The sequence below is a fragment of the Legionella drancourtii LLAP12 genome, from assembly GCF_000162755.2.
GTDB lineage: Bacteria > Pseudomonadota > Gammaproteobacteria > Legionellales > Legionellaceae > Legionella > Legionella drancourtii.
Genome location: NZ_JH413848.1, coordinates 50,744 through 108,414 on the forward strand (window position 1 = coordinate 50,744; position 57,671 = coordinate 108,414).

Here is a 57,671-nt window from a genome sequence, read left to right on the forward strand (position 1 = left end):
CGGCAGCAACTGGGTAAGGCCGGCCGTGTATTAGCCGAACGTGAATTTGCGATAGAACGTATTGTTGCCGCTCATTTGAACATCTACCATGAATTAGGGGCATTAACGCAGGAATATGCCTCATGATCTGGGATCTACCTAATTTGTTGGTATGCCTGGTAGTTATTTTTGCAGCGCGCTTATTAGGTAAAATTAAATTATCTCATGCCATTTGTCTGACGCTCATTAGTTTTGTTCCTTTTTGTTTGAATAATGTCTTATTTGATGCCCGGTATATGCCGGATCAATTTCTCTATTGGCGCATATTAAGCGCTATTCGCGACTTTAGTTACAATTCCAATTATTACAATATTCGCGTGACTGAAGCCTCATACATGTATGCTTTTTTACCTTTGCCCTTTGTCGAAACAATAAACAGCGTCGGGTTTTTTAATAAATTTTTAATGATTGTAGTCTTTATTTGGGCTTCAGCGGTCCTCAAGTTACGCGGGTGGATATTGTGGTTTTTAATGCTCTATCCAAGTTTGCTTCTTTATAGTTCTTTGAGCTTAAGGGAGATGTTGATTTGCACCTTGATGTTATTCGCACTGTGGACCTTAATGCGCGGCTGGTATTTATTTTCGCTAATTTTTATTTGTTTATTGGTACAGGTAAAAATGCAAAATGCATTAATGGTGGTACTCTTTTCGACCGTATATCTTTTGGATAAGTTCAGTAACATTGCGTTTACGCGCAAAAAATTTATTGCCATACTGGGCGCTTTGTTGCTGGTATCTTATCTGGCATTTCCGTTCATTGTTGACCAAGTTGAGTACTACCGTGTGCGCATGTTTTTAGAGGATGGCGGTCTTCTGGCGGACTATCATCCCATCATCAGCTTTATTGATTTTTTACATCATGGTGTTTTGGGCATCTTACGCACTTTATTTGCGCCTTTGCCGTGGGAGTGCAAAGGCGTCTTTCAGCAGATACAGTCGTTGGAAAATATTGGTGTGGCGGCTTTGCTGTTGGGGTTTACTTGGCATTCGTACCGCAAGATTCCCAAACAAACCCTCATCTGGTTATTCTTTTTACTTTCAGGGCTGTTCATGTATGGTTTAGTGGTTAATAATGTGGGAACAATTGTGCGCTATAAATTACCCTTTATTGTCGTTTATTTGATTTTTTTAAGTTACGAACAGGTTCGCGCTAACGACAGGAACGTTCGGGCTCAGTCTTATGCATTGAACAATTAATATGGGCAAACCTGAGTGGGAATATCTTCGTGAATAATCCTCATAAAATCATACATATTATTACCGGGCTTGATGTGGGCGGTGCGGAACAAATGCTCAAGCGTTTGTTACTTTCTGATCCTGATTCAAAAAACAAGGTCCTGATTATCTCGCTCAGTGGCATGGGGGCAATCGGAGTGTACCTTGAATTAGCGGGGTATCAAGTCCAGGCTTTGGATTTTCGCCGTTTATCCTCCTTATCTACGAATTTTAGGGCGCTGGTGCGACTCATTAAGGCCAATAAGCCGGCCATGGTGCAAACCTGGATGTATCATGCGGATTTTTTTGGTGGCTTGGCCGCGCGCATGGCAGGATGTCGTAATGTTGTTTGGGGCATCCGTAATACCTTTGTGCCATTAAATAGCAGGAAGACTTATTGGCTGATGCGTCTGTGTGCCATGCTTTCTTATGTAGTACCGAAAAAGATTATTTGCGTTGCTGAGGCGGCGAAAAAAAAGCATGTATCCTATGGTTACCATGCTAAAAAAATGCTGGTTATCCCTAATGGTTTTGATTTTACTTGTTTTGATGCCCAGCGTGTTGATAATAAACGCATTCGCCAAGAGTTTGGTATTGGCGCATCTGATTTTGTCGTGGGTTGTGTTGGCCGCTTGCATCTGGATAAAGGGCAGGATATTTTCATTACTGCGGTAGCCTTACTGGAAAAAATACACAATCAACGCATGCATTTTATGTTGGTTGGCCGTGGCTGCGACCATAAGAATGCAGAACTAATGCATCAGATTGATTCATTTGGCTTAACTTCTTCATTTATTTTATTAGGCGAGCGCCATGATATTCCTGAGTGCCTTGCGGCTATGGATGTCTTTTGCATGCCCTCACGTACCGAAGGTTTTCCCAATGGTTTAGGGGAGGCCATGTCTATGGGCTTGCCTTGTGTGGCGACGCATGTTGGTGATGCGAAGGTGCTGACTGGTGATACTGCCGTTCTCGTTGCTGCAGATGATGCGATGGCATTGGCCGTTGGTTTGACGAAAATGATTTGCATGCATCCAGAAGAGCGCAAACGTTTAGGAATACGCGCAGCAACGCGGGTGCGCGAACAATTTTCTATAGACAAAGCCCGCGACCGTTTTTATGAGCTGTATCGGGAAATTACGGAGTTATCTTATTAATGTGTGGTTTTTCAGGTGTTTTATCTCGAGTTGATTGGTCGTCAATGGCTGAACAACTTTTGTCGGCAATGAGTCAATCTATTGCGCATCGAGGCCCTGATGATCATGGCATTTGGTTTGATCCACAGGCAGGAATCGGACTGGCGCACACGCGCCTGGCAATTGTTGATTTATCACCTGCAGGGCATCAACCGATGCTGTCCACTAATGGTCGTTATGTGATTGCTTTTAATGGGGAAATCTACAACCATTTAACCTTAAGAGAGCAATTAAATAGCAGCGATACCTGGCGCGGGCATTCGGATACGGAAACCTTACTTGCTGGTTTTTCTGTATGGGGAATTGAACAAACCATTGCTCGCTCGGTGGGGATGTTTGCCTTTGCAGTATGGGATAAGCAGTTACAGATATTGACGTTGGGGCGCGACCGCGCTGGAGAAAAACCATTATATTATGGTTGGCAGGATGAGGTTTTTCTTTTTGGTTCGGAATTAAAAGCATTAAAGGTTCATCCTGGTTTTAAGAAAGAGCTTAATCACGACGCCTTAGCACTTTTTTTACGTCACAATTACATTCCTGCACCGCACTCGATTTACAAAGATATTCATAAATTAGCGCCAGGAACTTTATTGCGGCTGTCATTAAAAAATCCGCAACCTACCATTACCAATTACTGGTCGGCGGCACAAAAAGCGGTAGCTGGTTCGGCCGCTTCGTTTAAGGGCGATGCGGTTGAACTGGTCGATGAATTAGAGCGCTTGGCTAAAGCTGCGATTGCCCAACAAATGATTGCGGATGTACCTTTGGGCGCCTTTCTTTCGGGGGGGATTGATTCATCAACAGTGGTGGCGCTGATGCAAGCCCAATCGTCACAGCCGGTACGCACTTTTTCGATCGGCTTTCATGAAGAGAAATACAATGAGGCAAAGTATGCTAAGGCAGTGGCCGAACATTTAGGCACCCAACATACAGAACTTTATATTAGTACGGCAGAGGCTTTAGACGTTATTCCTAAATTATCCACTTTGTATGATGAGCCGTTCTCTGATTCTTCGCAAATCCCGACTTTTTTAGTCTCAGAGCTGGCCAAACAAGGGGTGACGGTTGCGCTGAGTGGGGATGCTGGCGATGAATTATTCTGCGGTTACAACCGTTATACGATGACCGCGAAGCTTTGGGGTAAAATCAATCGAATTCCTTTGTCGGTGCGCAAAGGGACGGCAATGGTAATGAAACAGATTGCTCCAGCACATTGGGATAAATTTGCCTCCTTGTTGCCGGTGTTGAAACAGTACGCGCAGTTTGGCAGCAAAGTGCATAAAGGAGCTTATGTATTAGCCAGCGCATCGGTTAATGAAGCTTATCGCCGCCTTATTTCGCACCATGATGCCCCTTATTCTTTATTGATGATGAAAGGGCAAGAGCCTGGCATTTTTATGGATGAGCATGTCGCGGGGCTGGCACAGCTCGATGAGGTTAATCGCATGATGGCGATGGATTTCATGTCCTATCTTCCTGATGATATCTTGGTCAAAGTGGATAGGGCCGCGATGGGCGTATCTCTGGAAACCAGGGTGCCCTTTCTTGATCATCGTTTAATCGAGTTTGCCTGGACTATTCCCTTAGCTATGAAGTTACGTGATGGGCAAAGCAAGTGGCCCTTACGGCAATTGTTATATCGTTATGTGCCGCAACCGTTAATTGAACGGCCCAAAATGGGCTTTGCTATACCGCTGCACGAATGGTTACGCGGACCGTTGCAGCCTTGGGCTGAGGTTTTGCTTAATGAACAGCGTTTACATCAGGAAGGAATTTTTAACCCGCAAGCCGTGCGAAGTATGTGGGTACAGCATGGGCAAGGCAAGGGGAATTTTTCCGCTTTATTATGGAATATTTTAATGTTCCAGGCGTGGTGGGAGGTTCAATAGTAGGTGGATGACGAACTCTATAGGGACTAGTTACTATGGAGCATTAACGGTGAATTTATTTTATAAGCAATATTATGATTAATAAAACTTTATATGAAAAAAGCGCTAAATTTTTCCTGATAACTTTCTTGGCTTCAGTTTGGTTTGTATTCACTCTGGCATCAAGTGTTTGTCACGCTGCAATAGCTCATGAAAAGGTAACCCTCTGGTGGTATTCGCCCGTCCTGACGCTTTCTGGCGGTATAGCCGCAGCAAATGTTGGGCGTTCTCAAACGCTGGGTATGGCGAATGATTATACTACTTATCAATATTCTGCTCAGAATTCGTCGTCGCAACGCTTCATCTTGGGGGTTTATACCGGCACCGAAATAGCGCTCAATTCCAAATTTTTGCTCCAGATGGGGATCGGATTTTATGACCCTGGTGCATTTTCTTCTAAATACAACCCATTAATTCAAGGTGTAGATCGAGAATCTTCTGATCAGTTTTTTTGGCATTATAAAGTAAAAAATCAATCGTTTCTGGCTGAGGCTAAGTTACTGGGAATGTTAAGGAAGCAAATACACATATATCTGACCTTGGGGTTGGGCACAGCGTTCAATCATGCTTATGATTATACGGTCAACGTCCCGCCATTTTTAACCTTTACGCCAGAATTCACTAACCACACAGAAACCAGTTTTACCTATGCCATTGGTATCGGAATGGAGGCTGATGTAGCCAAAAATTTTCGACTCGGGGTAGGCTATCGGTTTGCAAATTTGGGGCAGGCAAACCTTGGAAAAGGTTTTCTTGACGATAAAATATTTTCAGAAACCTTGAGGCAATCAAATTTTTATATGCATGCTTTGCTTGCCCAAGTCACCTGGCATTTTGGAAAATAATTTCATAAGGACACGGTCACGATGAGACTTAACTGGAAATACGTGATTTTTTTAGTGATGACTATTCTTGTAAAAAGTATGCCAGCCTATGCGGTCGCATATAATATTGTACCAAAATCAGGGATAGCATTACCTACACAACTGGTTAAAGGCAATAGGGCACCAGCTTTTTACACCGTAACGAATAATACACAACGAACATTGAATAACGGCTTTGTTAAATATTTACCACCCAATGTTACTCAAGTTACCTCGGATAGTATGTATCCAGATTTATGTGGTGCAACATTTACGTTGACACGCGGAGCAAGCTGTACTTTGGAGCTTTTAGTGGCTGGCGAGGTTTTCGCAACAGATACTAACCCAGCTCATCATCTTTTTATCTGCAGCCCTAATGTTTCTGCGTGTGCTGGAACAAATTATCCTTTAAATGTTATGGTCTTACCCGCCACCATTAGTGGAACGGTTCAATCAGGAGGAACTGCGTCCATCACTCCGATCGCCAATGCCAGCGTTATTATCTATAAAGCCGGTCAATCCATGGCCACGATCGTTGGCAGTGCTACAACCGATAGCTCTGGAAAATTTTATATTAATATTCCTTTGGAGCAAGCATCTGGCACCGATGTTATTTTTTATGCTATTGCCAATAAGAATAACACCACGAAACTGGCTACTATTATTGGCTCAACTATACTGCCGATGATTACTATCAATGAAATGACAACGATTGGAGCCGCTTATTCCATGGCGCAATTTTTCCATGGGGAGCAAATCTATGGGAATGCATTGGGGTTGGAAATAGCCTCATCGATGAACAACAATTTAATTTCTTCGATTGAGGGTAATTTATCATCGGTTATACAGACCTCTCCTAATGCAGATGAAACCAATGCACGACGTTCGGTGAGTTCATTATCCAATTTGTTAACCCCCTGTGTTTTAAACCCATCTAATTGTTTGTCCCTGTTTGCCGCGACTACAGTAAATGCCCAGACTCCAACAAATACCTTACAAGCAGTATTAAATATAGCGCATAACCCAGCAAATAACGTCCCTGGCATCTTTACTTTAGCAAATGCAGTGTCCGTGTATCTGCCAAAACTGGCGATTGTACCGGATGCCTGGACCCTTGCGGTAAAGTTTAATAATTCTGGCAATGATAACTTTCCTTTTGGTGGTCCTGCACCAATTGTATTTGACTCCAAAGGATTTGCATGGATTAGTAACAATGTTATTCAGGGAACACCTAATTCCAGTAATTACATTATGGTCTTGCAACCGAATGGTCAACCTGCTGACGGAAATAATAATACGCCTATCTCTCCTATTTTTGGTGGTGGTTTGTTGGGTAGCGGATTTGGAATATCGATTGATCAGAAGGGCTCAATCTGGGTTGGTGCTTTTGGCTGGGGAACATGCCCAGCTTGCGTGCCTACGGAAGGTGTTGTTTCTGAGTTTACTTCTACCGGGATTCCTATATCCGGCCCCGAAGGTTACATTTCCTATGTAGCGCGGGCACAAGGAACAGTTCCAGATAAAGATGATAACATCTGGATTGCAAGTTATGGAAATGATCGTATTGTGGTTTTCCCAAAGGGTGATCCTAATGCTGCATTTTATTATCAGGAGCCAGCCAATAGTGGGCCGTTTGACCTTGCTTTTGATGCCGCGGGCGTGACTTGGGTAACGAATTCCACCTCTAATGTTGTCAGTCGGTACGCGTTGATAGGTAATAGCATCGTGCATTTATCTGACACTTCTGTTGGCGATTCTCTCAAGCAAGTTTCAATAGACTCCCAGGGGAATGCTTGGGTGGCGTCAGTAGGTGATTCAACGGTATATCAACTGAATCCATTGGGAACCGTTTTACATTCCTATTCTGGGGTTGGGGGGATTTCCGGTCCATGGGGAGTGTCCTTGGATGGTGATGATAATGTTTGGGTGGCTAATTTTCAGCCACTTGTTGGGATACCGACCAATTTTTCAGTCTCAAAACTCTGTGGTGTTAATATAGCTAAATGCCCTCTTGGTTTAACAACAGGTGATCCAATATCTCCGCCAACAGGATACACCTTACCTAGTGCTGGGAGCCAAGTTTTGCTACACAATGGTACACCACTTTATGGACCAGGAGGCCCTCCCGCATTTAATCCGCTGATGCGTTTAGTACAGGTTGCTTTTGACAAAGCCGGTAACGCATGGACTTCTAATAATTGGAAACCCCGCGCACTCATAGATATTACATCTAATCCAGGTGGGGATGGTGTGGTTGTGTTTGTCGGTCTTGCTGGAGTGCCTGAGTAAAGCCTAAGGCTAAAAGTAGAGGCTCAGGCGTTAGTGTCAGGAATGTCTCAGATAGCGGCGTTCCCACGGGGGGGGGTCTTTTGCTTGACTAGATTAAAAGACAAACCCTATCTGTGAATGTAATTACATAATCGCTTGGTAATTAATCCGACATTTTTCCTCAGTCATTACTCCGCTACGACATTTGATTTGCGATTATCCACATTAGATTTTTTTCTGTTGCGATTCTTCCATCACCTTAGATTTTGTCTCTGGTGGGGCTAATAAGGTCCTTATCTCTTCCTGTAAAGTTGCATACTCTGGTCTTCGTATGACTAAAGAATCAAATCTTATAAGCAGCTTTGAATATTTCTTTCTTTCTTTTGGGCTTAACGGAAGTTGGCAATCCATTAACTTTTCCGCGATAGGCGCTATTTTCTTCTCGAGCTTATTTAATTTTTTCCAATTCTTCCTGTGAATAAGAGGTTGATTTAGTAACTCGTGGTGTAAGCAGTGTGGTCAGAGGAGACTTTTTGGCTAAAAATTTTTCAAAAAAACCGGATTTTGTCTTCGACAATTCCTGGCTCGTGAAGGTACTATTCATATCGAGAACATTTTTGTAAATCCATCTTGCAACCATTGCAATATTATTATCATTAGCTTGGATCGGGGCAGGCAATTGGTCGCTATTTTGCCATTTTTTGGCTCCTTTCTTATAATCAGATTCATAACGCTCACATTGTTTAATCCCTTCATTTCCTACCGCATCATAAACCACGGAACTTAAGATTTTATTAAATCCATCTAGCAAATAAACGCGCTTTTGTTGGAGCTTTAAATATAATTCCACAGGGTCTTTGATCTCTATTTCTTCATCTTTAGCCATAGGCAGAGAAAGTGTATTTGTTCTTTTATGAGTGTCGTTAAAAAAACTATTTTTATCTGTTTCACGACTAAATAATGGTTTTCTTATCCTAACTTCAGAATTGTGGAGGAGGTCTTCGATTTCATTGATAAGTTGCTCTATATTACTATTTTTGATATCAGAAATAGCCTTCTCAGAACGATTAAGTGGTAAAGGGCAATTTTCTCGAAGTGAGCCATTCCATAGTTCTAGAAGGTTTTGGTAGGCGTGATTTAAGATCTGCGCTGTTTCTAATTGTAGTTGATCGATATCTTTTATTAATCTATTTACTGTCTCAGAGGGCTCATTTTTAAGCAGCATGAGGTTGGTGATTGTTCTAATTTCTGCTTGATGTTTTTTTCTTTCAGATTGGCTTAAAGAACCTTTAGTTTCCTTATAGTTTTTTTCCTTTTCTTCTAATGTTTGTTTAAGTTGTTCTACATCAACGGTCGAGATATCTGTATTTAAAGCGTTCCAGATTCGCTCTTCTTCTTCTAAAAAAGGGAGTAATTGCCGCATGTCCATCATATAGGGAAGTAATCTTTGGAGAAAATACAAAGCTTCCGGTATATAACGAGCTGCAGAGGCTTGAAAACCAGCTCGTTTAGCCGGATCTTTAGTTTCGAGCCATTCTTCAATTGTATGAGAATAACCACATAGGCTAATATTGTGAGAAAATACTCGATCAGTATAATTAATGTGTTCAATTGAAGTAAAACTAACTCTATATTTCGCGAGTAGACGGGCGTTATTATTACTCACAGGGTCTACATTTTTCTTTGCATTACAACTAAGCACAACATTTCCTCTTTGACTATTAAATGGATTTAATGAGTCTATATTGTACACTGGATTCGCGTAAAGCAACAGCTTCTTGTGCAAATAACCATCAAATTTAGCACCTCATTTGTAAAAGGTAACTGCTCTGAGGACATCATGTTCCCGGCAATGCACTGAAACAGGCGTAGTGCACTCGGTTTGTTTTAGATGCGACAGTATTTGGTTGTTTGTAGCGAATTGTTAAATTGAAATTAGCAATTCGCTACAAACTTGCGTCAGTTCTCGACTCTACTTAATAACCTGGGCTTTTATGCTCCTGCTTTTCCGTTTCGAGTATCTGCAAACAGTCGTCTGCAATCTCCTTCAATTTTCCTTGTTGCAGAGTAAATAAAGAGTAACCTAAAAAACGCCGCTCAGTCCTATGTTCTTTTAATTCAGAAAAGCAGCGCAATAAACATTTTCTCTCTATACTTTTTGTGGGAATGCTATTATCAACAACCCCATTGGGTGTTATCAGATCGCGAGCGTCACGCGCTATTTTTAATTTTTGTCCCCTTACACTACCAAATAAAGACAGCGTCTTATAAAGCCCTTTGCTAATAAAATTAGTGGGAGCACGTTCTTCTAAATAGTGTGTTAGTTTCTGATCCAATAATTTTCGTGATACAAATTTAAACGCATCTTCCTGAATTAATGGTAATTTATGATGACCAAAATACTCTTGGTACGCGATTACTTCGACATCATGAATATCTAAGTTAGAAAGAATCTCCCTTACATTTTCTATGTCCTTACTATTGGTAATGATATAGGGTATATCTGTGCCAAAATGTAACTCTTTTTCAAAGAGAAACTCATTGCATTCGTAGCTAGGCCCTTCAATTAATAATCCATTTTTACAACGAATACCTAAAATAATTGGGTAAGGGCGATGTAATAATTCTCTAGCTGTTTGGCTTATGCTAATGTTGGCAATATCTAATTGCTCGGTAATTGTGTTAATGGTTCGCAAACGTTTTTCAATCTTATGGATCAGCTCACCAAAAATCACTTCATTATCTTTTGATAAAAGGTTTCTTTTTCTAAGTTCAAGTACCTCAAGAAGAATCTGCTCAAAGTGAACCGTGTTTCGATAAATTTTTTCTAAAAAACGCTGAAGAAAATATTGGCAATTAAGCTCACTAAGAGCTAGAGGATTTGTAGCCGGTATGTTTCCTAAAGAACGCAATTCATCTTCTTTTTGATTTAATTGCTCAGCAGGTAGTGTTAAAAGCTCTTTCAATAGATCTAGCTTTGCTGTAAGCAAAGCACAATATCCAATTATTGCCGTTATATTTCATTCATGTATTTCTTTATGGTCAGATTCATCCATTACTTCTTTAAATTTGCCTTCGTCAAATTGTTTTAACCTTTGGCAGCAAATAAGGTAGTGGGTAAAATCTGCAAGCGAATTTTTGAATTGCTTTGCGGTAAATAAATGGTGTAAATCAGCGGTCAATTTTTCTGCAGTTACGATAAATTGTTGTGAGTATGCATTCCAAATAAAAGCGTGCGAACTAACGCTTGCGCTAGAAATAGCTTCCATATTAATTCCATTTAATGAAATTCCGTTATCTAACTCACCACCAAAGGGTACTGTTCCTTGTTTAAGCAGTTTCCCTGTGGGTTTTAAGGAAGTGCCTAAAGCAAAGAAATTCGTTGTGGTCCCATGAATAAAATTTATCTTACTTAAAATATCAGTCGTTTCTTGAAGATTATTCTGTTTAATGTAGTGCTCAAGAGATGTTTCAACCAGAATTAAAAATTTATGAAAGTTTTGGGTTTGCTTGAAAAAAAGTTTATTCAACTTAGAGGCATCAAGATAATTAAAATCTTCTTCTTGAAAGCTAAAATCAAAATTACATTCCTTTTGAAACGGGGCAAATTGTTCATGATTTTCTTCACGTAAAAAAAGAATGAGGGTTTTATATAAATATTCTGCTTGGCTTCTTTGTACAATTGTCAGATTATTCAAATTTTCATGGGCAACAAGAGTTTTTAGGTTTTCAATAATATTTCGTATAAATTGAGACATAATTAGCACTTAATGGCGATTAAATTGGCCATGGTGTACCATAAATTTCCAATAATGGGCATTATGGGGAAAAGACGGCGCTTACAGTCCGTTGAGCAAATTTTCACCTAAACTAGATAGGGAAAACATCCATTCACTATAGCTGGATTAAATCGTTGACCCTTATCCTTGTTCAATAAAAAGCGAGAAAACCAGTCATGAAGCGTTATCAGTTAGTTCTGCTGCATGTTCACCACGTTTAGGTTCATCGTATTAAGATGAGCGTACTCATGATACATGAACAATATTAGACTAATAAATCCGGGTAAAAAACTAAAGGGAGGGATTCAAATCCTGGTTTAGCAAATAAAAAGCCTTGGAAAAACTTTATATTATGTGACTTTAGCCAATAGTATTCATCTAGAGTTTCTATTCCTTCGGCGATCACATCAATCCCAAGGTCTATGCATATTTGTAAAATGGCTTTGACAATTGCCTGTAGTGAACCATGATTGTGAATATTTCGTATGAGATTAATATCAAGCTTAATTATATCTGGTAAAAAGTCTACTAACAAATTAAGGCCTGCATATCCAGCGCCAAAATCATCAATGGCAACTTTTATCCCCATGGCACGATATTTATTGATAAAACGAGAAAAATTTTGGGGATCAGAAATAACCTCTTCTTCGGTAACTTCAACAATAATTTGATTACGCGCGAGATGATGCTGTTCCGCAAATTCTAATATTTCAGATATATATGAGCCTGTGCTTTGTAAGGTACAAGGTAAAAAATTAAGATTAATATAGCAACCAATTTTTAGTTTTGCAGCAAGGGCTATGGCTACTTTTTTTGCTTGCTGATCAAAGATAAGTAAATCCTCTTTAGGTATTTGTGAGAATACATATGAAGCAGACTCATTATTTTTACCGCGAACAAGTGCTTCATATGAAAATACTTTGTTTTCATTAACATCAACAATAGGTTGAAAAGCACAGGATAAATCCATTAGTTTTTTCTCCGGTTATTTAAAAATTGAGTATCATCGGACAATCTCCATCTGCCAGAAGCGAAGGCATTTAATATTTTTTTTGCACGCCCAGATTTAATATTCACTAAACATTTTTCTTCGTTAAAAAAATCATTCATGCCCTCAATCATCGATAGTTGAGCCTTTGTCGCATTTGCAAAGCCCATCGTCCATTTGGCAAATGACCTTGATTGAATTGGCTCTTCAACAATTGTGGTCACATTTTTATGTCTGGGATCATTTTTAATATTTTTAAATAATGTCTGTATAATTCGCTCTTGTCCTTCGATAATCTGAAAAAAATTATAATCACAATACAGCAGCATTCCTGTCACATTCAAATGTGAATTTTTTTCACGAGCTTCTGTAAGTAATTCAATAAGATTAGTATCATCAAAGTTGATATTGGCGATGCTCGCGTAAATTATTTGAATCAAAGTTTTCATCTATATTTCCTTGTTTATAGTTTAAACCTCATTAAATTTTTTACCTAAAACCAGTTCAATATATTGTTCAATCTGAGTCGAAGCGAATGTTTTTGCCAGCGTAATTTTTGCAAATCTAATGCAGATCTTGTTACTTTATGAACGTAGTGTGCCGCAGATAAGATTATCTGAAATGATAAAGAAATCCTATAAAAAACAAATAATCATTCCATTTAGTGGGCGCGGAGTTTGGTCTAAAGGAATAGCTAAAGAGCTCATCTGTATTTTTTCACGTTAGTAAGTTATGCTCCATTAGCAATTAAGGAAAATGTGAGGAGGAAACATGGGAAAGGGCATTTTTGATGTATTAGCTATTAATCCGATGTCAGATTTTGCTGAACTTAAGGAACTTTTTATTCTCAAGGCCGGTCAGATTCATCCTATAAAGACAGTTAATCAATCAGGAAGAGAAACCGCCGATTTTTATGAACTACTCGATGCTTATGAGCAAGTTAATACGGAAGCAAAACTAAATAAATATTATGAGTTTTATTGTAGCCAATTAGCTGTTACCTCCATGACAACAGACTCACCAGAGACAAAAATAGAACACCACCCATTGGATTATACGGCGTTTTTAATCGATGAATATTTACCTGAAAAGGGTCGTGATTTTAAAGATGGCTTAGTGGATGTATTTATTCCGGTGGGCATTATTTTTTCTTCTGACAACAGTAAAGCAGAGGATTTTTATTTTAAATTTCCTCCTTTACCTGAAAATTATCGTGGCGAAGCACTTAAAAGAAGTTTCGATTTTGATGGTTTAGCTCGCGTCATAACATGCAGGAATAAAGAGCCATTGCACGTCGGTTTAACTTATCAGGAAGCTGAAGCGATTGTTAATTTGCATAGCCACCATGTTTATAGCATTATTGTTAACACGACTATTCCCTTAGCGTGTCTTTCGGCAAGGCGGATGAATGAATCAGAGATGTTCCTCGAACATTATGGTGTAACGCGTGTAACGTCTCGCACCAATCATTTTTGTTTACATAAGGCACTAATTACGGCTGACGCGATTATTGCAGTTAGCGTTATGGAAAATTATCAGAACACCATAAAGCTGCCTTACAAACAAGCCAATTATTATTATCAGCGGCCGTGGCTTCAAGGCTGTCAAGTAATCAACCGAACACATCCTTGGTCTGTGGCAGAGGTTCGGAGCGATATGCAACCTATTGCAAGGCAAGTGGCAAAAATTGGCGGCAGTCCTTTATATAAAAAAGAAAATGACAAAGCAGTAACTCAACTTAAAATCACTGAAGAATTAAGACCGGGCTTAGAAGGGAGAGGGAGCCTATTTTAAAAGCGGTCTATCTCGGACTGCCCCTGTTTCATGCACGTTTTGGCAGTGCTATAAATAATGAGCCGGTGTGATTTAGGGCATTTGCTTCAACACCAGCTTGGTCACCCTCACCCTTATAGACGTCAACATGAGCGCCCATAATGGCACCGCCTGTGTCTTGGGCCACACACAAGGAAGTAGATTTTTTACAATTATAAATAAAACTCATTCCTATAGGAATTACCTTGTGATCGGTTGCGCATGAAACATGGGGAGTTAGAGAAATATTTTCTGAACCATAAGGCCCTCCATCTTCTTTAGCAAAAAATACAAAGCTTTGATCGCGATTTCGCAAGTCGGCAGCTTTATCGCGGTTAAGAGGGTTATCTAGATATTGGCGAATTTGCTTTTCTGATGCGGCGCTTTGTTTAATTTCTTTTGACACATTACAGCGTAATTTTGCCTCATCATGACATTTAGGATCTTTAGCACAGCGTTCCATTGTATCAAGGTTGCCGCCGCAAGTTGGGTCTTGTGCGCATTGGACTATGCGGCCAAGCATGGTGCGTGGCCTGCCATTGGCACCATCGTAATTGATATGAAATAATTTGCCATCAAGAATTAATGAACCAGAGCCTTCAACCATTAAAAAAGCAGGGTCATTTGGGTCTTTAACATAGCCAATTATATATTTTGGATTTAACGCCCCATGATCTATTTCGTGTCGGTCTGGAACTACAGAGTATGTACCTTTGGCATTTTTCAGACAAAATCCACGCGCCATTTTGGTAAGCGGGTCAACTCCGCAAAGGGGCATTTTCAAATTAAATTTCTTGCATTCCGACGCTGCATTTACAACACCTGGGTTGCCATAGATAGGATATAAAAATTCGCCACCGCGTTTGCTGCGAGCTTCAACAGCAGTTGGTGCGTAATAGGCAGTAAACTGAAACTCACCCTTTTTAAATCCGGCATGATTTTCAGGCCAGCCATCGCTTTTATACCAGTCAAATGCGCTTTTGATGTTCGCTAAATATTTTTGAAAATCGCCATGGGCAGCTTTTGCAAGAGTGAGCATTTTTTTGTTGCTATTAAGACACCATTCTTGGCGCTTGAATTTATGACCAGCAATAGTCACCGTCTGATATTCACCATGGTTTTTATTGCAGTTTTCAATTTGATTATTTAAGGCGCTGATAACTTCATCCATATTGCCCGCAGGGTTATCTAACGGTAGTTCTGATGCCGAAATTTTATGAAATTTAAAGCGCAACACACCGGGCTCTTTGGCGGCCATTTTTTGTCTTGAGGTAAAGTCCGCAAGCCTTCTAATATCTAAACAGCGCTGGATTGGATCAGCAGGAAGGGCTGCTTGTGTGATGATGCTAATGGTCATTAGTGCAATGATTAAGGCTGATTGAAACATTGGTATCCTTTTCTGCAGAATTTTTTAAACGTGTTGATAATCGGGGTGAATTTTATAAACAAGAGATTAAGCAGCACCGTTGTGGTGGCAATAAAACCTATTTGCAACACCAAACTTAATTTATCACTCGTCGTTGTAAAGCAGTAATTAAGGGCGAAGATTGATAATAAAGAAATTACCATAATGGGGGCGAGATCTGCAAATAACCAGCGCAGATGAATGTTCTTCACTAGTCGCTGATGTACAAATGCGGTCCAGATGATAAAGAAGCAGAGGTTGGCTAAGAGCCATACCCACGCGGCGCCAATCATACCATAGTGCTGTGTTGCCCAAATAATAGTGGGGATTAATGCTGCGGCAAAGCAGCTATTACCTATTACGTGTAAGCGCAGATTGCCGTGGGCATATTGTAAATAATAAGGAAAGGTGGTGAATGCCAGAGCCGCATTACCCAATGCATACAAGCGTAGTACGGGGGCGGTTTCTTGCGCCACCGTAAGATTATTGGTCCATAGCCAAAGCACTTGTTCGGGGAACAACGCCAGGATGATACTTGCGGGGATGGTGATGGCGGCAACAAATTGAGTTGCTTGGCGATATAAAGCCAGCAGATTTTTTTCATCACCTTCTGCTTTCATTTTCGCCATGCGTGGCATAAGTACCATACTAAAAGGGGCACTAAAGAGCATGACGCCACTGGCGGCAAGCACACCAAGGGTAAAATAGCCATATTCAGTTAGGGATAACAGTTTGGAAAGAATTAATTTATCGGTTTGGGTGATAACTATCCAAATTGAGGAGGTTACGGAGATACTTAAAGCAAAAGGTAAAATGGGTTTAATGGTGGCGATTAGGTCTGTTAAGCGCCAGGTTAGGCGTTCCTCTATGGCTAAGACAGGAAAACCTTTGATTGCTTTAATTGCCAGGAATCCCAATTCGAAGACGGAAATAATAATTTGATAGAGGAAAAATAGGAAGGGGGTCGTGCCGATGTAGATTAAAACCAGCAATACGCCAAGATAACGCAAGGTAGTAAAGACCCAGGTATAATAACTTAGCCAAATAAATTGCTCTGCTCCGATAACCGTAGCGCGGTATACGCTGCACATCCAGCGCAGCGCAACACCGGCTGCCATTAATTGAATTGCAGTTTGCACCTCGTTTAGGGGTAGGTTTTGTACTTTAAGCCAGGAATGAGCGACATAAGGGGCAAGCAGGAATAGTGTCCCCGCACCGATGAGCATAATCACAAAAAACAGCAGTTGTAAGACCCGTAATAGTTCGCGATAAGTGCGCGGGCTTAATGCCCCTGCACGCATGCGCGTTGTTTCGCGTGAAATGCTCGGGCTTAAGCCGAGATCCAGCATATTAAACCAGTTCTGCAAGGTGGCAAAAAAACCAACTAAGCCATAGGCTTCAGCACCCATGTATTTTAGGTATAAAGGTAAAATAAGAACACCGGCCAGAGTCATGTAGATTTGACTGGCATAATTGGCGATAAGGTTCTTTTTAAAACTCACGTGTATCCTGGCTGGCTAGCTCTTACTGCATTACTAGGGTGTAATAAGTATCGACAATACGTAATTTCTTTTTCCTTGTCAATTGGCGGCGTTTGTAAACGGGCAGGGTAATTATCCTTTGACATAATTATCGTTAGTATTTTAGTATCCGGCACAGGCATGAACCCTGACTTAATGGAATTTTAGAGAGGTATTTACGGTGCAAATGGAGAGCTTAGGCAGTAACACTGAGATTAGTTTGATTGAGTTATTCCACCTCTTTTATCAAAAAAAAAGGGTGCTTGTATTAACCACCCTTTTGGGGCTGGCCCTAGGATTTGCCGTTGTATTTTTTAGTAAACCTGTTTATGAGGCGGCGATTAAAGTTACGGCAGCCAGCGAAGGAGACATCGCCGCGTTTAATCTTGGACGTTCATGGAATAAATCTGCATTAAAACCCATGAGCGCGGCTGATATTTATCTTATTTTTAATAATGAGTTATTATCTGAAACAGCTAAAAAAGCTTTTTTTAATCAGTTTTATCTATCATCTTTATCGCTGCAGCAAAAAGAAAAATATTCATCAGCACACCTTTATGCCTCTTTTATCAAGAATTTCGCCATTATCGAACATCCTAAAGGTGTATCGGAGGCTTTTTCTAAATTCACCATAGCGATTCGTGGCGATAATCCCCAGCAAGTGACAATTTGGTTAAAGCAATTTTTGCACGTTGTGCAAGCGCAAACGTTAACTAAGATTCTTAATAACATTAAACAGCAAAATTCCGTCTTAGTTTATAATTTACAGCAACAAATCGATAGGGCGCGTGAAACTGCTAAAGTAGAACGTCATGACCGTATTACCCAACTTAAGGAAACCATGCGCATTGCTCAATTAGCACGTCAAAATGAAGACGATCTTTTTGATAGTGCGCTAAATACCAAGTATCCACCCAATCCAGCACTACTACGTGCCGAGATAAAAAATCTCTCGGCGCGTAAGTCGGATGATGCGTTTATTCCCAAGTTACGCACATTACAAGCGGAACTGGACTTTTATAAGTCATTAGCCGTTAATCGCAATCAAGTTGCGGTTTTTCATTTAGATGGTGCGATCGAGACGCCTAATACCCCGATTTCACCGAAGAAAAGATTGATTATGATGGTTGCGTTGGTGTTGGGCTTGCTGGCTGGGGTGTTGGCTGTGATGTTACAAATAGCCTGGTGTAAAGAACAATATCGCAAGGCGTCATTGGCTTAATAAAACCGCTTCTTGGGGCGTTTGTTCCATAGCCCCATCAAAGCTAATGAATTTAACTTCGTCTATCCTTGCTCCGTTCGGGCTAAAGCGCCTCATCAGCCCGAACGGTTTTGGAGTATATCAAAAAGGCTTTTTTTCCCTTAATTTGCCCCATGGGGCGTTTGCCTCTACAGCAGGGCTTCATTACGGCAATAACTTTTGTGGTAAATCATCTAATACACGACTGCCAGTACAAAACATCGCAACTTTTAATTCATATTCGATGGTTAACATTTTTGTATGCACGTGTTCCGCTGATTCTAAAGCAGCTTCCAGCATTGGTTTGGCATAGCCTACCGTTGTTGCACCTAAGGCAAATAGCTTGGCCGCATTAAGTCCGTTGAGAACTCCACCGGAGCCCCAAATCTCAAAGGAAGGCTTTAGAGCCGCGGCATTCCGTACGGCGGTTGCCGTATCAATACCCCAATTTTTAAAGGTGATTGCTGCCTGATGGCGAATTGAATCCTGGGTTGCACGATGTCCTTCAATTCGTCCCCAGTGCGTACCGCCTAAGCCACCTATATCAATCGCAGCAATTCCTATGTCATTTAAATGCATCATCGTGTTGCGTGAAAAACCACAGCCCGTTTCTTTGACTATAATGGGTAAGGCGAGTGTTTCTACTACATTCTCTAAGGCTTGCCAGCAGCCTTTATAATTTGTTGTGCCTTCAGGTTGCATGCATTCTTGCAATGGATTGCAATGGATAATTAGTGCATCCGCTTGCAGGGCATCAGTCAAGCGCTGGATGTCTGCTAGTGGGGTGTTAATCAATTGGGCGATGCCTAAATTACTGTATAGGCTTACTTGCGGAAAATCGCGCCGTAAATGTTTCCATTCAAAAGCTGCCTTCGGATCGGTCAGTTCGCGTCGTTGTGAACCCACACCCATTGCCCAGCCACTTTGCGCACAGGCTTCAACGAGATGGCGATTAATGTGTTTGGCGCGACGATGTCCTGCGGTCATGGAACTGATGAGAAACGGCTTTTTCACTATTTTACCAAATCGGGTTCCGGCAATGATGATTTCAGAAAAATCAAGATCGGGTAGGGCGTCATGTACCAAATGAATCGTGTCTAAAGTACTTAAATCCGTGGTTTGATTTTCCGCCATTAACGACAGTTTGATGTGATCTTGTTTCCGCTGCTCAAATTGCTCGTATTGATTGGTCATGAGGTTTAAGCCTATGTTACTTTGGTAATTGATTCAATAATTGGTGCATGGAAATGGCTGCATTAGCTACTTCAACACCTTTATGGCCATGTTTTCCACCTAATCTATCCCAGGCTTGCTCTTCATTTTCGGTGGTTAACACACCAAAAATCACCGGAATATTATACTCTAAAGAAACCTGCATGCAGCCTTGACTCACCAGATCGCAAACTAAATCATAATGACTGGTATCGCCGCGAATAACCGAACCTAAGGTAATAACTGATTTGGCGCTGCCAGTCATCGCCAGGCGTTTTGCCACTAAGGGGATTTCTACTGCCCCAGGCACTTCATATACGCTAATGTCTTGCCGGTTAAAACCACGCGCTACGAGTTGGGCTATAGTTCCCTCTTGCAAGGTTTGCGTTATTTCTCGATTGAACACACCGACTATAATGGCAACAGGAAAAGATTCCACGGGTGATGTATTTTCTGTTGTCAGAGCTGTGTTTTGCATTATTCCTCTCTTGTTCAGTCACGTCGTTTTATTTTATCATCCCTGCAATTTACCTCTTTATCCCTATATTTTCCACCCTATTTGTTTTGAAGCATGGCCTTTCGTGCGTTATTTTTATTTATATGGAATAATTATACTGTTTTAACTTAGCCAATATAAGAGGAATCACCTATGAGTACAGCGCGAATCATTGTTGGTATCAGTGGTGCATCCGGAATGATTTATGGTATTCGTCTTTTAGAAATGTTACGCCAAGCCTCAATTGAGACGCATCTTATTGTGAGCAAGTCGGCACAATTAACCCGTAAATATGAAACTGATTTGTCTTTGGCCGAATTGAAGGCTTTGGCTGATGTCTATCATCCTTGGAACGATATTGGCGCGAGTATTGCTAGCGGCTCGTTTCAAACCTTAGGTATGATTGTTGCCCCCTGTTCGATGAAAACATTGGCAGAAATTGCCCATGGCATTAGTTCTAATTTGCTTGGGCGTGCTGCAGATGTAACGTTAAAGGAACGTCGCAAATTGGTATTAATGCCACGTGAATCCCCGCTGCATTTAGGTCATTTGCAAAATATGGTTTCGGCTACACAACAAGGAGCCATCATTTGTCCGGCGATGCCCGCCTTTTATAATAAACCGCGGACTATAGACGACATCATTGATTACAGTGTTGGGAGAATTCTCGATCTTTTTGGTATTGACAGTGGCATCGAACGTTGGGAAGGTTAGGCGTAACTGCTCGTCAGCGAAAATAATTAGAGCAAATTCTTGAGTTTCACCGGATTCTAATGTTATTTGACAGGGTTCTCCATCTTTAAAGTTTGACATCGGTTATTCGGTATTTATTTTTATAAATGTTATCGGGTATTCGTTTTCTTATGCGCTTGCCCTGAAAAGTCGTTGTATTATGTGAAGCACTTAATAAATCCTTAATGCATTTGAGGCTCTTTGTACCATTGGGCTAAAGAAATCGATATTTATGATACTCGTGGTGTACGAATAGGTTTTATTGATGGAAATTTAGCAACAACTGAATCTGCAAAATTTACAATTTATGAATATGATGATGCAGGAAAGGCTACTGCAATTGGTGTTGCTTATGCAAATCCAAGTTTCGATCGATTTGTGATTTTGGCATCAAGCAATAATCTTCATTTTATTGCAGATTTGGATCGTAATGTTAGTAATAAAACGTGGAGTGTGTCGGTACATTATCCTGAAACAATAGATGATCGCATCATTCGTATTTTTGCTGGTTTTGTAATTGATCATGAGGATAAATTTTTATCAAATGCAGACGATGATTTTGATGATTTAATCAGTAGCAATCCCGCGAAATAACGTACCAATAACTGGATGGCAATTTTAAAAGTTAACTATTGCGTAAAATACACACATAACATAACTTAGAAAAGTTAAGCTGATGAATTAACTTTCAAGCATATTGGATTACAAGTTGATATTTCATCATTAGGTCAAGCTCTCCTCTATTACGAAAGAGTATACAAATACGAGCTTGATCTAGTGATGGCGTTGAGACAATGTTATTGTTGCGTATTGAGTGCGACCCAATTGGCGTATGTTTCGATAAAATTGCGTAGGAATTTTTTTGTATCTTCACTGGCCAGTTCGTCTTGCGCATTAAATAAATTTCCGGCGTTGCCTATATAGGCTTCTGGTTGCTGTAAGGCTGGAATATCTAAAAATACAAAAGTTTGGCGTAAATGTTGGTTTGCCCCAAAGCCACCAATGGCACCAGGAGAGACACTGATGATGGCGCCTGGTTTTTTGCTCCAGATGCTTTGCCCATAAGGACGGGAACCGACATCAATGGCATTTTTTAATACTCCGGGAATTGACCGATTATATTCTGGAGTAACAAAGACAACACCATCACAGGACTTCATTTGTTCGCGAAAGTGAGTCCATGCTTCTGGAACACGACCTTCGTCATCAAAATCTTGGTTATATAAGGGTAAGTTGCCAATTTCAATAATTTGTAAAGCAAGCGAGGAGGGCGCTAAGGCCATTAAGGCATGGGCCATTTTTCTATTTAGAGATTCTTTGCGTAAGCTTCCAACAATAACGGCAATTTTTTTGCTCATAATATACGGATCCTTGTAGTTTTTAATTAGAACAGAAAATACATTCTACTCATAATTTGCCGAGGATCTACTTTTTTTAGAAAAACAGGTAATAAAACTAAAGAAAGGCACAAAATAAAACACCCCGTTCACGCCAGAATGCAATATTCTGAAATGAACGGGGTGCGAGTAAATATGATTTAGACTACTTCAACTTCTTCAGCTTGAGGACCTTTTTGGCCATTGCTTGCTTTGAACATTACAGTTGCGCCTTCAGCAAGAGTTTTGAAACCACTGCCTTGGATTGCACTGAAATGTACAAAATAATCTTTACCGCCACTTTCTAAAAAACCGAAACCTTTGGACTCATTGAACCACTTTACTGTACCGCGTATTTTATCTGACATGTTAATTTCCTAAATTGTTACCAGAGCATTGTAGCATTATTTTATCAATTGTGCTGTTTTTTTATTAAATATTTTTAATATTTTCAATTTAATGGCAAAACACACATAATGCGCATACATCATAGATGATTTTTGCCAAAATTTCTAATCATTCACAAATTCATATTTGCGGTTTAATTAATTCGTCCCCATCTTCTTTTTGCAATGACAGAAAAATTGGCCCGGATAATAGGGTGAGCACACCAAGCATTAAAAAGGTTTGATGGAAGATTTTGACCGATAAAAGATGATGGCTTGAAAAGACACTGAGGAGTATTGCAGAAACCGCTACGCCAAAACTTTGAGCTAATTGTTGGATCGTACTCATGATGCTAGTTGCCGCACTCATGTCTTGTTCCGTGACATTGGCATAAGCTAAAGAGTTCATCCCTGTATATTGGAGGGAAATTAAAAATCCATAAATAAAAGTTAAGAGGCTAATACCATATACTGTTGATGCGGCGTTAATCAAACAAAAAGACCATAAAGAAATACTGACTAAGATGGTATTTAAAATTAATAATTTTTTATAACCAAACCAGCGCAAGATGTAAACGGATAATGGTTTTATTAAAAACACGCCCACCGCAACCGGCGCAAGTAAAAAGCCGGAAAGTTGTGAGGAGTAGCCTAGGCCAATTTGCAGCAGTAGCGGTAATAAAAAAGGTGTCCCGCCGAAGCTTAAGCGAGCAAATAAGTTACTAATCACTGACACACAAAACGTGCGACTGCGCAGTAGTTCTACTTTTATGATGGGGTGTTTGCGCTTACGAGAATGCTGTGCATAGGCAAGTAATAATAAAGTTGCAAGCATCAGCATCGTCAGCGAGCGCGTCATGCGGATATCTGATTCACTGAGCATGGATAAGCCGAAGGTTAAGAGTGCCAAGCCAGCGCCAAAAAGAACAAAGCCCAATTTATCCAGGGGTGGCACGGGCCGGGGAGGCATGGGGGGAAAGCGTTTGATGGAGAATAGCGCGGCCAAAATGCCAACAGGAACGTTGACCCAAAATATCCAGCGCCAAGAAAAATTGTGGGTGATGACTCCGCCTAACAAGGGGCCAAGCATCATTCCTAATGAGGCAACCATCACTACCAGACTCATTTTGGTGATGAGTTCGTGCCGTTCACAGGTACGCAAAATAATGAGGCGGCCTACAGGCATGGTTAATGAGCCACCTAAGCCTTGTATGATGCGCGCGCAAATTAACTCCCTTAAACTGTGGGTAAAACCACACCAAATTGAGCTTAAAGTAAATACGCACACAGCAATGATGAATACTTTTTTGACCCCAAACCGATCGGCAATCCAACCGCTGATGGGGATAAAAATTGCCAAACTTAGCAGATAGCTAATTAAGGCTAATTTCAGATCAATTGGGTTGACATGTAAGCTATGGGCCATGACTGGAATAGCAGTATTGATAATGGTGGTATCTACCGCCTCCATAAACATGGCAAAAGAAACAATGAGGAGGATAATATTCTTATTCATCAATTCAGTATATCAGTAGATTTATTGAATGTATTTATTTGCAAAGACGGTATTTTTTCTTATCGAGTGCACTTTGTTGTTGGGCCAAGACCCAATGGCCTATTCTTTATTCAAAAACGGTTTTAAAACCGAGAACGGGGCCGCTGATATCCATATCCCACAGGTAGTATCTTAATCCGCTTCCAGAGGCAAAACGCTGATGCAAGAAGCGATAGCCTAAATATAAAGTCATATTATTAAATAGCACTGGTTTGATTGTCTGATAACCAAAGTAAGTCTGGGCGTCATAACTATAATGAGAATTAGCGCCACCAGCGTCACCAGAGATGATAAAATGCAATCGTGGCTTTAAAGGGATAGTCAAACGAGCCCCTGCGATGGGGTCAGTCCAGGATTGATTATCTTTAAAAGTAAAAGGCCCCAAACTTATTTTAGTATCATTTAAAGTAAATCTTGCTCCGGCGAATAACTCTAAAGTTAATGCAGGGCTTTGAGCATCAAAAACCGGTTTATTAATTAAGGCATAAGAAAGGCCGCCGCTAAAAATGCCAAAATTATTACGTGCGCCGACAGGTATCGTATGAAGAGTATTATTATCCTTCAAAACGGAATACAAGGCATTGCCAAATAATCCCCATTTATTTTTATGAATATTGACAAAGAGCATGCCTCCACCTTGAAAATGTTTCATCAGATCAGCAAATGATTGAGAAACAGAAACACGCTCAGGCCCTACCTGAACTTGACCATGCATACTGGTGGCCCAAAGGTACGGTGCAACATCCATTTGCACTGAATCGGCGGCTGATGATGCCATGCTGGCTGTTGCCAATAAGCCCCTTAAGCTTTTAGTAACGTTTTTTAGGTTCATTTTATCCTTTGGTCTTTAAAAGTTGTCCTGTTACGTCCATCACGTAAGGAGGCATAACCAGCGGCATTTTTAAGGGGGTTGCTCCTTCCGAAAAATCAATTTTGGCCATGTCAATAGAGCGTAAAGTCATGTCATTATAAGTACGATAATAAAATATCTTATGGCTAATATCTTTAAACACCACCCATTCTGTTGTATCGCTTAGTGTTTTGCCATTCTCTATGGCGCGCACATAACCAGCAGGCAAGTCTACATTATTAATAATATGCTGAGCCAGATTCAGTAAATCAGTGCTGTTGTTGGCAGGATCTACGTTATGAACCATAAACGCTGTTTTTACAAAGCGTGAAGGAGGCGAGGCATCACCCGGAAGGCCTATTGCACCAGAGCCCTGGCCAGTTGCAGGATAGGTGATTCCATTTTGGGTAATGGGGTTGGCATTTGTTGCAGAGAGATTTAAATAATTACGCAAATTAGTTACTTGCCAATTATATTTAGGCGAGTTAGTCATGATACCTATATTTTCATCGACATTAATTTGGTTATTATAAAATTCAACCACTATTCCCTTGCCACTGGCATCATAAATGGAAGCATGAGCAGGAAGTATCGCCTCACCCAGTTGAGGAAGCAGCTGTTGTACCACATAAATGCCGAGAAGAGCCTGTTTTACTTCATCAATCGTTTTGAAGTTACTTAATACCCAGTCGCCAAACATAAAGTACGAAAGTGCTTGTGCTTCTTTGCCTTCGGGAGCACTTTGATATTGGGTTTCACCGGGCAGATATAAATATTCAAAAGATAAACCGTGCTCATTCATCCCATCAAAGCTTGCATTTACCCCAAAACCATCAAGATAAAGATAACCATACTTTGCCTTCCAGTTTAGGCCCGGTTTGCCATTGGGAGCCATACTGGAGAACTGTCTACCTCGAGGCGAGCTGCGAAGGTTTGATTTCAAATCTTGTCCAAACTCCATGCTGCGGGTAATTAGTAAAGTACCATCTTGCGCTTTTAAGCGAAAATCTGTGCACGCATGGCCGGGCAATGACGTGAATAGTTGCATTGATGCGACGGCAAAGAGACCTAGACAATATTTTTTCATTTGAACTCCTTGTTTTGTTTATTAGTTCCATCTCACGAATAGGTTAAATTGATAATGTCATGTTGATTAGGAAAATACAATGCGGAGAGAGTCTTCTTTGCAGAGGTCTATTTTTGACAGAAGAATGAAAAAATAACCCGCTGATTTTTAAATCATACATAAAAAAGGAAACTGATTTCATTTAAATTCATGCGATGGTTAGATCCTGCGTCAAGAATCGCTCAACATATTCTTCAAGCCAGCTAAATGAGACTTGGCTAAATTCTTCGAGCGTTCTTCACAACGCTCGACATTTTTACCAAACCATTCCAAATGATTAGGCGGCAATTCTTCTAGGAATCGGCTCGGTAAGCAATCTTGCATTTCCCCACCACGACGTCGTTGATTGGCTAAGGTAAAACAAAGCCCTTTTTGGGCACGGGTAATGCCAACATACGCCAAGCGTCGTTCCTCTTCAATTTGATCGTCATCAATACTAACCCGATGAGGCAACAATTCTTCTTCCATGCCAACCAGATATACATACGGAAACTCTAATCCTTTTGACGCATGTAAGGTCATGAGTTGTAATGACTCCGTATCTTGTTCATCAGACTGTTCTAAAATGTCAATTAAGATCAATTTATTAATGACATCGGCTAAGGTATGTTCGGGTTTTTTTGCCAGTAAACGGCCAACCCACTCGATAAGTTCCCAGACATTATCCATTCTTTTTTGTGCTTTGGCTGGTGTATCGCATTGTTCGTAAATATGTGCTTCATAACCACTGTCCTCAATCATTTGTTTTAAATGTTCTACTATTGAGCCTGTAGCTATACGTTTTTTAATTACTTCGATCCAGTATTTAAACTGCAATAAGGCTTTACGTGGTTTATCGGCAATGGCGTCTGTTAAGGCAAGATGATCTGCTCCGGCATAAAGACTGATTCCGCGGCCTTGTGCATAATGGCCCAAGGCATCAAGGCTGGATTCGCCAATACCGCGTTTGGGCGTATTAATTACGCGGAGAAATGCGGCATCATCCGTTTCATTACAAAGCAGTTTTAAATAGGCAAAGGCATCTTTGACTTCGGCTTTAGCAAACCATGATTGACTGCCACTGATTTTATAAGGAATCCCATAATGGCGCAGTACTTTTTCAAAGATTCGCGATTGATGATTGCCACGGTAGAGAATGGCATAGTCACCATATTCGGTGCGGGTGCGCATTTTATGACTGATCATATCGGTAACCACTTGTTCGGCTTCATCTTGTTCATCTTTACAACGCAACACACGTAATAAATCCCCCTGACCCAATTCACTCCATAGTTTCTTATCAAACAAATGTTGGTTATTGGCAATTAGATGGTTTGCAGCATGTAAAATAATATTCGTTGAACGGTAATTTTGTTCTAATTTGATGATTTTTAAGTGCGGATAATCGGCTTGCAATTGATTTAAATTTTCTGGTTTTGCGCCACGCCAGGCATAAATTGACTGATCATCATCGCCGACCACAGTAAAATGCGCTCGTACTCCCGTGAGTAATTTTACAAACAGGTATTGGCTGGTGTTGGAATCTTGGTATTCATCCACTAGTAAATGACGAATTTTATTTTGCCAATATTCCAATACCGCAGGATGTTCTTGTAACAACGTAACGGGCAGACGAATCAAATCATCAAAATCAACTGCATTATATGCTTTTAAGGCCTGTTGGTAGCGTGGATAGAGTAAGGCTGCCTCTTCATATAATGGTGCATCAGGCGGATTGCGAAAGACTTGTTCTGGCGTTAACAGATCATTTTTCCAGCGGGAAATACGTTGTTGAATTTGTAAGAGAAAATCACGTTCCGTTGCTTTATTCGCGGGTAAAAAACCGCGTAAAATTTGCACGCAGTCTTCACTGTCAAAAATAGAAAACCCTTTTTTTAACTCGCATAAAGCCAGATCACGTTTGATCATGCTCAAGCCTAGTGTATGGAACGTGGCGATTTTTAAACCACGACGATTGGCAGCAGGAAGAACTGCGGCCACGCGAGCCCGCATTTCATTGGCTGCCTTGTTGGTAAATGTTACTGCGCATACACTACTTGCAGCATAACCGCAGGTATTAATCAAATAGCCTATTTTTTGCGTGATTACTCGTGTTTTACCGCTTCCTGCGCCAGCAAGAACTAATAACGGCCCGTCTATGTAATGTACGGCTGCCTTTTGGTGGCTGTTTAGCATATCTAGTTCTCGCTCAGGAAAAGAGCGAATTATTGCCTCTCTGGTATTACGAATCAACCATTAATTGATAGAACGTTTTACGTCAAACTCTTCTTCGGTATCAATTTCAATGAATTCAAGCTTTTTGTCAGTTTCCTGAGGTTCTTCAATTCCTAGAATCACTTTGTCTAAGGTTTTGATTAAGGGATTAAGCTGATCTTTGTTTATCATGATGTTTCCTCAATATTTTTCGGGGGAGTGTTTTAAGTATAGTTCAAGATATTAATTTCTCCAGAAGCGATAAGAAAAAAGTATGGTAGAATAAGGCATATTTATCGTAAGAGTTTGTTATGAAAGAAGTTGATATCCTGCAGCGATTTATTTTTGAACATGCCAATATTCGTGGTGAAATTGTGCATATTGAAAAAACCTATCAAACCATTATGGCGCAGCGTAATTACCCACCCATGGTGAAAAATTTATTGGGTGAAGCGCTGGTTTCTTGTTTATTATTAGCATCCAGTATTAAATTTGAAGGGAGTTTAAATTTACAATTTCAAGGCGATCATCGTCTGCCATTATTATTAGTACAATGCGACCACGAGCTTAATGTCAGAGGCTTTGCGCAATTTGCCGACAATCTCGAAACCATTGATTACGCCACCGCTTTTCTTACTGGGCAAATGGTAATGACTATTAATCAATACAATCAAACCAGCTCTTATCAAAGTACCGTGCCTATTCAAGCTACCTCGATGAGTGAAAACTTGATGAATTATTTTGCGCAATCGGAGCAAATTTCCACGCGCGTGTGGTTGGCAGTTAATGATACGGCTGCGGCGGGAATGTTGCTGCAATTGATGCCTGGGCAAGATTCTACTCATCGCGAACAGTTTTGGGAGTATGCAGTACAGTTGGGGCAAACGGTGAGTGAAGATGAGTTATTGACCTTAGATAATCAAACTTTGCTTTATCGTCTTTATAATGAGACTGAAGTCAGGATTTTTGATGGCCGTAAAACACAATTTAAATGCCGCTGCAGTCAGGAAAAAATGAAACAGGTGATTACTGTGTTAGGTGAAGCAGAGGCACAAGGATTAATTGAAGAACAGGGGCAAATTGATATTCGCTGTGATTTTTGTAGTAAAGAATATCTTTTCGACCCGATTGATGTGACCCTGTTATTTCGTAAATGATGATGGTGTGCATCCCCCTAGTCCTGCGATCACTGCCATTAAGTTAAGGATTTTATGCTTCAAATGTCTCAGAGCCTGTCGTCCACGCAACAATGCCGCGCGGGAATGACAGATTTCCTTAACTTAATGGCAGTCGTCCTGCGATGGGGATGCACTAATAAGTTGTGCGCGTTACTGTAGGGTACGTTTTAGTGAAGACAGCAGTTGGTAATCAACCTGATTCAGCTGCAGATATTCTCCGCGCATAGCCTGCAATATTTGTTGCAAAGTGGCAAATTGTTCACTTAATTGAAAATACAAACTGGCCGATTGTTTTTCTTCTAATTCGCCCACGGTTAAATAGGCAGCTTGTCCCAAGTCAAAAAAATAATCGATACTGACGTGGCGTCGTTCTGCAATTCCAGGAAATAGGCCACAGAAAAGTAAGCTTTTATCCCCTACATCACGCATGAACTGTACTTGTAATGGGCGGGGGCGATGCATGGATTCTAAAAAATCTAGAGCTACTATTGATTCAATTAATTTAGGCCCTTGAGAAAAACGCATTAATAAAAAGACTAAATAACTCTCTGTATTCTCACTCAAAATAAGCCGTGTTGTTGCTTGAGCCTCATTGACTAAAGCATGCCATTGGCAAATATCGGTGGGATGTAAGATTAATTGTTTCATAACCACCTCTTTTTTTAAGTCTTTCACTATGAGTCTAGCAAAGGATATGTATTTCTGTATAAAGTGGGTACTTATTTTGTATTCAGGAAGAATTTATTTTACTGTTTTTATTGCTTTATTATCAGGAAAAGAATTAAATCGATGCGAATAGAATCGATGCACGGCTAAAAAATTAAGTCATTAAATGGACTAGTATTTTTGCTCTAAGGATGGAGCATGCAGAGTCACTATGAGTTAGAAGCAACTAAACGATGTTATCACTGAATTAAATGTAAGGACACCTCATGACATTAGCGCATTTAATGCCAAAACTAGGTACAGGTTTAAGTAGTTTATGTTTTATTACGGCCGTGCAAGCGGGTACTCCTTTATGGCGTTTTACGCCAAATGCCCATTTTCCACCTGTAGTGGCCGTCAATACTGCTGGTACGGCCACGGTGAAATACACGGTCAGCAATAATACCTTAAGACCACGTAATTTGGCGATTAAAGCGCAACCTGGGATTAGTCAAGCCGGTCCGTGTTTTGTTGGTCCCAAAGACTCTGCAAATTCGACTTGTACGTTGACGTTAACCATTACTGGCAGTGCCTTGCCTGCTAGTGGCCTATCGGGCGGACCTACGCTTTGTCAGGCTAATCTTGATGGGACAATTAATCCGAATCAATGCTATCATCCTGGCCAAGCAGATAGTTTAGCGGTTACTGTCTCACCGCATACTGTCTCACCGTTGACGGCCAGCGTCAGCGATTTGTTGCTGTCTGTACGTGATCTTTCTTTGAGTGCAGCCTTAACTGGAACGCCTCGACAAATTACGATCACCAATAACGGAAATATCTCGGCAACCGGAGTGAGCGTTAATTACCCTTCCTGGCCAACAGGCACTTCAGCTACATCAACCTGTGGTAGTACTCTTGATGTAGGTGCTTCGTGTACGATTACGATAACTCCTGGCGCTACAGGAACATCAGGGGCGGGCAATGTGGCATGTACCACTGGAGTTGCACCAACGCCTCAGGTAATCAGCGTTAGCGAGTATGGCTCCGTTATGGCTCAGACTAATGTGGTGATCCTAGGTTATGGTTGTATTTACCAAGAAGGCTATATTTATGCTATTGATGATACTACACCTAATACTGGTAGTATTGGTGGCACGGTAACTGCCTTGACTAGCCAGTCATCTACTGGGACTATTTGGAGTTCCGACAATATGGGGGCGTATGATTATGGCGTGAGCATTTGGGGCATTGATGAGATGTCTACTACGTCGAGTCCAAGCCCTAATGCGAGTTCAGTGGAGCCTGCAACACTAGTTCCTGGTCAAGCGAACTGTAATGGTGGAACAGATGGTGCTTGTGCTATGACAAACATCATTGCTTATTACTCACCGCCAACCACAACACCGGCCATTAATTTAGCTTATTATGCTGCTGGAGTGTGTGGTCAATATACTATCGATTCTGCAGGAAATTCGCCTTGTAATAGCAGTACCTGCTATAGCAATTGGTATTTGCCGGCGATTTTTGAGCTAGGGTGTAATGGCCTTAGTGGTATGTCCTGCCCATCCAACCAACAAAATATTTATGCCAGTTTGATTGCCAATCCGGCAACGCCGAATGTTGCCATTGCGCTTGTTGCTCAAGGTTCTTGTAGTGGCTTCCCTGACGGTTGTTACTGGAGTTCTACTGAACCGGCTACATGGCCCTCGAATGGCGCATGGTATTATTTTTTCCGCTTTCCAACTCCCACCAACAGCTATGCTGACGCCAATCTTAAAGGAGGAGCACTTGGTGTTCGTTGTTCACGGGTTTTAACGCTCTAAATATGTTCGCTTTTAGGTGATGATGCAAGCTGCATAGCCAAGGGGCTTGCCCATTATACGAGAACGTTCTAGTAAGTGATACTTTTATGCTCTTTTCACCAGGCTTTGCCTGGTTGCAAAAAAACAAGACTGAGGCTCTTTTCATTTCAGATTGAAAATTCAATAGTTAATTTGCATGTCAATCAACTTTGTCTTAAGCAGGCAAGTGAAATAGCGGTACTTAATGAACAGCTCACCAAGTCCAATACAACGCTCATGGAACAACAAAAACACATTATTGCCTTAACACAAATGATTGGTGCTCTGTGTTCTAGTACATCTTGGCGTTTTACTAGGCCACTTCGTTTTTTAAGTGCTTTGATTTGGGGCGATAAGTAAAGTGCCGCATGAGTTATTTTATTTGTTACTTAATGGATAAGCCCAAATTTTCCATTTATTGATGAATTATGTCGCGAAAGATGGGACTAACCGCGAATATATTCTTAAGAAGCCAATAGGTTTTAGCCATCTATTCATGTATAATGGCGAATCTATGAACAAATATACTGTTTTCTCCTTTAAAGGCTATTTATGATTGATCAGATTCGCAATATTGCCATCATTGCTCACGTAGACCATGGCAAAACCACACTTGTAGACAAATTACTGCAACAAACAGGCACTCTAAATGAACGGGCACCTAAAGTTGAACGCATGATGGATTCTAATGCGTTAGAAAAAGAACGCGGTATTACTATTCTTGCTAAAAATACCTGTGTGTATTGGAACAATCATCAAATTAATATTGTTGACACCCCTGGACATGCTGACTTTGGTGGTGAGGTAGAACGTATTTTATCCATGGTCGACAGCGTATTACTGTTGGTGGATGCCGTCGATGGACCTATGCCACAAACACGGTTTGTGACTCAAAAGGCTTTTGCGCGCGGATTACACCCTATTGTGGTCATCAATAAAATTGATCGCCCAGGTGCTAGGCCGCATTGGGTTATGGATCAAGTATTTGACTTATTTGATAATTTAGGTGCAACTGATGCACAGTTAGATTTCCCTGTTGTTTATGCCTCTGCATTAAATGGTTATGCTAAATTGAATTTAGAAGACGAAGCCACGGACATGAGTGCTTTATTACAAACGATTATTGATAAAGTAGAGCCGCCAAAAGTAGATGCTGAAGGACCATTCCAGATGCAAATCAGTTCTTTGGATTATTCTTCTTATGTTGGTACCATTGGTATTGGTCGCATCAGTCGTGGACATATAAAAGCAAAATCGCCGGTAAAAATTATCGATAAAGACGGCAATATTCGTACTGGCCGTTTATTACAATTGTTAGGTTTCAAAGGCTTAGAGCGTGTTGAAATTGAAGAGGCGAGTGCGGGTAATATTGTTGCGATTACAGGGATTGAGGGACTGAAGATATCTGATACCGTTTGTGATCCGGCTATGGTTGAAGGCTTGCCCGCTCTTTCTGTTGATGAGCCAACCATCAGTATGACCTTCCAGGTAAATGATTCGCCTTTTGCTGGTCAAGAAGGTAAGTTCGTGACGTCACGAAAAATTCGTGAGCGTTTAGATACTGAATTATTGCATAACGTTGCCTTGCGTGTTGATGACTGCGAAGATCCTGACAAATTCAGAGTTTCTGGTCGTGGTGAATTGCATTTATCCATTCTTATTGAAACCATGCGTCGTGAAGGCTATGAACTAGCTATCAGTAAGCCCGAAGTGATTATTCGTGAAATTGATGGCGAACAGCAAGAGCCTTATGAGCGTTTGACTGTAGATGTCGAAGAAAATCATCAGGGTAGTATTATGGAGAAATTGGGTGAGCGCCGTGGTGAGATGCAAGATATGGTTCCCGATGGCAAAGGACGGGTACGTCTGGATTATATTGTTCCTACGCGAGGTTTGATTGGCTTCCATAACGAATTTTTATCCTCAACGTCCGGTACCGGTTTGATGTACCATGTTTACGATCATTATGGTCCAGCAATTAAAGGGCGCATTGGTAAACGCGCTAATGGTGTATTAATTTCTAATTGTCAGGGTATTGCCCGTGGATTTGCCCTGTTTAATTTACAGGATCGTGGTCGTTTATTTGTTGAGCCGCAAACGGTTTGTTATGAGGGTATGGTTGTTGGTATTCATGCACGTGATAATGATCTAGTCGTGAACGTTACCAAAGAGAAACAATTAACGAATATGCGTGCTTCTGGTACTGATGAAAACATTATTTTAACGCCGCCAATTAAATTAACCTTGGAACAGGCATTAGAGTTTATTGATGACGATGAATTGGTTGAAGTAACGCCTGAATCGATTCGCATCCGTAAAAAAGCATTAAAAGAACATGAACGTAAAAAAGCATCACGAGCGAATAGTGACGAGTAAATTTAAACGTGTCATTTTGTATGCACGTCAACACCGGGCGAACCAAGGGATAAACGAAAGTTTACACCGCTTGGTTGAGTTTTTGGAAAAACAAAACATCAAAGTGTATCAAGATGTTGATACTTTGCTGGGGTTTGATGTGCAATTGCCTGTCTTAACGAAAAATGAGATGGGCGAAAAAAATGATTTGATTATTGTTATCGGCGGTGACGGCAGTTTGATTTCTGCTGCGCGAATGGCAACCAAAGTAAATACGCCGGTGATTGGGATTAACCGTGGACGTTTAGGGTTCTTAACTGACATTTTACCACATGATATTGAAACTCAGCTTAGTGCTGTTTTAGCTGGGCAATACACCGAAGAAAAACGTTTTCTCTTACACACACGTATTTATGATGAAACGACCACCTATTTTGAGGGGGATGCAGTTAATGATGTGGTTTTATCGCGCGGTAATGAGACACATTTGATCGAGTTTTCTGTATACATCAATGAGCAACTCGTCAGTCATTATCGTTCTGATGGGATGATTTTATCGACTCCTACCGGCTCAACCGCCTACGCTTTATCTGCAGGTGGTCCGATTATGCACCCACAACTGAACGCCATTGTTTTAGTGCCTATGTTTTCCCATAGTTTAAGTTCGCGCCCTTTGGTTATTGATGGTGAAGCAAAAATTGAGATGCATATTAATCAATGTAATGAAGCGGATCTGTGTGTCAGTTGTGATGGTCATGAATCACGGATGGTAAAGCCTGGTCAAAAAGTGGCGATTCAAAAAGACAGTCATCAATTACGATTATTGCATCCCCTTGATTATCATTATTATGATACATTACGCTCTAAGCTCGGTTGGGAATCCAAACATCAGGGATAAATCATGCTCACAACTCTGTGCATTGAACAATTTGCAATTGTACACCAATTGGAATTAGATTTTACTCAGGGAATGACTGCCTTTACTGGCGAAACTGGTGCCGGTAAATCGATTATGATCGATGCCTTAATGTTGGCATTGGGAGATAGGACGGATGCATCCGTTATTCGCCCTGGCCAGGAAAAATGCGACATCACCGCCGGCTTTTATGTGCATCAGGATTCAGAACCGGCACAATGGTTAGCGGAGCAAGACATAGCCTGTGATGATGGCGAAATTTATTTGCGCCGAGTTATTTATGTCGAAGGCCGTTCCAAATCATACATCAATGGTCAACCATTCCCATTGCAAAAAATAAAAGAATTAAGCGAAAAATTGGTACATATTCATGGCCAACACCAGCATCAAGCGTTAATGCAGCATGCAACACATCGTCAACAATTGGATCAGTATGCCAAGAATCAATCTTTATTGGATGAGGTCGCGCGTCTTTATAAACAATGCCAAAAGATCCAACAGGAAATTGATGTTCTGCAAAGTCAGGAACAAGCTGCTGACCGCATTGAATTATTGCAATTTCAAATTGAAGAACTTTCCGCGCTTAATCTTCAGGAGCGAGAAATAGATGCTTTATATCAAGAACATCAAATGTTGCATCATGCTAAGGATTATTTACAACATAGTCAGCTCGTGCATGGCTTATTAAATGCTGAAGACGAGCCGAATATTTGCACTAGTTTAAGCCAAATCTTGCACTTGATTAATCAATTACCACAAGAACAAGCACAAATCAAAAATACCCATGAGTTAATTAATGGTGCACTGATTCAATGTGAAGAGGCTATTGCTGAAATGCAGCAATTTGCTGAACGTATTCATCTTGATCCGGAACGCCTACATCAAATAGAAACCCGCATGAGCGCAATTCATCAATTGGCACGAAAATACCATATTGATAGTAGCCAATTGCCAACCTATACACAGCAGCTGCAAAAAGAATTAGAAAGCCTTCAAGATAGTGAAGGGAAATTAGCGGATTTACAGCAGCAATATCGGCACGTAGTGGCGACATATGAACTTGCTGCTCTAAAGTTGAGGGAGGCACGACAGGAGCAGGCCAGCAAATTAGCTAAAGAAATTACGGACAGTATTCAAAAACTGGGCATGCCTAAAGGTTGGGTCGAGATTGAATTATCGCCACTAGATAAGATGCATGCTCATGGCTTGGACAAAGTCGAATATAAAGTATGCACCAACCCTGGCATGCAACCTGATTCACTCAGTAAAATTGCTTCTGGGGGAGAGCTATCACGCATTGGGTTAGCTATCCAAATGATTACCGCCCAACAAGGCTCAACGCCCACCTTATTATTTGATGAGGTAGATGTCGGCATTGGTGGGGCTACCGCGGCTCTTGTCGGTCAGATGTTACGCAAATTAGGCGAGCGTCTACAGGTATTTTGTGTTACTCACCAACCACAGGTTGCGGCTTCGGCGCATAACCATTTTATGGTCGAAAAACAAAGTGACAGTACGCAAACATTTACACGTATTTCCTTGCTGCAGTCTGCTGAAAAAATAAATGAAATAGCACGTATGCTCGGAGGATTAAAGGTTACAGAACAAACTCGTTCTCATGCACAGGAATTGTTGTTACAAAGTAAATAGGGTCTATTGACCTTTCTATTATCTTGGCTCAATCTAGTGAAATGCCCATAGACCCTAAGCAGTGTTTCGTTTATTGGTGTAACTTGAATGTTAAAATAACGTCAGTTTCGGATAAGAAATCAGAACAGAGTTTATTCCTCCTCAACCCGAACGGCTCGAGGAAAAGTAAGTTTTTGCTCATTAATTCATTCAAAATTGACTTTTTTAAAGCGAAATTGCTACAATCGATAATTTTTTGTGGTGGAAATATTTTACATTTTAAATGAAATGTGAATAACATGCGCCTGATGCAATTTATATAGATGGATACTTGGAGATGCCGTGAACTGTAGTGTATTAAGCTTCATTTCATTTTGGCTCGTTCTTCTAATCTGCTAATCCCCAAAGGACTCTTTTATGCATGAGCCTCGAGTTACAATCCTTCTTGCGACCTATAACGGAGAGCGTTATCTCGCAGAACAGTTGGATTCTATTGTTCAACAAACTCATAAAAATTGGAACATAATCGCCTCTGATGATGGCTCGAGCGATCAGACAATGCAAATTCTCGATCAATATAATATTCCAGTTTGTTATGGCCCGCACCAAGGCTTTGCTGCGAATTTTTTATCACTTATCACTAAAGTAAGCACGGCAAGTGATTATTATGCTTTTTCTGATCAAGATGATGTGTGGGAGCAGTACAAACTGGAGCAGGCACTTGCCTGGTTACAAAGTATTCCTGAAGCTGTGCCAGCCCTTTATTGTGGCCGAACGCAGCTGGTGGATGAATATTTGAATGTTATAGGGTATTCTCCTTTGTTTAAGAGACAACCTGGTTTTTTAAATGCCTTAGCTCAGAATATTGGTGGTGGTAATACGATGATGTTTAATCGCGCGGCGTTGAATCTCTTGCGCCAAACGAAGAGTCATACGGACATCGTGTCGCATGATTGGTGGGCTTATTTATTAATTAGTGGGGCCGGTGGCGCAGTTTATTACGATACTGAACCGTCTATTCGCTATCGGCAACATGCGACTAATTTAGTGGGTAGTAATACCAATTTGTTCGCACGATGTTATCGAGTACGGATGTTATTGCAAAGACGTTTCAAGCATTGGCTTGATCTAAATTGCAAAAGTTTATTTGCAGTAGCGCATTTGTTAACCCCCGAAAATAAACAACTGCTTGAGCAATTTGAAAAGGCACGAAAGGGGTGGTTTTTTTCGAAATGTATACAAATAAAGTTATTGGGAATATATAGACAAACTACTATAGGGCAAATAGGATTATTAATCGGAGCTCTGTTGAATAAGATTTAAACCTATAATTGGGATGCGGAAGTATGACTATTCTTGTGACAGGCGGTGCGGGTTTTATTGGCAGTAATTTTGTATTGGATTGGCTGGTATCTAATGATGAGCCAGTGATTAATGTAGATAAATTGACTTATGCAGGCAATTTAGCTAATTTAAAGCGTATTGAGTCGGATCCGCGTTATATTTTTATTCATGCCGATATTAGTGATGCAGAACGGCTTGATCAGTTATTAGTGGCGCATAATGTACGTGCTATCATTCATTTTGCGGCAGAAAGTCATGTGGATCGTTCCATTCATGGTCCTGCTGATTTTATTCAAACCAATATTGTCGGCACCTTTCATCTCTTGGAAGTGGCTCGTAACTATTGGCATCATCTTAGTTCTCCTCTTAAAGATGATTTTCGTTTCTTGCATGTGTCAACGGATGAAGTCTATGGCTCTCTTGCACCTGGTGCCCCTGCATTTACAGAGATGCATCGTTATGAGCCTAATAGTCCTTATTCTGCCAGTAAGGCGGCATCGGATCACTTGGTTCGGGCTTACTACCACACTTATGGTCTACCGGTATTAACGACCAATTGTTCTAATAATTATGGCCCTTATCAATATCCAGAGAAATTAATCCCTCTGTGCATAAAAAACGCGCTCGCGGGTAAACCCTTACCGATTTATGGTGATGGGCAGCAAATTCGTGACTGGTTGTACGTAACCGATCACTGTGCTGCGATTCGCACCGTTTTAGCCCATGGCCGATTAGGCGAGGTCTACAATATTGGCGGCTGGAATGAAAAACCAAACCTTGAGGTCGTCCATACTATTTGTGCGCTTTTGGATGAACTCGCTCCACGACGTGATGCGCAATCATACACAAGCCAAATAAGTTACGTCGCCGATCGTGCCGGTCATGATCGACGTTATGCCATTGATGCGACAAAAATTGCTCACGAATTAGATTGGAAGCCGAGCGAGACCTTTGAATCAGGGATTCGTAAAACGGTACAGTGGTATCTTGCAGGTTATTTGGGGTAATAATCTGCATGAAGATGAAGATATTATTGTTTGGACGAAAGGGGCAGATAGGGCGAGAGCTGTCACGTAGTTTATTGCCTTTAGGGCAATTGACCACTTTGGGACGAGAGGAGCTTGATTTAACCGATCTTAATGCCCTGATACACGTACTAAAACAACTTCAGCCAGATATTATTGTTAACGCAGCAGCGTATACGGCTGTGGATAAAGCAGAACAAGAGCAAACCCAGGCTTACTGCGTCAATGAACAAGCAGTTGCTGTTATGGCCGACTATGCACAACAACATAACACTTTATTGATTCACTACTCTACTGATTATGTATTTGATGGCACAAAACAAGGTGCGTATATTGAATCTGACCCGAGAACGCCTTTAAGTATTTATGGAGCCTCAAAATCAGCAGGAGAGGTAGCCATTGAGAACAGTGGCTGTCGTGGCTATATTTTCAGAACCAGCTGGGTATTTTCCCAGCATGGGCATAATTTCATTAAAACCATTTTAAATTTGGCACGGCAAAAAGATGCCTTAACCATTGTTGCGGACCAATATGGTGCACCTACTTCGGCTGAACTTATTAGTGATGTGACCTTGTTGGCGATTTATGCCGCGCAAAAAGGACAATTGATGCCTGGTATTTATCATCTTACTGCCAATGGGATCACGAGCTGGCATGGCTTAGCATGTTATCTTTTAGAGAAAACCAGGGTTCAGCAGATTGACTTCAATTTAGTTCCCTCTAAAATACAGCCTGTTTTAAGTGAAGCATATCCGCTTCCAGCAGTGCGTCCCAAAAATTCGGCATTAGATACTAGTGCTTTGTCGGGGGCGCTACAAATAGTTTTTCCAGATTGGTCGATATATGTCGATCGCATGATTACACAATTAATTAATATGAGGTTTTTTGCATGAGGCGCAAAGGGATTATTTTAGCCGGTGGAGCGGGCACACGTTTAAATCCAGCTACTACCGTTATTTCAAAACAATTGCTACCTGTTTTTGACAAGCCAATGGTTTATTATCCTTTAAGCACATTGATGCTGGCAAATATTAGGGATATTTTAATTATTTCAACGCCAAGAGACATACCACTTTACCAGCAGTTATTAGGAACCGGTGAGCAATGGGGCTTAAATTTGGAGTATGTGATCCAACCAACGCCTGCTGGATTGCCGCAAGCTTTTATTTTAGGGGAGTCATTTATTGATGATCATCCTTGCGTCCTGGTTCTCGGCGATAATATTTTTTATGGCCATGATCTGCACCATTTATATGCCAAAGCGATGCAGCAGGAGCTTGGTGCGACCGTTTTTGCCTATCATGTCCATGATCCTGAGCGTTATGGTGTTGCAGAATTTGACGCAACAGGCAAAGTAATTTCATTAGAAGAAAAACCTCAATACCCTAAATCAAATTATGCGGTTACAGGACTTTATTTTTATGATCAAAATGTTGTAAGTTTAGCGCATGGCCTAAAACCATCTGCGCGCGGCGAATTAGAGATTACCGACTTAAATCGCTGTTACCTTGAGCGTGGATTACTCAATGTTAAAATCATGGGTAGAGGGCATACCTGGCTGGATACTGGAACACATCAATCATTGCTTGAGGCCAGTATGTTTGTGAGTACGTTGCAGCATCGCCAAGGTTTGAAAGTGGCTTGTCTGGAAGAAATAGCCTATCGCCAGGAGTGGATTGACGCGGAACAGTTAGAAAAATTAGCGCAGCCATTGCTTAAAAATGAGTATGGTCAGTATTTAATGAGATTATTAGATGAGCGAGAATTAGCATGAAAACTACTCCTCTAGCAATTACGGATGTCCTCATGTTTGAACCACAGGTGTTTGGCGATGAGCGCGGCTTTTTTTGGAGAGTTTTAATCAGCGACGGTTTGATGAGGCGGTTGGTTATCCGGTACAATTTGTACAAGATAATCATTCGCGCTCCGCAAAAAATGTGTTGCGCGGCTTACATTATCAAATTAAACAAGCACAGGGCAAGCTCGTACGCGTTGTTGCCGGCGAGGTTTTTGACGTGGCGGTTGATGTTCGTCGTAATTCACCAACCTTTGGCCAGTGGGTTGGCGAGATTTTAACGGCAAAAAATTACAAACAGCTGTGGATTCCTGAAGGTTTTGCGCATGGTTTTGTTGTTTTATCCGACAGCGCAGAATTGTTATATAAAACCACCGATTTTTGGGCTCCTGAATATGAGCAGTGTATTGCTTGGGATGATCCTGAATTAGCAATCGCCTGGCCCTTTGCAGGCATGCCACAATTATCAAAAAAAGAATCAACAGGGAGTGGCTTTTCATGTAGCGCCTACGTTTGCCTTATGAAGGTGTTTAGAGCCACTCCCCGGCTTTAATTATCTCTCATGCTAATTATGTTAAAAAAGTAATTTTCCCTTTAGGCCTAGTGTAATGAAATGGACTCCATTTCACTTTGATACTTGGGCGGGTTCGCGAAATCAACATACGTCAATGAAGCAGTTGAATTTAAGTTTAATGAGATAATTAATACTTTACATGGCGGGACGTAAATTTATCCGAAAAAAGAGCACTAGAAGAAAGTATAAAATTGTTTTAGACTACTGCTTTTATTTGATAACGAATTACAATGCTGAGGGATGAAGTATGGCAATCCAGGTTTTTGTGCCAAAATTTAGAACGGAAGAGTGTTTAGAGGAAATTCGGGAATGTCTTGATAAATCATGGACCGGTCTCGGTTTTAAAACACAAATTTTTGAGGAGAAGTGGAATGATTATACCGGTCTTCCTCACTCCCATTTTATAAATTCTAATACAGTAGGCTTGCATTTGGCTTTTAATCTATTTAAGTCTCACTATGGCTGGCAAAATGATGATGAAGTCATTACTACCCCTTTGACGTTTATTTCAACGAATCATGCAATTGTTTATGAAAAATTAAAACCTGTTTTTGCTGATGTTGATAGCACTTCCTGCTTAAGTCCAGAAAGCATCGAGGCGCATATTACTGCAAAAACGCGTGCGGTAATTTATGTGGGGATTGGCGGGAATACGGGAAGACTCGAGGACGTTGCGAATTTATGTAAAAAACATAATTTGAAGCTTATTCTTGATGCGGCTCATATGGCAGGTACTCGTTATAAAGGGAAACATATTGGCCATGAAGCAGATGTAACTATCTTTAGTTTTCAGGCAGTGAAAAATTTACCTACAGCCGATTCTGGCATGATTTGTTTTAAAGACAAATTTTTTGATGAGGAATGCAGGAAACTAACTTGGCTAGGCATTAATAAGGACACTTTCGCACGCACCACCAAGCAGGGTAATTATAAATGGAAATATGATGTAGAAAGTATTGGCTTTAAATATCATGGTAATTCCATCATGGCTTCTTTGGGAATCGTGGCGCTTAAATATCTTGATGAAGATAATCAATATCGTCGAAAACTAGCAAGAGAATATAAAAATAGTTTAGCAAATATCCCACAAATTGCTTTTGTTGAGGACGTTGACGGTTGTGAATCAGCACAGCATCTGTTCCAAATTATGGTAGAAGACCGCGATGCTTTGATGAGTCACCTCCAAGAAAATGAAATTTTTCCAGGTGTTCATTATCGAGACAATACTGAATATAAACCGTATTCTTATGGTTTTGGTACTTGTCCTAACGCGCATCGTATTAGTGAGCAAGTTATTTCTTTGCCTTTGCATCTGCATCTTGAAAGTGACGATATTGCGCACATTTGTGAGACAATCAGACAATTTTATATTAAAAACGCATTTTAAGGTATGGCATGGCTAACAAGCTTCTGATTGTTATTCCTGGCGTTATACCGACTGTAGAAATCATTGTGCGAACCTTAAAACATATGGGTTCGCACTATCAACTAAACGTTGTTTTAGCTTCAAAGATAAAAATTCAAGATATTTTATCTGATGAATACCTTATTCTATTTATTCGTATCTGCGATCCTTCATTTAAGCCTATTCTTAATTTAATGAAGCAGTATAATATAAAATATTACTATTATTTGGATGACAATTTCTGGGAAATTGGAAAAGGAAAAGGGGCTTTGGCCGAGTGTTATTCAAACCCGCAACTTATAAAAACACTTAATGGTTTTATTCGCAATGCGCATTTGGTGATTACCGGCTCTGAAAATTTAAAAAAATATATTATTACTAAAAATCAAAATGTTATTTCCATGAAAGCCGCTTTTGATTTTGAGTTAATTGATAATTTGCAAAAGATGCCTAAGTCTGAAAAAGTCAAAATTTTATATTCAGGTAGCTTACATAGAGAGCAAGATTTTTCTGTGGTTATTCCGGCATTAAAAAGAATTTTGCAAGAATATAGCGAACAAGTAGTCATTTATTTTAATGGATTTGTACCTGGCGAGCTAAAAACGTATACAAATGTAGTCTATGATGAAAATTTTTATTCTTATGATTGTTATATCAAAAAACAATTCCAAATGAATTATGACATAGGTATTGCGCCTCTTCATAACGGTCTTTCAAGTCAGGCCAAATCTAATTTAAAATACAGAGAATATGGGGCTTGTGGTATTGCTGGAATCTACTCAAATATACCCCCTTACTCAGATTGTATTACTCACTTAGAGAATGGCTTTTTGGTTGAGCACAATGAGGATGCGTGGTACCACGCTTTAAAAGAATTGATAGCTAATCAGGCACTTAGAGAAAAAATGGTTTTAAATGCTTTTAATGATGTACATGCAAATTATAATCATGGACAAATTGCTGAAGATTGGAGTAAGCAATTTCATAGTATTTCTAAGCGGCGTGTAAAAAAGTCGGTGACATTAATGAGGTGTTTCTCTATCAAGGCAGAACAAAAATTGCTCGCGGTAAAGTATAAAATAAAGCGTGTAGGTGATTACTATAAAAGTTATGGTCTAAATTATACCTGTCGTAAAATAGTGAGGAATATATGGTCGAGGCAGTAAAAGAGATTAATGTTTCAGAAAAAAGAAAAATCCTGACTGATTCATTCTTTGCCTTAAAAGCATGGTCTGTGTGGGTGCATATGGGCTTACAGGATATGCGCAATCAATTTCGTCGCTCGCGCTTGGGGGTGTCTTGGGTTTTTATTAATCTATCTTTAATGGCGGGGGGCGTTGGTTATGTTTATGGTCATTTGTTCCAGCAAGATCTCTCCACATTTTTTCCCTTGTTGATTTCTGGTCTTATATTGTGGAATTTTATTTCATCTACCATTGTTCAAGGCTGTCAAACTTTTGTAATTTCGGAAGGTTATGTTAAGCAATTTTCAATGCCGAAGCAGGTCTATATTTTGCGTTTTTTCTTATCGGCTTTTTTAAATCTGCTCGTTGGTTTTATCGTGTTTTTTATTGTTGCGATTAGTCAAAATATTTATTTTGGTTTAGGTAGCTTATGGGCTTTCCCGGGACTTTTACTGTTAATATTTATTAGCTTGGGGCATCTTGTTATCTTTTCTTACTGGGGCGTGAAAATACGCGATTTAGCACCCGCTTTAGGTGGTGTATTTATGATTTTATTCTATGTAACGCCCATTGTTTTTACTGCCGATATGCTTGCTACGCGCAATCTGGCTTTTGTCTATAAACTCAATCCGCTGTATTATTTGATTGAAATTGTTAGATACCCTTTATTGAATGCGCATATGGCTAACTATGAAGTATATTATTTTGCTCTTGCTTATGGGGTTCTTGTTTGGTGTATGGCATTAATCACACTTTTAAAATTTGATAGAAAGGTGGCATATTGGCTATGAATTATTCTATTACCCTTAATAGTGCAACGGTTGATTATCCTCCAGCAAATATGCAGCAGGCTGGTTTGGCAAGTTTATTTTCTCGCCAGGTCAATACTGGTTATCGTGCTCTTTCTGATATTAATCTGCATATTTCTCAAGGAGAGCGAGTAGGTTTAATTGGCTTGAATGGCGCAGGAAAAAGCACTTTGTTAAAAGTAATGGCAAACATTTATCATCCTACTAGTGGTAGTTGCCGGGTTAATGGGCGCGTATGTCCTCTCTTTGAATTAGCAACCGGCTTTGAAATGGATATGAGCGGGTGGGCCAATATCCAAATTCGTGCCAAATTATTGGGTATGAGTTCATATGAAATTAAAGAAAAAATGCCGGAAATCGCTGCTTTTACTGAACTCGGAGATTTTTTAAATTATCCTGTGCGCGCCTATTCTGCGGGGATGTTTATTCGGCTTGCTTTTGCTACGTCAACGGCCATTACCCCGGAAATTTTATTATTAGATGAGGTGGTTGGCGCGGGGGATATATCATTTACAAAAAAAGCCTCCCAGAGAATGGAGTCTTTTATGGAGAAGGGGCAAATATTGGTATTAGCTACCCACTCACCAGATTTGTTGGGACGTTTTTGTGAACGGACAATATGGCTTAATAAAGGCTTGGTGATGATGGATGGGGCAACCCAAGACGTCTGGAAAGAATATATTAAATATAGTGCCCAAGCAGTTTAATGGAATGATTTTATGGATGTAGCTTTGATTAAAAAAACACAAGAAATCTTTGGTTACGGGGAAATTCAGCTCACACTATTAAGCTCTGATGATCTACCTTTTACTCTGCAATGGCGCAATGAATTTCGTGAGTGGTTTAATAGTACGAATATGGTCTCATTTGAAGAACATTCCCAATGGTATAAAAACTATCTTGCTAAAGAGAATGATTTGGTTTTTCTGGTTCAAGATAAGCACGGAAATCGTGTCGGTCAAGCGGCGGTTTACAACATCGATTGGCAAGAAAAGAGTGGGGAGTTTGGTCGATTCCTAGTGAACCCCGATTTTGCGGGTAAAGGTTATATGGGGAAATCGGTACAGGCCATGCTTCAGTTTTGTGAAGATAGATTAAAACTCCACTCGTTATACCTCCAAGTTAAACCTCATAATGAACGAGCAATTCATATTTATAAAAAGGCAGGTTTTACGGTAGAAGCTAGTCCTGAAGGACAGAACCTAATGATGTCTCATGTTTTTTCAACCGCATAATCTTAAAATTAAAACCCAAAAAGCCTGATTAAGAATACAGGTTTTTTTATTAAAATAAGCAAAATCACTATTGGAGTAAGTATGTTAGTTAAGGAGATTATCGAGCACTCTATTTGGCTTCCTTCGTCTGATTATGAGAAATATGAGCCCAAAGTCGCGATTTTTCTTCCGACATATGCCAATGCAAAATCTGGTTTATTTGAAAGAGCATTGGTTTCAATTTTAAATCAGACCTTTAAAGAGTTCGAGCTTATTATAGTAGATGATGCCTCTACAGATGGAACGAAAGAAATCATTGATGCCTATATGCAAATAGATAAGCGGATTAGCTGCATACGCCATCCACAAAATATTGGCTTACTGGCGATTTCAGAATATGAAGCATTTATGAAGTCATCAGGTCATTATATTGTATTTGCCTTTGATGATTTTATTTTTGAAATTAATGCTATTGATGCATTGTACACCGCGATTACGGAAAATGATTATAACTGTTGTTATGGACAGGCGAATATTATTTATCTGGAAGAAGGCATTGAAAAGCATTGTGTATCCGGTACGATGTCTTTTGCTGGCAATGAGACAAGCAATTTAATTGCTAATTCTTCAATCATTTTAAAACGCAGTGTTTTAGAAACCATAGGCTTGTATGATCCTCATATTCTAATGGCGCGCGAATGCGACCGAGATCTGTGGTTAAGAATATCGAGGCACTATCCGTTTACACATGTTGAAATTATGGTTGGGACTGAGCATGGAATCACTCAGAATGATAGTCTTGGTCATGTCTCTAATGATCCTCGCGTTTTTTCGCGCTTCTATAAGACATCCAATCGCAACCAGCAGTTATTACCAGAGAATTTTGCCGATAAAAATATTATTGAATCACAGTTGGTATTTGGTAATAAAGCGCAGGCCTATCTTGAGGATTTATTTGCTTTTTACCAGTCTAAATTTGGGGTTAAGAATATAAGTTCTGCCAATAATAAGGTGATAAAAAAAATAGCTTTTTATAGTTCTGGGCCAACGAACTATCATCTTTGTTTTGAAAGCATTAATGTTACTGAAAATTATAGAGTACAACTGGTTGTTCCTGGCCAGGATACTCTTCAGGATTTATATTTCTTAATGGGCTATGACGCCGTGATTGTCAATCGCAACCTGCAAAGTTCGGCGTCGATTATCACGGTCTTAAAAAAATTACAGATTCCTTGTTATTATTATATAGACGATAATTTCATTGCCCTTAAAAATGAATATGAAGAATTTGCTTGGTATTCCAAGAAGAATGTTACAAAAATTTTAAGTAATTTTGATGCGGTTTTGACGAGCACCGAGACGCTAAAAACATTCTTTCTTCAGGAAAAAATACACACCAAAGTATGGTGTTATCCCCCGATTTTAAATGAAATGTTATTACCGCCAGTCGCTGGTAATCATTTGCTAGCAGCTAATAAGACTAACAGAATAAATGTCGCCGTCATTGGCGGCGCATTTCGCGGGGAGTCATTTTTTGAATATGTAGTACCCGCATTAAATAAGTTAAAGAATGGTGGTGAAGATATAAATTTAACAGTTAGAAAATATTTGCTGAGTGAGGACACCGAGAAATGCCTGTTTAGTATTGATGAAATTGACATTTTAAGTGATTACAATCAGTATATTCATCAATTAAGACATAAAAAAATTGATATAATTATTCATCCTTATGGAAAAACCACAAATTCCATTTATAAAACGAATTCAGTGCTTTTAAATGCGCTTTATTTAAATGCCAACATTATTGTTTTTGGTGAACCCGCATTTGATGGCTTAGGCGAAGCCGAAGGGATAATGAACATTAACCAGGATATAGATTGTATTGTTGATGCAATTAAATACTTATCAATTCAGGCTAATGCAACACGGCTAAAATCCAATCTCAATAATTATTGTCATATCGCCTTTAATATTAATAATAATATTAAATTGCTGGATCTGCTCATGCAGAATAGTAACGATGTTAATGCCGTTAGTTATGAAAGACGAGCTCAGGCATTAATTCAATATATTGTAAAAATAGCCGGATCATCTTTAAATCAGCTGGCATATAAGTCGATATCTGAAGAATATAAAAGCATCCAACACTGTTTTGAGCACTTACTAAACGGTGTTCGAAATAAAGAAGAAATTCCACAGTTTAAAGCCATGTTGTCAACGCTCAAATACAACCAGAATGCCAAGGGCTTAAACTTAAAAAAAGGCCCTCTTCTTAACCAGAAAATTTTTATAGAATATCGTTTGAAGAATGTTAATGAAACCATCTCCGAAATTATGATTGCTTGTGCCGCACATCCAGGCACAATTAATGGTCTAATCGGAATAGAGCTTGTTTTGCCAAACAATACAATCGCTCTTCATCGCACCAAATCGTTAAAAGAGATCGATTTTTTTGCCCCCATAGTTTTTCATTTTCCTGAAATTTCGGTGCCATTAAATGCAATGGTTTTGCTGCGCGTTTTTGTGAGAAATGTCCATGTACCTATTTCAGTTTATGAACTGCGATCCCGGCAATTTATGCCATCAATAAAGAAGAAAAGACAACTTTTTTGTAGTATGACGTAAGATTCATTCATTTTTAAGAAGGCTCTGTCGCAGGATTTACAGATGCCTTCTTGAATGTAACTAGTCAGGCCAGCTACGCCGCTTCGCTGCCCTCAAATTCTGCATCATCAGACTTGGCCATCAACTGGTTGAAACGCCAGCAATAGTATAAGGCACCAATACCACAGCCGATTAATCCTATGGGTAAGGTATTAAGATCTAGCATGAGTAAATATGCGCTTAACATGGTTAAGAGTGAGGAACCCAACATCCGTATGGTGTGAATAAAGGCCAGAGCCACTCCCGAATTTTCTTTAAAGTCAGAGAGTGCTAATGACATTGTTGGTGGCGCTGTCAGGCTGATGCCCAAATTACAAATGAGAGCAAAGGATAAGGAATATAAACTAAATCCATATAAAGTTGTAGTTATTAACATGGCAAAACCACCGAGGATAATCAGCCAACTGCCTAAATAGGTTGTTGCGGCCATACTGAAATACTTACGCAGGCCGATGCCTAAATAGTTGCCGACAATAATATTTAAGCCATTAAAAATAAAAATGATCCCAAATACCAGTGGCGAGAAACCAAGCTTATCAATAATAAGATAAGATGAGTTAATCACCGAGAGCATTACTGCGGCAAAGCTAAACATCATAATGAATGAAGCGCTCCATAAGACCGGAGAGGCCATGGCATTTTTATAGGCGCTGATGGCATCTTTTAATATAAACGCGCTTTTGGGGGACGTCCAAAATGGGGATTCATATAAACTTTTTCTGGTTTGCATGAGCAGGGCAATGCCAATGCCGGCCATTAACATAAAGTTGGCTTGCCAACCGCAGTAGGTAAAGATAAGTGAACCAAGCACCGGGGCAAGTATGGGGGATATGGAGACGATCATGGAAACGTACGATAAAACTTTGGCGCGTTCAACGGCGTTTTCAAAATCACGGGAGGTGGAAAATGCAATTAAATTAGCACAGCACAGGGCAAATCCTTGCACGGCTCGTCCGAAAATGAGGACATAGATGTTGGGTGCTATGGTACATAAGATACTGGCAATTACTGCTAATATAAGACTACCAGGCAATAGGCGGCGCCGTCCAAAATGATCGAGCAAGGGGCCCCAAATTAATTGGGCAATGCCAAAAACAAATAAATAAATACTTAAGGTTAATTGGCTTAGGCTATGAGTTGTATCAAAATAATTGGTGATATAAGGAAGTGAGGGTTGATACAGATCAAAGGTTAACAAGGAAAAGGCGGATAATAATCCAATAAATAGAATCGACGTTGGCGGTTTTTGCATAATATTCATCTGAATGAAAAGTAGTTGGCCATTTTAGCAAATTTTATTTACATAGAGAATCTTCTTCTCTAGTGATATAAACTGCAAGTGTATCTATGCAATTGAATTTATTTTAAACAAATTGTGGCACATTTTTTCTTGACAAAAAATAGTAAGCGATTACTATTCGTCCTCAGTATTGTGTGAAATTGTTAAAATCTAAGTCTGTCCATGGATAACAACGATTTAGTGAGAATGCTTGGAACTCGTTTCGCATTGTTATGGCACGCGATTACATCAGGAAAATATTTTTCTTACCGCAGTAAATTCGGCATCACGCGATGCGCTGTTGATGTCCACAGACCGTAAAATTTTAAGAAAAAAGAAAAACAGGATTTATATGCAGCTAATACCAATCATACTGTGTGGCGGAGCAGGATCGCGTCTCTGGCCCGTATCTCGTGAATTACATCCCAAGCCATTTATTCGCCTTGCTGATGGCCAAAGCCTATTTCAAAAAGCCTTCATTCGAGGGGCGTCATTACCGAATGTGCGTGAAGCATTGGTCGTTACCAATAAAGAATTTATATTCAAAATTATTGAAGAAAGTAATGAAGTGAATCACGGTAATACAGCAACTACGTACATAATGGAGCCTGTTGGTCGCAATACGGCCGCTGCAATTGCTGTTGCTGTGCTGCAGACCATTAAAACACATGGCGAAGACGCCATGATGTTGGTACTTGCTGCAGATCATTTAATTTTAGATCAGGATGCTTTTCAAAGCGCAGTTTCTGATGCTATGGCCTTAGCTCAATGCGATAAATTAGTCACTTTTGGTATTTCGCCTACTGAGCCCAAGACTGAATATGGTTATATCGAAGCAGAAGCAAACCAGGTTTTACGTTTCGTTGAAAAACCCATTTTAGCAAAAGCGGAGCAATATCTGGCTTCGGGACGCTTTTTGTGGAATTCGGGCATGTTCTTATTTTCGGCTGGCACGATGCTACGTGCAATGCAATCCCATTGCCCAGAAATTCTTGCAGCAGTGCGTACTTGTTTTTCTCATTCGCACTACCTTGAGCAGCAAAACATTAGGGGTCTTGAGTTAGACGAACAAACCTTTGCGCTGGTTCCTGATAGTTCAATTGATTATGCGGTTATGGAAAAATCGGAAAACATTGCTGTAGTGCCGTGTCAGATTGGTTGGAGCGATGTTGGTTCCTGGAATTCCATTGATGAGTTTATTGAGCCAGATCAAGACGGTAATCGTCTTGAGGGAGAGATCTTGTTGCATGATGTTGTCAATTGCAATATCAAAAGTAATGATCGTCTCGTTGGTGTTGTTGGTGTTGATAACTTACTTATCGTTGATACGCCCGATGCATTATTAGTCGCAGATAAGTCACGAGCACAAGATGTCAAACACATTTACACTCAATTAAAGGCTCGTGGCCATGAGGCTCATAGATTGCATCGTACGGTATATCGCCCTTGGGGTACATACACCATTCTTGAGCAAAATGAACGTTTTAAGATCAAGCGAATTGAAGTCAAACCCGGGGCAAGTTTAAGCTTGCAAATGCATCATCATCGTAGTGAACATTGGATCGTAGTGAGTGGCATGGCCAAAGTGGTTAATGGTGATGAAGAGTTTTTTGTTCGAGTAAACGAATCAACTTATATCCCTGCTGGATGTAAGCATCGATTAGAAAATCCTGGCGTCCTTGATCTTGTTATGATTGAGGTACAAAGCGGTGATTATCTTGGTGAAGATGACATTGTGCGCTTTCAAGATAATTATGGGCGGGTTTAATTTATGAAACTAGCATGTTTTAAATCTTATGATATTCGCGGCAAGCTTGAGATTGAGCTCACCGACGACATTGCTTACCGTATTGGTTTTGCTTATGCCCAATTTTTAAAAGCGCGTTCTCTTGTTGTTGGTAGTGATGCTCGGCATAGCAGTGAGCCACTAAAGCAAGCCTTGGCGCGTGGCATTATGGATGCGGGTACTGATGTGATTGACCTTGGCATGACCGGCACGGAAGAAGTGTATTTTGCGGCATTTCATCTGGACGTTGATGGCGGTATTGAAGTTACAGCCAGCCATAATCCAATTGAATACAATGGCATGAAACTAGTGCGTAAAGGTGCGGTGCCTATTAGTGGTGATAGTGGGTTACATACTATTGAGCAATTGGTTCGCAAAAATCAATTTCAAGTGTCTGCACATAAAGGGCAATTGCAGCAATTAAGTATCTTAGATGCTTACGTGAGTCATTTGCTTAGTTACATTCAAGTAGAAAAGCTGCAGCCTTTAAAATTGCTTGTCGATGCCGGAAATGGTGCCGCAGGTCATGTTATTGATGCAATTGAGGCCCGTTTTGCCGCGGCAAATATTCCCGTAACCTTCATTAAAATTAACCATGAAGCAAACGGCGATTTTCCTAATGGTATCCCCAATCCTTTGCTACCCGAAAATCGTCAAGTTACCGCAAACATGGTTAAAGCACATAATGCAGACATGGGTATTGCCTGGGATGGCGATTTTGATCGCTGTTTTTTGTTTGATAATCACGGTGAATTCATCGAAGGTTATTATCTTGTTGGTTTACTGGCTGAAGCCTTCCTGGAAAAAAATCCTGGCGAAAAAATTATTCACGATCCTCGCTTAACTTGGAACACCATTGATATCGTGACTCAGGCTCAGGGACAAGCCATACAATGTAAAACGGGACATGCCTTTATTAAAGAGCGTATGCGCCATGAAAATGCTATTTATGGTGGTGAAATGAGTGGGCATCATTATTTCCGTGATTTTGCTTATTGTGATAGTGGTATGATTCCCTGGTTATTAGTTATTGACCTCATGAGTCGCTCTGGTAAATCACTGGAAAGTCTGATTAATGAACGCGTCAAGGCTTTTCCTTGCAGCGGCGAAATTAATTACAAGGTTAACAATCCGCAGCAAATAATGAAGGTTGTCGAAGCGCATTTTTCCCAATTTAAGCCAAGCATAGATAGAACTGATGGTATTAGTCTTGAGTTTGACACCATGCGTTTGAATTTGCGTTCATCGAATACTGAACCCTTATTGCGTCTCAATGTAGAAACACGTCAGAATGTCCCCGTAATTAAGCAGACGGTGCAGACAATCGAGGAACTTATTCAAGCTACAGAATGCGAATAATCGAGGTACGTTTATATAAGCAGACGGATAGTTTCTTCTCCAAATAAAAGAAGATAGTCTGCTTAAGCACCAATCTCAGCAAGAAAAACCAGTAGAATAAATAATTTTATTCACACATTGATATTGTTTAATTTGTCGTATAAGGAACAAACGTGAAAACAGCTTTGATTACAGGTATCACCGGCCAAGATGGTGCGTATTTGGCAGAATTATTATTAGCTAAAGGCTATGCCGTACATGGAATCAAGAGACGCTCCTCTCTATTTAATACCGCTCGTATTGATCATTTGTATCATGATCCCCATGTTAATGGACATAACTTGACGCTCCATCATGGTGATTTAACGGACTCATCCAGCTTGATTCGTATTGTACAACAGGTACAACCTGATGAAATTTATAATCTGGCGGCTCAAAGTCATGTCGCAGTATCATTTGAAGAACCAGAATATACTGCAAATTCAGATGCGTTGGGGGCATTGCGTTTGTTGGAAGCAATTCGTATTTTGAAACTGGAAAATAAAACCCGTTTTTATCAAGCGAGTACTTCTGAATTATACGGTTTAGTGCAAGAAGTCCCACAAAAGGAAACGACGCCTTTTTATCCTCGTAGTCCTTATGCAGTAGCAAAATTATATGCATATTGGATAACCGTGAATTATCGTGAAGCTTATGGAATCTATGCGTGTAACGGTATTTTATTTAATCATGAATCGCCGCTGCGTGGTGAAACGTTCGTTACGCGTAAAATTACGCGCGCATTAGCACGGATTAAACTGGGAACTCAAGAACGTTTGTATTTAGGAAACCTTAATGCAATGCGTGATTGGGGACATGCGCGTGACTATGTTGAAATGCAATGGTTAATGTTGCAGCAAGAGCAAGCAGAAGATTTTGTTATTGCCACTGGTGAACAACATTCAGTTCGTGAATTTGTCGAGATTGCGGCTAAAGAAATTGGTATTAGCATCCACTGGGAAGGCCTGGACTGCGAAGAAAAAGGTTATGATGTGGTTACTGGAAAATGCATCGTTGAAGTAGATCCATGTTATTTCCGCCCTACAGAAGTAGAAAGCTTATTGGGTGATGCAATGAAAGCAAAGCAAAAGCTTGGCTGGGAATTCAAAACCTCATTCCATGATTTAGTTGTAGAAATGATGAGAGAAGATATGAAAGAAGCGCAATGCGAAAAGTTAGTTGCTGATGGTGGTTTTTAGGTTGTTAATAAAGTAGTACACAAATGATCTTCTCACGGCGAGTTTATTAGTTGCCTTGCAAAAAGTGATTGCCTTATTTGTTCGGTTGTTCAGGTAAGAACTGTTGCTCAGTTGGCGGTAAGCTCGCGTATCAAGAAATAGGCAGCATCAAGACAAATTCCTAGTTGAACGTATATGAATATATTGCATGTCTATAAGACATTTTTAAATGATACTTTTGGTGGTGTTGAACAAACAATTTATCAAATGGCTAAAGCAAATGATCCACGTTTTAGTCATACGGTTCTTTCCCTTTCTAAAGATTGGCAAGAAACGGAAATAACGCATGAAGGAATCAAGAATCTTTGTTATAAAGAAAATTTCTCGATTGCCTCAAATAGTATATCTTTTTCTTTATTACGTGATTTTAACAAAATTGCTCAAAAAACCGATGTCATTCACTATCATTTTCCTTGGCCATTTGCCGATGTATTGCATCTATTTTGGCGGATTAAAAAGCCATCAGTTTTAACCTATCATTCTGATATTGTGCGCCAGCAACAATTACTTTTTTTTTATCGCCCGTTAATGAACCGTTTTTTAAGTTCAGTAGATAGGATTGTGGCAACATCACCTAATTATTTAGCAAGCAGCCCTACCTTACAAAAATATAAGGATAAAGTAACTGCCATTCCTATTGGTTTAAATAGAGCAAGTTATCCTGTGCCGACGGCTGAGCAATATACTTATTGGCGCAATAGTTTTGGTAACCGCTTTTTCCTGTTTATCGGGGTGCTACGTTATTATAAAGGGTTGCATATCCTTTTAGATGCGCTGAAAAATACAACATTTCCGGTCTTGATTGTGGGCACTGGGCCGCTTGAAGAAGAATTAAAAGTTTATGCGAATAAATTGAACTTAACCCATGTCCATTTTCTGGGACGACTATCAGATACTGATAAAATGGCGCTTTTAGACTTATGTCTTTCAGTACTATTCCCCTCGCATCTACGTTCAGAAGCGTTTGGTATTTCTCTCCTCGAAGGCGCGATGATGGGTAAGCCGTTAATATCTGCGGAAATTGGCACCGGAACAAGTTTTATTAATGTGAATGGCGAAACCGGTTTTGTTATTCCTCCTGATGATGCGGTTGCTTTACGTGATGCCATGCAATTTATCTGGGATAATCCACGGGAAAGTGCGCTGATGGGGGAAAATGCTGCGGCACGTTATCAAGCCTTATTTACCGGGGATAGAATGGTTGCGGAATATGGAAAGGTCTATGAAGATATCGTGAGCAGTAAGCATGGTTCTAAGTTTGCTTAGTGGGGCTGTAGTTAAAGCATAGGCGCGATGTCTATCTTTTATCTACATCAGGAACGAATGGACATCCTTGTCACTTTGGCCGTTCCTTTTCGGCATTAAATTAGTCCAATGACGTCGCACTTTGCGGCAAGCACACGCTCGGGCAATTCGTCAAGGAAGATTTGTGTGCGGGTTGGTTCTCCTTGCTCAGCAAATAATCGATGTTGATTAAAGACTGGATTTGCTTTGGCCGCAGTTAATACTTCGGCTAATGATTCGGGCGCTATTTCCCGTATTTTCTGTTGTAATTTTCTTAGTTCTTGCTTTTTTTCTTCAGCAATAGAGTTGCCGAGGATTACTTTATTGAGATGTTTCTGCTCATATTTTTGCAGTAAAGAGAGGGTGTGTTCTATTTGCCAATGGGCTGATGGTTGCTTTTCTGCCAGCGTAGATAAATGCGCATCAACTACGGCTTCATTACCACGTTGTTTATGCCATGCGTGGTTAAATGTTAGTTGTCTAGGTTGCTGTTTGCCATCCGCTGTGGCTGTGGATTTATTTAGTTTGCTTGCGAAATAATCCCAAGCAGCAGCCAGGACATAGGCGGGAATCGCAATGCTTTTTAGGATTTTAGTGGGGATATCAGCATCATGACTATGACCGGCATGTGCATCTAGACGTTCTTGGATTAAGGTTTTTAGTTCATCCGTGTGTTCCTGTTTATAATGTTCGTGACCCAGCTCATGAGCCGGGCTATGTCCGGTAAAATAATGTACGTCTTCAAAGCCTTCGCTAATGAACGCTATGAGTGCTGCCCAAATTTGGGGAATGCCGGGTACACGATCGGCGGTAAGGGCGATGCTTACTAAATGGCCAATAAACAACAGGACTCGCAGTGGCGTCATGACTAGCTTTAATAGCAGGCGAAATGGATTTAGTATTTGTAGCCAGTTTTCTGTGGCATGCAGGTGATTAATGCCCTTGTTAATTGTCTGATACATCCTTTGTAATAGATTGGGTTTATTTGCGGCAGGATTTGTCATTTCCTCAAGCATTTCTAATGATTCTGCGGTATTTTGTACGTTAAAAAATATAGCAGATAAGCCCGTAATCATTGGGTTGATTACGCCCATAACAACGCTTGGGATCTTGCTCATCCAGTCAAATAATGGGCGTGCGCTGCTTGCTATAGTCCACCAGGTTCCCGCAGTACAAATGGTCAGAGCTATAGCTAAGCCGACCAGTGCTACAGCCATGCTTGCGATAAATACGTTACGTACAGAGAGTTCCTGGCTTAAATTAGTACGAATCTTTTTATACCATTTATTTAAGGTATCGTTGTTAATCAGATCCGTTACCGTATTGTAAGTTAACAAGCCATAGGCTGCGCCTGCGATTAGTGCCATGGGTACAATAATGAGTGGCCAGGATGCAAAAGGAATTGCGGCAATCCAGGGAATAACACTAAATGCTTCAACGACTAAGTAGGTTGTACCAAGTCCCATAAACAGTGCTGACAGCGTACTAAAGCTTGCAACAAGATGAAAAGTGCTACGACGTTTTGCTAAACGCTCTTGCCATTTTGTTTGCTGTCGTTCTGCTTTAGCAAGCCAGATGGTTAATTCCTCACCATATACAGCTTGCTTTCCTTCTTGCTGTTTAGCGTGAGGAAATAACTGTAAAGCAAACCATTTTTCCATATCGTTGAGCGTTTTTTCGATTTGTTTTTTTTGCTTTTTACTTTTTTTGTTTAAATTTTTATGAGCAAAGAGGGTAAGCAGTTTTAGTTGTTTTTCATAGTCCTTGAAAAATTGTGGGCAATCTGAAGATGTGGTATTTAGAGGAAAGTTCTCCAGTAAATATTCGCGTGCCAGATGATTTTTCAAATAATTATGTCTGAATAATTTACCAAGAGCTCCTTTAATGTTCTGTAAATAAATTTCCCCTTCATATGCAACTGATAAACCAAAAGCTGCAAATGCGAGCGGTA

General features: G+C 40.3%; 49 protein-coding genes (1 of these 49 cut by a window edge). 30 read left to right on the forward strand and 19 right to left on the reverse strand.

Features of this window, described 5'->3' with window-relative positions; all coding sequences use genetic code 11:
- Positions 1-122: 122 nt before the first annotated feature.
- From LDG_RS16375 to LDG_RS16395, 5 genes are all read left to right on the forward strand, one after another.
- A complete protein-coding gene (locus LDG_RS16375; RefSeq protein ID WP_006872567.1) occupies positions 123-1,235 on the forward strand; it encodes a hypothetical protein in 1,113 nt (370 codons plus the stop codon).
- A 29-nt stretch (positions 1,236-1,264) separates the two neighbouring features.
- Positions 1,265-2,410, forward strand: coding sequence for a glycosyltransferase family 4 protein (locus tag LDG_RS16380; protein WP_006872568.1), 1,146 nt, complete (start codon positions 1,265-1,267; stop codon positions 2,408-2,410).
- Positions 2,410-4,338, forward strand: coding sequence for an asparagine synthase (glutamine-hydrolyzing) (gene asnB / locus LDG_RS16385; protein ID WP_006872569.1), 1,929 nt, complete (start codon positions 2,410-2,412; stop codon positions 4,336-4,338). The genes LDG_RS16380 and asnB overlap by 1 nt, the downstream gene beginning before the upstream one ends.
- A 74-nt stretch (positions 4,339-4,412) precedes the next feature.
- Positions 4,413-5,222: an outer membrane protein gene (locus tag LDG_RS16390; protein WP_006872570.1), complete on the forward strand. Its 810-nt coding sequence runs from the start codon at positions 4,413-4,415 to the stop codon at positions 5,220-5,222.
- Between the two features lie 21 nt (positions 5,223-5,243).
- Positions 5,244-7,529 carry a Vgb family protein gene (locus tag LDG_RS16395; protein ID WP_006872571.1) on the forward strand — a complete coding sequence of 762 codons (2,286 nt, stop codon included), beginning with the start codon at positions 5,244-5,246 and terminating at the stop codon, positions 7,527-7,529.
- 427 nt (positions 7,530-7,956) lie between these two features.
- Here LDG_RS16395 and LDG_RS16405 read toward each other — a convergent pair whose 3' ends face one another.
- From LDG_RS16405 to LDG_RS16425, 5 genes are all read right to left on the reverse strand, one after another.
- Complete coding sequence (locus LDG_RS16405; protein WP_148263598.1) at positions 7,957-9,261, reverse strand: hypothetical protein; 1,305 nt, start codon at positions 9,259-9,261, stop codon at positions 7,957-7,959.
- A 223-nt stretch (positions 9,262-9,484) separates the two neighbouring features.
- Positions 9,485-10,498 carry a hypothetical protein gene (locus LDG_RS16410; RefSeq protein WP_006872573.1) on the reverse strand — a complete coding sequence of 338 codons (1,014 nt, stop codon included), beginning with the start codon at positions 10,496-10,498 and terminating at the stop codon, positions 9,485-9,487.
- A 30-nt stretch (positions 10,499-10,528) separates the two neighbouring features.
- Entirely contained in the window at positions 10,529-11,266 is a 738-nt protein-coding gene (locus LDG_RS16415; RefSeq protein ID WP_006872574.1) for a hypothetical protein, read from the reverse strand.
- A 286-nt stretch (positions 11,267-11,552) separates the two neighbouring features.
- Complete coding sequence (locus LDG_RS16420) at positions 11,553-12,257, reverse strand: EAL domain-containing protein (RefSeq protein WP_006872575.1); 705 nt, start codon at positions 12,255-12,257, stop codon at positions 11,553-11,555.
- Positions 12,257-12,724 carry a BLUF domain-containing protein gene (locus LDG_RS16425; protein ID WP_006872576.1) on the reverse strand — a complete coding sequence of 156 codons (468 nt, stop codon included), beginning with the start codon at positions 12,722-12,724 and terminating at the stop codon, positions 12,257-12,259. Before LDG_RS16425 ends, LDG_RS16420 begins: the two co-directional genes overlap by 1 nt.
- 322 nt (positions 12,725-13,046) lie before the next feature.
- On the opposite strand from LDG_RS16425, the gene LDG_RS16430 reads away from it, so the two are divergent.
- Positions 13,047-14,069: a hypothetical protein gene (locus LDG_RS16430; protein ID WP_006872578.1), complete on the forward strand. Its 1,023-nt coding sequence runs from the start codon at positions 13,047-13,049 to the stop codon at positions 14,067-14,069.
- A gap of 28 nt (positions 14,070-14,097) precedes the next feature.
- Here LDG_RS16430 and LDG_RS16435 read toward each other — a convergent pair whose 3' ends face one another.
- Together LDG_RS16435 and LDG_RS16440 are read right to left on the reverse strand one after the other, a co-directional pair.
- A complete protein-coding gene (locus LDG_RS16435; RefSeq protein WP_006872579.1) occupies positions 14,098-15,474 on the reverse strand; it encodes an MltA domain-containing protein in 1,377 nt (458 codons plus the stop codon).
- Positions 15,456-16,994, reverse strand: coding sequence for a lipopolysaccharide biosynthesis protein (locus LDG_RS16440; RefSeq protein ID WP_006872580.1), 1,539 nt, complete (start codon positions 16,992-16,994; stop codon positions 15,456-15,458). Before LDG_RS16440 ends, LDG_RS16435 begins: the two co-directional genes overlap by 19 nt.
- Positions 16,995-17,199: 205 nt before the next feature.
- On the opposite strand from LDG_RS16440, the gene LDG_RS16445 reads away from it, so the two are divergent.
- Positions 17,200-18,234, forward strand: coding sequence for a Wzz/FepE/Etk N-terminal domain-containing protein (locus tag LDG_RS16445; protein WP_006872581.1), 1,035 nt, complete (start codon positions 17,200-17,202; stop codon positions 18,232-18,234).
- 183 nt (positions 18,235-18,417) lie between these two features.
- Here the strand turns inward: LDG_RS16445 and fni are convergent, their stop codons facing one another.
- Together fni and ribH are read right to left on the reverse strand one after the other, a co-directional pair.
- Positions 18,418-19,446: a type 2 isopentenyl-diphosphate Delta-isomerase gene (fni, locus tag LDG_RS16450; protein ID WP_006872582.1), complete on the reverse strand. Its 1,029-nt coding sequence runs from the start codon at positions 19,444-19,446 to the stop codon at positions 18,418-18,420.
- A gap of 16 nt (positions 19,447-19,462) precedes the next feature.
- Positions 19,463-19,942: a 6,7-dimethyl-8-ribityllumazine synthase gene (gene ribH / locus LDG_RS16455; RefSeq protein ID WP_006872583.1), complete on the reverse strand. Its 480-nt coding sequence runs from the start codon at positions 19,940-19,942 to the stop codon at positions 19,463-19,465.
- A gap of 171 nt (positions 19,943-20,113) precedes the next feature.
- Between ribH and LDG_RS16460 the strand changes: the two genes are divergently transcribed.
- Both LDG_RS16460 and LDG_RS16465 read left to right on the forward strand, forming a co-directional pair.
- Positions 20,114-20,674, forward strand: coding sequence for a UbiX family flavin prenyltransferase (locus LDG_RS16460; protein ID WP_006872584.1), 561 nt, complete (start codon positions 20,114-20,116; stop codon positions 20,672-20,674).
- Between the two features lie 219 nt (positions 20,675-20,893).
- Entirely contained in the window at positions 20,894-21,286 is a 393-nt protein-coding gene (locus tag LDG_RS16465) for a hypothetical protein (protein ID WP_006872585.1), read from the forward strand.
- 203 nt (positions 21,287-21,489) lie between these two features.
- Here LDG_RS16465 and LDG_RS16470 read toward each other — a convergent pair whose 3' ends face one another.
- From LDG_RS16470 to LDG_RS19925, 7 genes are all read right to left on the reverse strand, one after another.
- Positions 21,490-22,050 (reverse strand): NADPH-dependent FMN reductase, encoded by a 561-nt coding sequence (locus LDG_RS16470; RefSeq protein ID WP_006872586.1) that lies wholly within the window; start codon positions 22,048-22,050, stop codon positions 21,490-21,492.
- A gap of 179 nt (positions 22,051-22,229) precedes the next feature.
- Positions 22,230-22,436 carry a cold-shock protein gene (locus tag LDG_RS16475; RefSeq protein WP_006872587.1) on the reverse strand — a complete coding sequence of 69 codons (207 nt, stop codon included), beginning with the start codon at positions 22,434-22,436 and terminating at the stop codon, positions 22,230-22,232.
- Positions 22,437-22,596: 160 nt separating this feature from the next.
- Positions 22,597-23,970, reverse strand: a complete 1,374-nt coding sequence (locus LDG_RS16480) for an MDR family MFS transporter (protein WP_006872588.1) — start codon at positions 23,968-23,970, stop codon at positions 22,597-22,599.
- A gap of 106 nt (positions 23,971-24,076) precedes the next feature.
- On the reverse strand, positions 24,077-24,841 hold the full coding sequence (locus LDG_RS16485; protein WP_006872589.1) for a hypothetical protein: 765 nt from the start codon (positions 24,839-24,841) through the stop codon (positions 24,077-24,079).
- 1 nt (position 24,842) lies between these two features.
- Entirely contained in the window at positions 24,843-25,946 is a 1,104-nt protein-coding gene (locus LDG_RS16490) for a linear amide C-N hydrolase (protein ID WP_006872590.1), read from the reverse strand.
- Between the two features lie 210 nt (positions 25,947-26,156).
- A complete protein-coding gene (locus tag LDG_RS16495) occupies positions 26,157-28,160 on the reverse strand; it encodes a UvrD-helicase domain-containing protein (protein WP_040536365.1) in 2,004 nt (667 codons plus the stop codon).
- 60 nt (positions 28,161-28,220) lie between these two features.
- Positions 28,221-28,370, reverse strand: coding sequence for a hypothetical protein (locus tag LDG_RS19925; RefSeq protein WP_006872592.1), 150 nt, complete (start codon positions 28,368-28,370; stop codon positions 28,221-28,223).
- A 119-nt stretch (positions 28,371-28,489) separates the two neighbouring features.
- Between LDG_RS19925 and hslO the strand changes: the two genes are divergently transcribed.
- Complete coding sequence (hslO, locus tag LDG_RS16500) at positions 28,490-29,335, forward strand: Hsp33 family molecular chaperone HslO (RefSeq protein ID WP_006872593.1); 846 nt, start codon at positions 28,490-28,492, stop codon at positions 29,333-29,335.
- Positions 29,336-29,506: 171 nt separating this feature from the next.
- On the opposite strand, the gene LDG_RS16505 is transcribed toward hslO, so the two are convergent.
- Entirely contained in the window at positions 29,507-30,004 is a 498-nt protein-coding gene (locus LDG_RS16505) for a hypothetical protein (protein WP_006872594.1), read from the reverse strand.
- Positions 30,005-30,288: 284 nt separating this feature from the next.
- Between LDG_RS16505 and LDG_RS18725 the strand changes: the two genes are divergently transcribed.
- From LDG_RS18725 to LDG_RS16590, 16 genes are all read left to right on the forward strand, one after another.
- Complete coding sequence (locus LDG_RS18725; RefSeq protein WP_006872596.1) at positions 30,289-31,824, forward strand: hypothetical protein; 1,536 nt, start codon at positions 30,289-30,291, stop codon at positions 31,822-31,824.
- 171 nt (positions 31,825-31,995) lie between these two features.
- On the forward strand, positions 31,996-32,202 hold the full coding sequence (locus tag LDG_RS16520; RefSeq protein WP_006872597.1) for a hypothetical protein: 207 nt from the start codon (positions 31,996-31,998) through the stop codon (positions 32,200-32,202).
- Positions 32,203-32,394: 192 nt separating this feature from the next.
- Entirely contained in the window at positions 32,395-34,218 is a 1,824-nt protein-coding gene (gene typA, locus LDG_RS16525) for a translational GTPase TypA (RefSeq protein WP_006872598.1), read from the forward strand.
- On the forward strand, positions 34,208-35,095 hold the full coding sequence (locus LDG_RS16530; RefSeq protein WP_006872599.1) for an NAD(+) kinase: 888 nt from the start codon (positions 34,208-34,210) through the stop codon (positions 35,093-35,095). The genes typA and LDG_RS16530 overlap by 11 nt, the downstream gene beginning before the upstream one ends.
- A 3-nt stretch (positions 35,096-35,098) precedes the next feature.
- On the forward strand, positions 35,099-36,763 hold the full coding sequence (gene recN / locus LDG_RS16535; RefSeq protein WP_006872600.1) for a DNA repair protein RecN: 1,665 nt from the start codon (positions 35,099-35,101) through the stop codon (positions 36,761-36,763).
- A gap of 396 nt (positions 36,764-37,159) precedes the next feature.
- A complete protein-coding gene (locus LDG_RS16540; protein WP_006872601.1) occupies positions 37,160-38,065 on the forward strand; it encodes a glycosyltransferase family 2 protein in 906 nt (301 codons plus the stop codon).
- Between the two features lie 23 nt (positions 38,066-38,088).
- A complete protein-coding gene (gene rfbB, locus LDG_RS16545) occupies positions 38,089-39,093 on the forward strand; it encodes a dTDP-glucose 4,6-dehydratase (protein ID WP_006872602.1) in 1,005 nt (334 codons plus the stop codon).
- Between the two features lie 8 nt (positions 39,094-39,101).
- Positions 39,102-40,004 (forward strand): dTDP-4-dehydrorhamnose reductase, encoded by a 903-nt coding sequence (gene rfbD / locus LDG_RS16550; protein ID WP_199484700.1) that lies wholly within the window; start codon positions 39,102-39,104, stop codon positions 40,002-40,004.
- Entirely contained in the window at positions 40,001-40,885 is an 885-nt protein-coding gene (gene rfbA, locus LDG_RS16555) for a glucose-1-phosphate thymidylyltransferase RfbA (protein WP_006872604.1), read from the forward strand. The genes rfbD and rfbA overlap by 4 nt, the downstream gene beginning before the upstream one ends.
- A gap of 73 nt (positions 40,886-40,958) precedes the next feature.
- Positions 40,959-41,459, forward strand: coding sequence for a dTDP-4-dehydrorhamnose 3,5-epimerase (gene rfbC / locus LDG_RS16560; protein WP_006872605.1), 501 nt, complete (start codon positions 40,959-40,961; stop codon positions 41,457-41,459).
- 268 nt (positions 41,460-41,727) lie between these two features.
- Positions 41,728-42,867, forward strand: a complete 1,140-nt coding sequence (locus LDG_RS16565) for a DegT/DnrJ/EryC1/StrS family aminotransferase (RefSeq protein ID WP_006872606.1) — start codon at positions 41,728-41,730, stop codon at positions 42,865-42,867.
- Positions 42,868-42,875: 8 nt separating this feature from the next.
- A complete protein-coding gene (locus LDG_RS16570) occupies positions 42,876-44,051 on the forward strand; it encodes a glycosyltransferase (RefSeq protein WP_006872607.1) in 1,176 nt (391 codons plus the stop codon).
- Positions 44,036-44,860, forward strand: a complete 825-nt coding sequence (locus tag LDG_RS16575; protein ID WP_006872608.1) for an ABC transporter permease — start codon at positions 44,036-44,038, stop codon at positions 44,858-44,860. The genes LDG_RS16570 and LDG_RS16575 overlap by 16 nt, the downstream gene beginning before the upstream one ends.
- A complete protein-coding gene (locus LDG_RS16580) occupies positions 44,857-45,585 on the forward strand; it encodes an ABC transporter ATP-binding protein (protein ID WP_006872609.1) in 729 nt (242 codons plus the stop codon). The genes LDG_RS16575 and LDG_RS16580 overlap by 4 nt, the downstream gene beginning before the upstream one ends.
- Positions 45,586-45,597: 12 nt before the next feature.
- Positions 45,598-46,113 (forward strand): GNAT family N-acetyltransferase, encoded by a 516-nt coding sequence (locus LDG_RS16585; protein ID WP_006872610.1) that lies wholly within the window; start codon positions 45,598-45,600, stop codon positions 46,111-46,113.
- Positions 46,114-46,194: 81 nt separating this feature from the next.
- On the forward strand, positions 46,195-48,717 hold the full coding sequence (locus tag LDG_RS16590; protein WP_006872611.1) for a glycosyltransferase family 2 protein: 2,523 nt from the start codon (positions 46,195-46,197) through the stop codon (positions 48,715-48,717).
- 73 nt (positions 48,718-48,790) lie between these two features.
- On the opposite strand, the gene LDG_RS16595 is transcribed toward LDG_RS16590, so the two are convergent.
- Positions 48,791-50,008 carry a multidrug effflux MFS transporter gene (locus LDG_RS16595; protein ID WP_006872612.1) on the reverse strand — a complete coding sequence of 406 codons (1,218 nt, stop codon included), beginning with the start codon at positions 50,006-50,008 and terminating at the stop codon, positions 48,791-48,793.
- 238 nt (positions 50,009-50,246) lie between these two features.
- Here LDG_RS16595 and LDG_RS16600 point away from each other — a divergent pair, with 238 nt between their 5' ends.
- The 4 genes from LDG_RS16600 (at position 50,247) to LDG_RS16615 (ending at position 55,702) form a co-directional block, all read left to right on the forward strand.
- A complete protein-coding gene (locus LDG_RS16600; RefSeq protein ID WP_006872613.1) occupies positions 50,247-51,803 on the forward strand; it encodes a mannose-1-phosphate guanylyltransferase/mannose-6-phosphate isomerase in 1,557 nt (518 codons plus the stop codon).
- A 3-nt stretch (positions 51,804-51,806) separates the two neighbouring features.
- Complete coding sequence (locus LDG_RS16605) at positions 51,807-53,180, forward strand: phosphohexomutase domain-containing protein (RefSeq protein ID WP_006872614.1); 1,374 nt, start codon at positions 51,807-51,809, stop codon at positions 53,178-53,180.
- Between the two features lie 152 nt (positions 53,181-53,332).
- Complete coding sequence (gene gmd, locus LDG_RS16610; protein ID WP_006872615.1) at positions 53,333-54,397, forward strand: GDP-mannose 4,6-dehydratase; 1,065 nt, start codon at positions 53,333-53,335, stop codon at positions 54,395-54,397.
- Between the two features lie 174 nt (positions 54,398-54,571).
- Entirely contained in the window at positions 54,572-55,702 is a 1,131-nt protein-coding gene (locus LDG_RS16615) for a glycosyltransferase (RefSeq protein WP_006872616.1), read from the forward strand.
- A 95-nt stretch (positions 55,703-55,797) separates the two neighbouring features.
- On the opposite strand, the gene LDG_RS16620 is transcribed toward LDG_RS16615, so the two are convergent.
- Positions 55,798-57,671, reverse strand: the 3' portion of a protein-coding gene (locus LDG_RS16620; protein WP_040536444.1) for a hypothetical protein. 133 nt of this gene lie beyond the right edge of the window; the window shows 1,874 of its 2,007 coding nt (coding positions 134-2,007); its start codon lies off the right edge, out of view; its stop codon occupies positions 55,798-55,800.

Excerpts from the sequence above, each read along its gene's own strand:
- LDG_RS16375 (WP_006872567.1), top strand. The coding sequence starts at position 123 with ATGATCTGGGATCTACCTAATTTGTTGGTATGCCTGGTAGTTATTTTT.
- asnB (WP_006872569.1), top strand. The coding sequence starts at position 2,410 with ATGTGTGGTTTTTCAGGTGTTTTATCTCGAGTTGATTGGTCGTCAATG.
- LDG_RS16390 (WP_006872570.1), top strand. The coding sequence starts at position 4,413 with ATGATTAATAAAACTTTATATGAAAAAAGCGCTAAATTTTTCCTGATA.
- LDG_RS16395 (WP_006872571.1), top strand. The coding sequence starts at position 5,244 with ATGAGACTTAACTGGAAATACGTGATTTTTTTAGTGATGACTATTCTT.
- LDG_RS16415 (WP_006872574.1), bottom strand. The coding sequence starts at position 11,266 with ATGTCTCAATTTATACGAAATATTATTGAAAACCTAAAAACTCTTGTT.
- LDG_RS16420 (WP_006872575.1), bottom strand. The coding sequence starts at position 12,257 with ATGGATTTATCCTGTGCTTTTCAACCTATTGTTGATGTTAATGAAAAC.
- LDG_RS16425 (WP_006872576.1), bottom strand. The coding sequence starts at position 12,724 with ATGAAAACTTTGATTCAAATAATTTACGCGAGCATCGCCAATATCAAC.
- LDG_RS16430 (WP_006872578.1), top strand. The coding sequence starts at position 13,047 with ATGGGAAAGGGCATTTTTGATGTATTAGCTATTAATCCGATGTCAGAT.
- LDG_RS16435 (WP_006872579.1), bottom strand. The coding sequence starts at position 15,474 with ATGTTTCAATCAGCCTTAATCATTGCACTAATGACCATTAGCATCATC.
- LDG_RS16445 (WP_006872581.1), top strand. The coding sequence starts at position 17,200 with ATGGAGAGCTTAGGCAGTAACACTGAGATTAGTTTGATTGAGTTATTC.
- fni (WP_006872582.1), bottom strand. The coding sequence starts at position 19,446 with ATGACCAATCAATACGAGCAATTTGAGCAGCGGAAACAAGATCACATC.
- ribH (WP_006872583.1), bottom strand. The coding sequence starts at position 19,942 with ATGCAAAACACAGCTCTGACAACAGAAAATACATCACCCGTGGAATCT.
- LDG_RS16460 (WP_006872584.1), top strand. The coding sequence starts at position 20,114 with ATGAGTACAGCGCGAATCATTGTTGGTATCAGTGGTGCATCCGGAATG.
- LDG_RS16470 (WP_006872586.1), bottom strand. The coding sequence starts at position 22,050 with ATGAGCAAAAAAATTGCCGTTATTGTTGGAAGCTTACGCAAAGAATCT.
- LDG_RS16475 (WP_006872587.1), bottom strand. The coding sequence starts at position 22,436 with ATGTCAGATAAAATACGCGGTACAGTAAAGTGGTTCAATGAGTCCAAA.
- LDG_RS16480 (WP_006872588.1), bottom strand. The coding sequence starts at position 23,970 with ATGAATAAGAATATTATCCTCCTCATTGTTTCTTTTGCCATGTTTATG.
- LDG_RS16485 (WP_006872589.1), bottom strand. The coding sequence starts at position 24,841 with ATGAACCTAAAAAACGTTACTAAAAGCTTAAGGGGCTTATTGGCAACA.
- LDG_RS16490 (WP_006872590.1), bottom strand. The coding sequence starts at position 25,946 with ATGAAAAAATATTGTCTAGGTCTCTTTGCCGTCGCATCAATGCAACTA.
- LDG_RS16495 (WP_040536365.1), bottom strand. The coding sequence starts at position 28,160 with ATGCTAAACAGCCACCAAAAGGCAGCCGTACATTACATAGACGGGCCG.
- LDG_RS19925 (WP_006872592.1), bottom strand. The coding sequence starts at position 28,370 with ATGATAAACAAAGATCAGCTTAATCCCTTAATCAAAACCTTAGACAAA.
- hslO (WP_006872593.1), top strand. The coding sequence starts at position 28,490 with ATGAAAGAAGTTGATATCCTGCAGCGATTTATTTTTGAACATGCCAAT.
- LDG_RS16505 (WP_006872594.1), bottom strand. The coding sequence starts at position 30,004 with ATGAAACAATTAATCTTACATCCCACCGATATTTGCCAATGGCATGCT.
- LDG_RS18725 (WP_006872596.1), top strand. The coding sequence starts at position 30,289 with ATGACATTAGCGCATTTAATGCCAAAACTAGGTACAGGTTTAAGTAGT.
- typA (WP_006872598.1), top strand. The coding sequence starts at position 32,395 with ATGATTGATCAGATTCGCAATATTGCCATCATTGCTCACGTAGACCAT.
- recN (WP_006872600.1), top strand. The coding sequence starts at position 35,099 with ATGCTCACAACTCTGTGCATTGAACAATTTGCAATTGTACACCAATTG.
- LDG_RS16540 (WP_006872601.1), top strand. The coding sequence starts at position 37,160 with ATGCATGAGCCTCGAGTTACAATCCTTCTTGCGACCTATAACGGAGAG.
- rfbB (WP_006872602.1), top strand. The coding sequence starts at position 38,089 with ATGACTATTCTTGTGACAGGCGGTGCGGGTTTTATTGGCAGTAATTTT.
- rfbD (WP_199484700.1), top strand. The coding sequence starts at position 39,102 with ATGAAGATGAAGATATTATTGTTTGGACGAAAGGGGCAGATAGGGCGA.
- rfbA (WP_006872604.1), top strand. The coding sequence starts at position 40,001 with ATGAGGCGCAAAGGGATTATTTTAGCCGGTGGAGCGGGCACACGTTTA.
- LDG_RS16565 (WP_006872606.1), top strand. The coding sequence starts at position 41,728 with ATGGCAATCCAGGTTTTTGTGCCAAAATTTAGAACGGAAGAGTGTTTA.
- LDG_RS16570 (WP_006872607.1), top strand. The coding sequence starts at position 42,876 with ATGGCTAACAAGCTTCTGATTGTTATTCCTGGCGTTATACCGACTGTA.
- LDG_RS16575 (WP_006872608.1), top strand. The coding sequence starts at position 44,036 with ATGGTCGAGGCAGTAAAAGAGATTAATGTTTCAGAAAAAAGAAAAATC.
- LDG_RS16580 (WP_006872609.1), top strand. The coding sequence starts at position 44,857 with ATGAATTATTCTATTACCCTTAATAGTGCAACGGTTGATTATCCTCCA.
- LDG_RS16585 (WP_006872610.1), top strand. The coding sequence starts at position 45,598 with ATGGATGTAGCTTTGATTAAAAAAACACAAGAAATCTTTGGTTACGGG.
- LDG_RS16590 (WP_006872611.1), top strand. The coding sequence starts at position 46,195 with ATGTTAGTTAAGGAGATTATCGAGCACTCTATTTGGCTTCCTTCGTCT.
- LDG_RS16595 (WP_006872612.1), bottom strand. The coding sequence starts at position 50,008 with ATGCAAAAACCGCCAACGTCGATTCTATTTATTGGATTATTATCCGCC.
- LDG_RS16605 (WP_006872614.1), top strand. The coding sequence starts at position 51,807 with ATGAAACTAGCATGTTTTAAATCTTATGATATTCGCGGCAAGCTTGAG.
- LDG_RS16615 (WP_006872616.1), top strand. The coding sequence starts at position 54,572 with ATGAATATATTGCATGTCTATAAGACATTTTTAAATGATACTTTTGGT.